Annotated in this window: 54 protein-coding genes and 1 riboswitch (2 of these 55 running past the window's edge); of the genes, 18 read left to right on the top strand and 36 right to left on the bottom strand. The window is 49.7% G+C overall.

Annotated features, from left to right (window positions below; all coding sequences use genetic code 11):
• Together ACOQOZ_RS15020 and ACOQOZ_RS15015 are read right to left on the bottom strand one after the other, a co-directional pair.
• Window positions 1–53: the 5' end (the start) of a hypothetical protein gene (locus ACOQOZ_RS15020; RefSeq protein WP_420588969.1), read on the bottom strand. 292 nt of this gene lie to the left of the window's left edge; the window shows 53 of its 345 coding nt (coding positions 1–53); its start codon is at window positions 51–53; its stop codon lies beyond the left edge, outside the window.
• 63 nt (window positions 54–116) lie between these two features.
• Window positions 117–1,625 carry a serine protease gene (locus tag ACOQOZ_RS15015; RefSeq protein WP_420588968.1) on the bottom strand — a complete coding sequence of 503 codons (1,509 nt, stop codon included), beginning with the start codon at window positions 1,623–1,625 and terminating at the stop codon, window positions 117–119.
• Window positions 1,626–1,846: 221 nt separating this feature from the next.
• On the opposite strand from ACOQOZ_RS15015, the gene ACOQOZ_RS15010 reads away from it, so the two are divergent.
• The 3 genes from ACOQOZ_RS15010 to ACOQOZ_RS15000 all read left to right on the top strand — a co-directional run bounded on the left by ACOQOZ_RS15010 (window position 1,847) and on the right by ACOQOZ_RS15000 (window position 4,961).
• Window positions 1,847–2,719: a DUF6502 family protein gene (locus ACOQOZ_RS15010; RefSeq protein WP_420588967.1), complete on the top strand. Its 873-nt coding sequence runs from the start codon at window positions 1,847–1,849 to the stop codon at window positions 2,717–2,719.
• On the top strand, window positions 2,703–4,025 hold the full coding sequence (locus ACOQOZ_RS15005) for a DUF5666 domain-containing protein (RefSeq protein ID WP_420588966.1): 1,323 nt from the start codon (window positions 2,703–2,705) through the stop codon (window positions 4,023–4,025). Before ACOQOZ_RS15010 ends, ACOQOZ_RS15005 begins: the two co-directional genes overlap by 17 nt.
• A 114-nt stretch (window positions 4,026–4,139) precedes the next feature.
• Window positions 4,140–4,961 carry an intradiol ring-cleavage dioxygenase gene (locus ACOQOZ_RS15000; RefSeq protein ID WP_420588965.1) on the top strand — a complete coding sequence of 274 codons (822 nt, stop codon included), beginning with the start codon at window positions 4,140–4,142 and terminating at the stop codon, window positions 4,959–4,961.
• 21 nt (window positions 4,962–4,982) lie between these two features.
• On the opposite strand, the gene ACOQOZ_RS14995 is transcribed toward ACOQOZ_RS15000, so the two are convergent.
• The 4 genes from ACOQOZ_RS14995 to ACOQOZ_RS14980 form a co-directional block, all read right to left on the bottom strand.
• On the bottom strand, window positions 4,983–5,447 hold the full coding sequence (locus ACOQOZ_RS14995) for a GFA family protein (protein ID WP_420588964.1): 465 nt from the start codon (window positions 5,445–5,447) through the stop codon (window positions 4,983–4,985).
• A gap of 72 nt (window positions 5,448–5,519) precedes the next feature.
• Window positions 5,520–6,035 (bottom strand): hypothetical protein, encoded by a 516-nt coding sequence (locus tag ACOQOZ_RS14990; protein ID WP_420588963.1) that lies wholly within the window; start codon window positions 6,033–6,035, stop codon window positions 5,520–5,522.
• Window positions 6,036–6,204: 169 nt separating this feature from the next.
• On the bottom strand, window positions 6,205–7,971 hold the full coding sequence (locus ACOQOZ_RS14985; protein WP_420588962.1) for a GspE/PulE family protein: 1,767 nt from the start codon (window positions 7,969–7,971) through the stop codon (window positions 6,205–6,207).
• A gap of 36 nt (window positions 7,972–8,007) precedes the next feature.
• On the bottom strand, window positions 8,008–9,447 hold the full coding sequence (locus ACOQOZ_RS14980; protein ID WP_420588961.1) for an inorganic triphosphatase: 1,440 nt from the start codon (window positions 9,445–9,447) through the stop codon (window positions 8,008–8,010).
• A 227-nt stretch (window positions 9,448–9,674) separates the two neighbouring features.
• On the opposite strand from ACOQOZ_RS14980, the gene argE reads away from it, so the two are divergent.
• The 3 genes from argE to ACOQOZ_RS14965 all read left to right on the top strand — a co-directional run bounded on the left by argE (window position 9,675) and on the right by ACOQOZ_RS14965 (window position 13,090).
• Complete coding sequence (argE, locus tag ACOQOZ_RS14975) at window positions 9,675–10,856, top strand: acetylornithine deacetylase (RefSeq protein ID WP_420588960.1); 1,182 nt, start codon at window positions 9,675–9,677, stop codon at window positions 10,854–10,856.
• An 87-nt stretch (window positions 10,857–10,943) separates the two neighbouring features.
• Window positions 10,944–12,305, top strand: coding sequence for an amino-acid N-acetyltransferase (gene argA / locus ACOQOZ_RS14970; RefSeq protein ID WP_420588959.1), 1,362 nt, complete (start codon window positions 10,944–10,946; stop codon window positions 12,303–12,305).
• The gene (locus ACOQOZ_RS14965; RefSeq protein WP_420588958.1) at window positions 12,302–13,090 is read left to right on the top strand and encodes a spermidine synthase; all 789 of its coding nucleotides are present in this window, start codon (window positions 12,302–12,304) and stop codon (window positions 13,088–13,090) included. Before argA ends, ACOQOZ_RS14965 begins: the two co-directional genes overlap by 4 nt.
• A 1-nt stretch (window position 13,091) precedes the next feature.
• Here ACOQOZ_RS14965 and ACOQOZ_RS14960 read toward each other — a convergent pair whose 3' ends face one another.
• Window positions 13,092–13,559: a GNAT family N-acetyltransferase gene (locus tag ACOQOZ_RS14960; protein ID WP_420588957.1), complete on the bottom strand. Its 468-nt coding sequence runs from the start codon at window positions 13,557–13,559 to the stop codon at window positions 13,092–13,094.
• 197 nt (window positions 13,560–13,756) lie between these two features.
• On the opposite strand from ACOQOZ_RS14960, the gene ACOQOZ_RS14955 reads away from it, so the two are divergent.
• The 5 genes from ACOQOZ_RS14955 (at window position 13,757) to ACOQOZ_RS14935 (ending at window position 19,398) form a co-directional block, all read left to right on the top strand.
• Window positions 13,757–14,626, top strand: coding sequence for a bile acid:sodium symporter family protein (locus ACOQOZ_RS14955; RefSeq protein WP_420588956.1), 870 nt, complete (start codon window positions 13,757–13,759; stop codon window positions 14,624–14,626).
• Between the two features lie 79 nt (window positions 14,627–14,705).
• Entirely contained in the window at window positions 14,706–15,818 is a 1,113-nt protein-coding gene (locus tag ACOQOZ_RS14950) for a YHYH protein (protein ID WP_420588955.1), read from the top strand.
• 257 nt (window positions 15,819–16,075) lie between these two features.
• The gene (locus ACOQOZ_RS14945; protein ID WP_420588954.1) at window positions 16,076–17,371 is read left to right on the top strand and encodes a porin; all 1,296 of its coding nucleotides are present in this window, start codon (window positions 16,076–16,078) and stop codon (window positions 17,369–17,371) included.
• Between the two features lie 27 nt (window positions 17,372–17,398).
• On the top strand, window positions 17,399–17,821 hold the full coding sequence (locus tag ACOQOZ_RS14940) for a phosphate ABC transporter substrate-binding protein (RefSeq protein WP_420588953.1): 423 nt from the start codon (window positions 17,399–17,401) through the stop codon (window positions 17,819–17,821).
• Between the two features lie 8 nt (window positions 17,822–17,829).
• Complete coding sequence (locus ACOQOZ_RS14935) at window positions 17,830–19,398, top strand: TonB family protein (protein WP_420588952.1); 1,569 nt, start codon at window positions 17,830–17,832, stop codon at window positions 19,396–19,398.
• 12 nt (window positions 19,399–19,410) lie between these two features.
• Here the strand turns inward: ACOQOZ_RS14935 and ACOQOZ_RS14930 are convergent, their stop codons facing one another.
• The 4 genes from ACOQOZ_RS14930 to ACOQOZ_RS14915 all read right to left on the bottom strand — a co-directional run bounded on the left by ACOQOZ_RS14930 (window position 19,411) and on the right by ACOQOZ_RS14915 (window position 25,062).
• Window positions 19,411–20,331 carry a glycine betaine ABC transporter substrate-binding protein gene (locus tag ACOQOZ_RS14930; RefSeq protein ID WP_420588951.1) on the bottom strand — a complete coding sequence of 307 codons (921 nt, stop codon included), beginning with the start codon at window positions 20,329–20,331 and terminating at the stop codon, window positions 19,411–19,413.
• A gap of 191 nt (window positions 20,332–20,522) precedes the next feature.
• On the bottom strand, window positions 20,523–23,573 hold the full coding sequence (locus tag ACOQOZ_RS14925) for a carboxypeptidase-like regulatory domain-containing protein (protein WP_420588950.1): 3,051 nt from the start codon (window positions 23,571–23,573) through the stop codon (window positions 20,523–20,525).
• Window positions 23,574–23,983: 410 nt separating this feature from the next.
• Entirely contained in the window at window positions 23,984–24,190 is a 207-nt protein-coding gene (locus ACOQOZ_RS14920; protein ID WP_420588949.1) for a hypothetical protein, read from the bottom strand.
• A gap of 98 nt (window positions 24,191–24,288) precedes the next feature.
• A complete protein-coding gene (locus ACOQOZ_RS14915) occupies window positions 24,289–25,062 on the bottom strand; it encodes a type 1 glutamine amidotransferase domain-containing protein (RefSeq protein WP_420588948.1) in 774 nt (257 codons plus the stop codon).
• Between the two features lie 187 nt (window positions 25,063–25,249).
• Between ACOQOZ_RS14915 and ACOQOZ_RS14910 the strand changes: the two genes are divergently transcribed.
• The gene (locus ACOQOZ_RS14910; protein ID WP_420588947.1) at window positions 25,250–26,407 is read left to right on the top strand and encodes a PAS domain-containing methyl-accepting chemotaxis protein; all 1,158 of its coding nucleotides are present in this window, start codon (window positions 25,250–25,252) and stop codon (window positions 26,405–26,407) included.
• 83 nt (window positions 26,408–26,490) lie between these two features.
• Here the strand turns inward: ACOQOZ_RS14910 and ACOQOZ_RS14905 are convergent, their stop codons facing one another.
• From ACOQOZ_RS14905 to ACOQOZ_RS14800, 22 genes are all read right to left on the bottom strand, one after another.
• A complete protein-coding gene (locus ACOQOZ_RS14905; protein WP_420588946.1) occupies window positions 26,491–27,561 on the bottom strand; it encodes a patatin-like phospholipase family protein in 1,071 nt (356 codons plus the stop codon).
• 78 nt (window positions 27,562–27,639) lie between these two features.
• A complete protein-coding gene (locus tag ACOQOZ_RS14900; protein ID WP_420588945.1) occupies window positions 27,640–28,488 on the bottom strand; it encodes a phosphotransferase in 849 nt (282 codons plus the stop codon).
• 93 nt (window positions 28,489–28,581) lie between these two features.
• Window positions 28,582–29,211: a nicotinamide riboside transporter PnuC gene (pnuC, locus tag ACOQOZ_RS14895; RefSeq protein ID WP_420588944.1), complete on the bottom strand. Its 630-nt coding sequence runs from the start codon at window positions 29,209–29,211 to the stop codon at window positions 28,582–28,584.
• 12 nt (window positions 29,212–29,223) lie between these two features.
• Complete coding sequence (locus tag ACOQOZ_RS14890; RefSeq protein ID WP_376864905.1) at window positions 29,224–29,490, bottom strand: YkoF family thiamine/hydroxymethylpyrimidine-binding protein; 267 nt, start codon at window positions 29,488–29,490, stop codon at window positions 29,224–29,226.
• Window positions 29,491–29,640: 150 nt separating this feature from the next.
• Window positions 29,641–31,830 (bottom strand): TonB-dependent receptor, encoded by a 2,190-nt coding sequence (locus ACOQOZ_RS14885; protein ID WP_420588943.1) that lies wholly within the window; start codon window positions 31,828–31,830, stop codon window positions 29,641–29,643.
• A gap of 91 nt (window positions 31,831–31,921) precedes the next feature.
• Window positions 31,922–32,074: riboswitch (TPP riboswitch) on the bottom strand.
• Window positions 32,075–32,116: 42 nt separating this feature from the next.
• A complete protein-coding gene (locus ACOQOZ_RS14880) occupies window positions 32,117–32,425 on the bottom strand; it encodes a S26 family signal peptidase (RefSeq protein ID WP_420588942.1) in 309 nt (102 codons plus the stop codon).
• A gap of 13 nt (window positions 32,426–32,438) precedes the next feature.
• Window positions 32,439–32,939 (bottom strand): superoxide dismutase, Ni, encoded by a 501-nt coding sequence (gene sodN / locus ACOQOZ_RS14875; protein WP_420588941.1) that lies wholly within the window; start codon window positions 32,937–32,939, stop codon window positions 32,439–32,441.
• Window positions 32,939–33,151: a hypothetical protein gene (locus ACOQOZ_RS14870; RefSeq protein ID WP_420588940.1), complete on the bottom strand. Its 213-nt coding sequence runs from the start codon at window positions 33,149–33,151 to the stop codon at window positions 32,939–32,941. Before ACOQOZ_RS14870 ends, sodN begins: the two co-directional genes overlap by 1 nt.
• Window positions 33,135–33,572 carry a hypothetical protein gene (locus ACOQOZ_RS14865; protein ID WP_420588939.1) on the bottom strand — a complete coding sequence of 146 codons (438 nt, stop codon included), beginning with the start codon at window positions 33,570–33,572 and terminating at the stop codon, window positions 33,135–33,137. The genes ACOQOZ_RS14870 and ACOQOZ_RS14865 overlap by 17 nt, the downstream gene beginning before the upstream one ends.
• A gap of 80 nt (window positions 33,573–33,652) precedes the next feature.
• A complete protein-coding gene (locus tag ACOQOZ_RS14860; RefSeq protein WP_420588938.1) occupies window positions 33,653–35,041 on the bottom strand; it encodes an HlyD family type I secretion periplasmic adaptor subunit in 1,389 nt (462 codons plus the stop codon).
• Entirely contained in the window at window positions 35,038–36,876 is a 1,839-nt protein-coding gene (locus ACOQOZ_RS14855; protein WP_420588937.1) for a type I secretion system permease/ATPase, read from the bottom strand. Before ACOQOZ_RS14855 ends, ACOQOZ_RS14860 begins: the two co-directional genes overlap by 4 nt.
• Before the next feature lie 106 nt (window positions 36,877–36,982).
• Window positions 36,983–37,726, bottom strand: coding sequence for a heme acquisition protein HasA (locus ACOQOZ_RS14850; RefSeq protein WP_420588936.1), 744 nt, complete (start codon window positions 37,724–37,726; stop codon window positions 36,983–36,985).
• 181 nt (window positions 37,727–37,907) lie between these two features.
• Window positions 37,908–38,417, bottom strand: a complete 510-nt coding sequence (locus ACOQOZ_RS14845) for a hypothetical protein (protein WP_420588935.1) — start codon at window positions 38,415–38,417, stop codon at window positions 37,908–37,910.
• A 1-nt stretch (window position 38,418) separates the two neighbouring features.
• Window positions 38,419–39,630, bottom strand: a complete 1,212-nt coding sequence (locus tag ACOQOZ_RS14840; protein WP_420588934.1) for a DUF1566 domain-containing protein — start codon at window positions 39,628–39,630, stop codon at window positions 38,419–38,421.
• On the bottom strand, window positions 39,620–40,339 hold the full coding sequence (locus ACOQOZ_RS14835) for a DUF1566 domain-containing protein (protein ID WP_420588933.1): 720 nt from the start codon (window positions 40,337–40,339) through the stop codon (window positions 39,620–39,622). The genes ACOQOZ_RS14840 and ACOQOZ_RS14835 overlap by 11 nt, the downstream gene beginning before the upstream one ends.
• The gene (locus ACOQOZ_RS14830) at window positions 40,332–41,738 is read right to left on the bottom strand and encodes a DUF1566 domain-containing protein (RefSeq protein ID WP_420588932.1); all 1,407 of its coding nucleotides are present in this window, start codon (window positions 41,736–41,738) and stop codon (window positions 40,332–40,334) included. The genes ACOQOZ_RS14835 and ACOQOZ_RS14830 overlap by 8 nt, the downstream gene beginning before the upstream one ends.
• Window positions 41,735–42,118, bottom strand: a complete 384-nt coding sequence (locus ACOQOZ_RS14825; protein ID WP_420588931.1) for a YbaN family protein — start codon at window positions 42,116–42,118, stop codon at window positions 41,735–41,737. Before ACOQOZ_RS14825 ends, ACOQOZ_RS14830 begins: the two co-directional genes overlap by 4 nt.
• Complete coding sequence (locus ACOQOZ_RS14820; RefSeq protein ID WP_420588930.1) at window positions 42,109–42,720, bottom strand: biliverdin-producing heme oxygenase; 612 nt, start codon at window positions 42,718–42,720, stop codon at window positions 42,109–42,111. Before ACOQOZ_RS14820 ends, ACOQOZ_RS14825 begins: the two co-directional genes overlap by 10 nt.
• 9 nt (window positions 42,721–42,729) lie before the next feature.
• Window positions 42,730–45,225 (bottom strand): TonB-dependent receptor domain-containing protein, encoded by a 2,496-nt coding sequence (locus tag ACOQOZ_RS14815; RefSeq protein ID WP_420588929.1) that lies wholly within the window; start codon window positions 45,223–45,225, stop codon window positions 42,730–42,732.
• 65 nt (window positions 45,226–45,290) lie between these two features.
• Window positions 45,291–47,102 carry a DUF1566 domain-containing protein gene (locus ACOQOZ_RS14810; protein ID WP_420588928.1) on the bottom strand — a complete coding sequence of 604 codons (1,812 nt, stop codon included), beginning with the start codon at window positions 47,100–47,102 and terminating at the stop codon, window positions 45,291–45,293.
• Window positions 47,103–47,191: 89 nt separating this feature from the next.
• Window positions 47,192–48,208, bottom strand: a complete 1,017-nt coding sequence (locus tag ACOQOZ_RS14805; protein WP_420588927.1) for a FecR family protein — start codon at window positions 48,206–48,208, stop codon at window positions 47,192–47,194.
• An 81-nt stretch (window positions 48,209–48,289) separates the two neighbouring features.
• A complete protein-coding gene (locus ACOQOZ_RS14800) occupies window positions 48,290–48,811 on the bottom strand; it encodes an RNA polymerase sigma factor (protein ID WP_420588926.1) in 522 nt (173 codons plus the stop codon).
• Window positions 48,812–49,022: 211 nt separating this feature from the next.
• On the opposite strand from ACOQOZ_RS14800, the gene htpX reads away from it, so the two are divergent.
• The 4 genes from htpX (at window position 49,023) to ACOQOZ_RS14780 (ending at window position 51,673) form a co-directional block, all read left to right on the top strand.
• Window positions 49,023–49,919 carry a protease HtpX gene (gene htpX, locus ACOQOZ_RS14795; protein ID WP_420588925.1) on the top strand — a complete coding sequence of 299 codons (897 nt, stop codon included), beginning with the start codon at window positions 49,023–49,025 and terminating at the stop codon, window positions 49,917–49,919.
• A 158-nt stretch (window positions 49,920–50,077) separates the two neighbouring features.
• Window positions 50,078–50,608, top strand: coding sequence for a helix-turn-helix domain-containing protein (locus ACOQOZ_RS14790; RefSeq protein WP_420588924.1), 531 nt, complete (start codon window positions 50,078–50,080; stop codon window positions 50,606–50,608).
• Complete coding sequence (locus ACOQOZ_RS14785) at window positions 50,605–51,336, top strand: AzlC family ABC transporter permease (protein WP_420588923.1); 732 nt, start codon at window positions 50,605–50,607, stop codon at window positions 51,334–51,336. Before ACOQOZ_RS14790 ends, ACOQOZ_RS14785 begins: the two co-directional genes overlap by 4 nt.
• Window positions 51,329–51,673, top strand: coding sequence for an AzlD domain-containing protein (locus ACOQOZ_RS14780; protein ID WP_420588922.1), 345 nt, complete (start codon window positions 51,329–51,331; stop codon window positions 51,671–51,673). The genes ACOQOZ_RS14785 and ACOQOZ_RS14780 overlap by 8 nt, the downstream gene beginning before the upstream one ends.
• A gap of 29 nt (window positions 51,674–51,702) precedes the next feature.
• Here ACOQOZ_RS14780 and ACOQOZ_RS14775 read toward each other — a convergent pair whose 3' ends face one another.
• Complete coding sequence (locus ACOQOZ_RS14775; protein WP_420588921.1) at window positions 51,703–53,796, bottom strand: putative bifunctional diguanylate cyclase/phosphodiesterase; 2,094 nt, start codon at window positions 53,794–53,796, stop codon at window positions 51,703–51,705.
• Window positions 53,797–54,028: 232 nt separating this feature from the next.
• Here ACOQOZ_RS14775 and ACOQOZ_RS14770 point away from each other — a divergent pair, with 232 nt between their 5' ends.
• Together ACOQOZ_RS14770 and ACOQOZ_RS14765 are read left to right on the top strand one after the other, a co-directional pair.
• On the top strand, window positions 54,029–55,297 hold the full coding sequence (locus tag ACOQOZ_RS14770; protein WP_420588920.1) for a hypothetical protein: 1,269 nt from the start codon (window positions 54,029–54,031) through the stop codon (window positions 55,295–55,297).
• Complete coding sequence (locus ACOQOZ_RS14765; RefSeq protein WP_420588919.1) at window positions 55,297–55,728, top strand: hypothetical protein; 432 nt, start codon at window positions 55,297–55,299, stop codon at window positions 55,726–55,728. Before ACOQOZ_RS14770 ends, ACOQOZ_RS14765 begins: the two co-directional genes overlap by 1 nt.
• Before the next feature lie 89 nt (window positions 55,729–55,817).
• Here the strand turns inward: ACOQOZ_RS14765 and glmU are convergent, their stop codons facing one another.
• Together glmU and ACOQOZ_RS14755 are read right to left on the bottom strand one after the other, a co-directional pair.
• Window positions 55,818–57,191, bottom strand: coding sequence for a bifunctional UDP-N-acetylglucosamine diphosphorylase/glucosamine-1-phosphate N-acetyltransferase GlmU (glmU, locus tag ACOQOZ_RS14760; protein ID WP_420588918.1), 1,374 nt, complete (start codon window positions 57,189–57,191; stop codon window positions 55,818–55,820).
• Between the two features lie 79 nt (window positions 57,192–57,270).
• A protein-coding gene (locus ACOQOZ_RS14755) for an HDOD domain-containing protein (RefSeq protein WP_420588917.1) crosses the window boundary here: on the bottom strand, window positions 57,271–57,671 show its 3' portion. 448 nt of this gene lie beyond the right edge of the window; only the last 401 of its 849 coding nucleotides appear in the window; its start codon lies off the right edge, out of view; it ends in the stop codon at window positions 57,271–57,273.

Genomic DNA, 57,671 nt, shown 5'->3' with positions numbered 1-57,671 from the left:
GCAGTACAGGCCACAATCAGTGGCAGCGTAAACAGCAGTGTGATCAATTTCATCCGCAACTCTCCTTAAAAACCAAAGGCCGGGAAACCCGGCCTGTTCGTGAAAGCAAATACGATTTACTGGCGGCGGCGAGCAAATGGCAGCGCCAGCAGACCCAGCAACATCAGAGGATGGAAGGCACCGGCAAAGGTGACCGTAGCCTGATGTTTTTCACTTTCATCATTGCTGTCGTTGTTATCACCATTGTTTCCGCTGTTGTCACCGTTGCTGTTGCCCGGGTTATCGCCTCCCAGATCATCATCGTTGTCGTTAGCATCGAAATCATCGTCGTCATTACCGTCGTTGTTGCAGTTCATTTCAGCATCAAGTTCGGCTTTATCATCGTTCACATTGAGGTCGGCAAAAATCGAGCAGGTCACCTCATCAGCCTCATCGAAAGCATCACCGTTCAGAGCAAATAATTCGACATCCACAGTTTTATGAGTCTGATGGTTGGTTTTCAGCTGCAACTTGCCTTCAGCAAAGGATTTATTGCCCTGATTCTGATAGTTCACGCTGAAACTACAGCTTTTACCTGGCTCAATCGCCTGATTAACACAGCGGTTATCCTTCAGAGTAAAACCATCACCGTTAATGGTCATTTCGCTCACCAACAAGTTGGCTTTGGCATCTTTTGGATTTTCCAGCATCAGCTTATCACTGGCAGACTGTTGTCCTTTTTCAACGAATAAATCGACATACGATGGCAGACCCAGTACCTCTTTTTCCTCCGGCATATCCGTACCGGACTGGTTATCCGGTTTATGCGCTGCAACCTCGCCTTTTTTCGCCTTAGCAATCCAGTCACTGTAGGCCGCTACCCGGGTGTACACACCAGGAAATTTGGCTTTGGCACAGGCTTCACCAAAACTGGTTACACCCAGCTGAACCATGCTGCCGCCAGACTGCACAAACAACGGACCACCACTGTCACCCTGACACGAATCTTTACCACCCGCAGGTAAGCCGGCGCACACCATATTATCGGTGATATTTATATTCAGTTTGGCGTAGTTGGTTTTACAGTCAGCCTGGTTATACAGCGGTACTTTCACCTGCTGTAAAACCGTCGCCGCACTGCTGTTATCACCGTCTTTGGTTAATCCCCAGCCGATGGTTGTAAGCTCAGTTCCAACATTCAGATTGGCCATAAAATTCGTATCAGCCAGCGCAACCGGCGTCTTATCCGATTCTGTTGCCAGCTTCAGCAAGGCAATATCGTGGTCATCGTTATAGTCCTGATGCATATAAATTGCGCTGACCATCAGGGTTTGCTCACCGCTGTCCGCCTTCTTCTGATCGTATTCGGCGATGGTGACCTTAATGCCTTCTGCACGTTCATCTTCAATACAATGTGCCGCAGTTAATACCCATTGCTTGTCGATCAGGCTGGCGCCACAGAAGTGCCCGCCATCGGATTTACTTTTAACCGACACCATCCACGGGTAAGCCGTTTTTGCGGCATCAACGCCACCAATAATGCGTTGTTGAGGCGCATTGACGACACCGGCGTGGCTCAGCAGCGGTGTTGAAATTGCGACTGCCAGGGCACTGAGAGCGAGCGTTTTGCTGTTAACCATCTTCATAACCATCACCTTCCGATTCGTTGTTATTTCTCTGCCAGGCAACCAGAAATTTCGGTCTGATTTCTCGCCTGACTGACCGAGGGAATTTTTCCCTCCTTTCACCCTTAACGTTACGAGGGAATTTTTCCCTTGTCAAAATCACAAGGGTGGTTTTTATGTGACAAATGTCACAGCGCCGCAAAAGAGTGGGAAAAAATCCCTCGCTTAGGTATGCTTGCCTTATGAATAAGCTCAATGACACACAATCACCGAGCCGCGCTGCGAATCAGCAAAGCGCTGCCCCGAAAGCCCTCAATCAAGCGGTTCAGCGTCTGCTGCAACCGCTGGTAAAGCTGTTGTTGTCGTTTCAGATCACCTATCCGGTGGTGCAGGAGTGGCTGAAAAAAGCCATGGTTGATGTCGCCGAGCGTGACTTCCCGCTACCGGGTAAGCCACAGACCGACACCCGTCTAAGCCTGCTCACCGGCATTCATCGTAAAGACATCAAACGCCTGCGTGGCGAGCCGCAACAAACCACACACACGCCGGAGGTGGTCAGCCTTGGCGTTCAGATTGCTGCACACTGGATGGCTCATTATTGCGATGCAAACGGCCAGCCACTGGCGTTGCCGTTTAAACAAACGACGGATGCACAACCCAATTTTGAAACGCTGGTTGAACAGGTTGCGAAGAAAGATATTCGTGCCCGGGTGGTTCTGGATGAATGGTTACGCCTGGGTGCCGCAGAAGAAATTGAGCAGGATGGTGAGCAGCGGATTCAACTAACGCCCAATGCGTTTATTCCGAAACAAGGCGTCGATGAAAAAGCCTTCTTCCTGGGTATGAACCTGGCTGATCATATCGCCACCGCCAGCAATAACCTGCTTGAACAACCGGCAAAATTTGAGCGTTGTCTGTATTACGATGGCTTATCGGAAGCTTCAATCGAAGAACTGAAACAACTGGCTGCCGAAGAAGGCATGGCGTTGCTGACGCGTCTGAACCAGCGTGCACTGGAGCTCAAGCAGCAGGATCAGCAAGGCAACTTTCACCAGCGTATTAACGTCGGAATGTATGTGTTCGATGAGGACGAGCGTCATGAGCCGCACCAGTAAGCTCCTACTCTGGGCGCTGTGTGGCTTACTCATCTCCTGTTCAACCCAGGAGTCACACTGGCGCTCCCTGGAAGCCAGTAAAAGCGGCAAGATCGAATATCAGGGACGTGTCATCGCCCACGCTCCAACCACCGAGAACGGTCTCGGTGGAACCGGCAAAGTGCCTTTCGCGCAACCACAAAATGGCCTGGGCGGTACCGGTCAACAGGCACGTAATGGCCTCGGTGGTACCGGCAGCCCGATTGATCAGCAACAATCCAATACTCCACAAAACGGCCTTGGCGGTAGCGGCAAGCAGCCCGGCAAAACCACCATTGTGGGCAGCGTCACCGCCTTCGGTAGCATCTGGGTGAACGATCGCCATATCCTGTTGCCGCAACATACCCGTTACTTCCGCGATGGCGATCACAGCCAGCGTGACGATATTCGTTTGGGCCAGGTCGTTGCCGTTCTCGCCGAAGAATCCGGCAGTGATTATCAGGCGCTGGAGGTGCATTCGGTACACAATGTGATTGGCCCACTAAAGGCACAGCACGCCCTGGCGCACGGCAAAACCGAGTTACAGATTCTCGGCCAGCGGGTGATTGTTGATAACCGCACACGCCTGCTCGATCAGCATCAACAACCATTGGCAATGAACCAGCTGGTTGCCGGACAATGGCTGGCCGTCAGCGGCTTACGGGCGCCGGATCAAACGATTCGCGCCAGTCTGGTACGCGATTGGCCCGAGCAAATTGCACTACTTGCCGGGCCGGTTTCGGCGCTGCAAGGCAGCTTTATGCTGGGTGAGCAGAAGCTGCAGTTTAACGACGATATACCAGCACTGGATCAACCACTGACGCTCAGCGGTGAACTGGAAAACAACGAGTTTATCGTCGACGACTGGCAACCTATGCCACTGACCCGATTACTGGAGCTGGCGGATGAATTCTGGCTCGAAGGATTCCCGATGGAAGATGCCGAGCTGTATCTGGAAGGCTTCGAGGTGCAACTGCCGGAAGCCTTTGATGGGTTGGAAATCGACGACAGCATCAGCATTGGTTTTGATGAAGACGAAGATGAGTTCTGGTTTGATGACTCACACCGGGACTTCGATCATGACCATGATCATCACGAACATGATACAGACCAAGCTCGAGACGATAAGCCAGATTACGACTCTGACGATAATAACCATAGCGACCCACTCGACGATGACGCTACTGATGACATTGAGCCTCCGGAGCTGGACGATGGCTTTGAGTACGAGGATGACCACCAGCCGGAGTTTGATGAAGAGCCTGAGGACAATTATTCACAAGGGTAACGGCAGATACCCGGCTGCTTACATCTGCTGACATCGAATGACATTAATCGGATTTTCTGCGCGGGCAGAAACCCTGAAGATAGAAGACTCATTCAACAGCAGAGAGAAAAGTTTATGCAGCCAGACAAACGCAGCACCCTGAAATTACTCGGTGTTTCAACGCTCGCTCTGTCGATCCCCTCTCTGGTTGCTTGTGGTTCCTCAAGCAGTGGGTCAACACCAGCGACGACATTACCGCCACCGCCCAAGCGGCCAGTGAACTGGTTATCCGGAGGTACCGATCTGATTCAGGCCAACTTCCCGAATGACGATGTGTTTTCCGCTAACACGCCTTGCCAGGTTGATTTGTTTCCCACCAGCATTGAAGGACCATGCTACTTTCGCGTTGATAATCGCGAAGATATTTCAGACAACACAGATGGCTTACCGATGCAGATATGTCTGCAGATTATTGATCGCCAATGCCGCCCCCTGAGCGGCTATACCGTAGAGATCTGGCACTGTGACAAACGTGGAGTCTATTCAGCCAACACCGCAGCTTCTGCAGATGCTCGTCGCTTTGATACCGGGTTCTGTACTAATGGTGATACGCCTGCACGTTCCAGCCGCTGGGGTCGGGGGGAATTAACAACCGACAGCAACGGCCGGGTCAATTTTAAAAGTTGTTTCCCCGGCTGGTATCCGGGCCGCACGGCACATATTCATTTCCGCGTTAAGCAAGGCAGTCGTGAATCTTTGGTTTCTCAGCTGCGCTTTAGCGACGCACTCTGCCATGAGATTTATACAACCCACGATCGTTATTCCTCACGAGGTAATCAAGACACATCGATTCCCGCTGATGGCGAGTTTACCAATAACGACAGCAAAGGGTTTACCCTGAGCCAGAACAGCGACGGCAGCCTGCTGGCAGTGAAGCAGATTCAGGTAAACCTTTAGCGAGTATTGCCTGGCCAAATACTAACGCGGCAACCTCGCCATCAGCTCTTCAGACAGTTTTGGTGGTCCGGGTTGTTGCATTAAGCCATCGTTAATTTCGAACCAGTCCTGCTTAGCGCTGACCCAGACATGTTGCTGCGGCTGAAACAGATTTTTATCGTCGAGCAAGACTTCCGGAACCGCGAGAATGTTCTTCAGAACATACAGCTTGGTGTAGATCGTCGAGCCGCATTTGCTGCAGCGTTTGTGCTCAATCGGAGCCCCCGAACCGCCGGTTTCGCGATAGCTGTCTGTCTCCCCCACCAGCTCAAAGCTGGGTTCGTCCATCATCATAAAACCGGTACACGGTGCACTGGAGCGCTGGCGACAAGCATTGCAGTGACAATAGCCCGCAAACAACGGACCACGGGATACGGTAAAGCGGCACTGGCCACAACGGCAGCCACCACTGATCTGAGTGTCGGGAGTTGGATTTGAGTCAGTCATCGTTTTTATTATCGGATAAGAAAATGGCGCAGGGTCACTGAGCTGGCAATGACCCTGAAATAACCGGCAGCGTTAGCGGGCCGTCACGCGAATATAGGTTTCCTGCAGAACTTTGACATCGTTGGCAGCGCGATGGCGACCAACGTCCAGCTCGTCCCACAGGTTTTGTTTAGTGTCGTGCCAGGCTTCCATCTGTTCCTGAGTCAGCAGCTTATTCACCGTCTCAATGCGGAAGCGCTGCACCAGCTCGGCCTCGTCGAACATGCGGCCAATCCAGGAGGAGTCAAAGCTCCAGGCATCTGAATACAGGGTTTTACCGCGCAGCAGTTCATTCATTTTCAGCGCAATTTCGCGTGGCGTCAGGCCATGCTCTTCCAGCTGTTGACGAGAGATTCCGTGGATCTTTTCCGCTTCTTCGCTCCAGTGAGTCCAGCCAGGCGCGGGCTTAATCAGGAAACTGTGTACCTGACGATCTTCCAAGGCGAAGCCGACTTCGATCGGGTAACTACCACGGCCAAAGCCTGATGCTTCTAAATCGATAATGGCCGGCGGTTGTACTGCGGCCCCTTCTTCCTGTGTGTTATCCACCTTGAGTACCAAGCGTCTCTTTTTGTTTTATCGTTATCGTTCTTAATTGCTGCTAAGTTTAGTCGCTGTTGCCTTACGAAACTATGAAGAAGGCAACATTTTCTGCCTGCCGGGCGCTTTTCCACTGCGCTGCCGTTACATTTTGGACAGAAGCCGCTATTTGACCTGGTTACATTTTCGACAGCGGTGCCACACGCATCACTTCGTTGATGGTGGTGAACCCCGCCGCCACTTTATGGGCGCCACTCAAACGCAGGCTGTGCATACCTTCTTTCATCGCTGCCTGACGCAGTTTGGCGTGGTCAGTCGAGTCATCAATCAGGTTTTCCAGCGTGTTGCTCATTGGCATCACTTCATAGATACCCATACGTCCAAGGAAACCGGTACCACGGCATTCGAGACAGCCATTAGCACGATAGATTTTCTCCGGTGCCTTCACTAACCATGGCGACGTCAGCTGCTTCCAGTCTTTCTCATCCACTTCATGAGCAACTTTGCAGTGTGGGCATAACGTCCGCACCAGACGTTGTGCCATCACTCCCAGCACGGAAGATTTAATCAGATACGGCGGCAGACCCAGTTCCTGCAATCGGGTGAAAGCGGACGGTGCATCGTTGGTGTGTAACGTGGACAACACCAGGTGGCCGGTTAACGCCGCCTGCACCGCAATTTCGGCGGTCTCCAGGTCACGTACCTCACCCACCATAATGATATCCGGGTCCTGACGTAACAGTGCCCGCACCCCATCGGCAAACGCCAGATCAATCGCCGGGTTCACCTGCATCTGGTTAAACGAGCCTTCCACCATCTCGATGGGATCCTCGATGGTGGATACGTTTACTTCTGAGGTCGCCAGTGTTTTCAGAGTGGTGTACAGCGTAGTGGTTTTACCGGAACCAGTTGGGCCGGTAACAAATACGATGCCGTGATTGTTGCTGGTCATATGATCCCAGCGACGTTTATCTTCTTTACTGAAGCCGAGGTCGGAGAAGCTGCGCACCAGAACCGATGGATCGAACACCCGCATCACCATTTTCTCGCCAAACGCGGTTGGCAGCGTCGACAAACGCAATTCCACTTCTTCGCCAGACGGGGTTTTGGTTTTTAAACGGCTGTCCTGAGGGCGGCGCTTTTCCGCGATGTTCATCCGTCCCAGCGATTTAATCCGTGCCACAACGGCCTGGGAAACCTGAGCCGGAAATTCATAGACGTTGTGCAACACACCATCGATACGGAAGCGTACATGGCCCACTTCCCGGCGCGGCTCAATGTGAATATCACTGGCGCGCTGATCAAACGCGTACTGCAGCAGCCAATCCACAATGTTAACGATGTGCTCATCGTTGGCATCCGGTGCCTGGGCTTTACCCAGCTCCAGCATGGCCTCCAGATTCTGTACCGAGCTAATGCCACCATGAGCCTGACCCGCACGATTAACCGAGTTGGCCAGTTGGTAGAACTCGACCCGGAAGCGATCAATATCCGACGGTGCCACCAATACCCGGGTCACCATTCGCCGGGTGGTGTGTTCCAGGTCGGCCATCCAGCCGGTGACAAAAGGTTCGGCAGTAGCGACCACCACTTCTTCTTTGCTGACTTTAACAGCAAGGATTTTATGGCGATCAGAGAAGGCGTATGACATCTGAGCCGTAACGGCGGTGACGTCAATTTCGAGTGGGTCGATGTTGTAGCTGTCGAGGTTGTTAGCGCTTGCCAGCCACTCCACCAGCGCATCTTCGGTCAGCGCTTTGCCACTGCGGGCATCGGTAAAGTTCTGGCGCGCCAGCATGGTCAATGGATGCAGGCTTTCCTCGCCCTGATTGCGGCGAATGCTCAAGCCGCTCTCGTGTTCCTCTTTGGACAACACCTCGTCGCGACGAAGTTCTTCCAGCAAGGTGGGTAAGGTTAGGTGGCGATCCGCCTGGGCCTGCATCATTATTGTTGTTCCTCGTTGTGTTGCCCGAACTCAGCGTCAACGTAAGGCGCTGTTGAGCTCCAGCCATCTGCCCCAGAATTCGTAAGGCAGTTCATCCGTCAGTTGTTCGGTCTGTTCAGCCGTTAACAACTCTGGTTGTGCAATCAGACTTTGTATCAGAGATTGACCGTTAAGCATATCAGACAGTAACCGTCGCTCGCGTTGATACGGCGCATTTTCCTCACCTTGTTGCAGCTGGTGACGCAGTGCATGCAGGTGTTGTAAACGCGACACCTGAGACTGAAGCTCTGCCCATTGGTTCACATGCCAGTGCTCGTGTGGCCCCTCGAAGGTTTGCTGCGCTTCTTTCCAACTGCGGTGGAAGTAATGACTGAGTGTTTCACCGCTGATATTCACTGCAGCTTCCGCCTGCTGCGCTAGCGGTGGCAGCTGTTCGTAGCTCCAGCGACCAATCTGTAATATCGCCTGAGCAAGAGCTTTATCGTTGCGCAGTTGCTGCGCCTGCGACAGCCAGCGCTGACGTACTTCAGCATCGTTAAAGAAGCGTTGTGCCGTGGTTAATGCTGATAACCCTTCCAGGCTCGCATGCAGTTGGTCGAGCACATTACGTAATTCTTTGGTTTGCTTACGCTTGATGATTTTTCCGCACCACTGCGGCAGATGACGCAACGCCAGCCAGTGCTGCCAACACTCCAGTGCCGCCTGAGAGCTTTCGTCCCAGATGGTTTTTTCCAGCGTGCGTTTAAACAAAATCAGGTGGTACTGCAGCCACTGTGGCACTGCCACAGCAAGAGATTGCTGTTCGTTCAGTTGTGGATAAACCGCCGCCCAACGCACTCCAATGTTTGCTAATTGGTAGCCACGTTCTGCTTTGCTGATATCACTCAGCCACAACGGCACCTGCTCACTCAGTTGCTGCGCCATGGCCCACAAACCGTCAACATCGCCGTCGAGCAATTCCAGCTCTAACTCACACAAAGGCTGAGTCTTGCTTTCGCCTTCAGCATCCGCCTGAACGTTACCCTGGTCGATCACCACTTCGGCGGTGGTCGTTTTACCATTAACGTCCAGCGTCCAGCGCCAGGCGCGACGATTAAATTGCGTGCTGAATACCGGCTTCAGTTGATCAATAGCAACGCCATCCGGCCAGAACGACTGGACTTCCGGGCCGGCCAATACGTCAGCATCCAGTTGATTACCCGCCAGTGGCCAGTTCCATTCACGACGTTGATGCATGCCGCCCTGGGAAGAACCTGCGGTTTTTAACGTCTGCTCAAAACTATCGCCTTTCTGGCGAATCCGCAGTGCTGCTTTTGCCGTGGCTAATGCCGCGTCATCGCTATCGAAATAGTGATTATTCAGCTGCTTTTCGCCATCGGCTTCCGCGTTCTGATTAAGGAAGGTCACCAGAGGGTTATTCTGGTCATTAAGATTCTGCGGACAAAGCCGCAGTTTTAGTTCGATTTCTGTAGTCATGGCGGTATTGTTAAGGGCAGAGCGATGATTCGCAAGAAAACTGTTTAAAAATTACAAAGCCTTAAAGCCATCGGTGAGCAGGTATGTTTTTCAAAGCAGCCACAGGATGTGGCGGAAGGATCCCAGGCACAGGGATGTGCCTTGGATCCGGCGGCTGAAAAATATAGCTGCTTATCGCTGGCGACGCCGGGAATCGGTGTACAACGCAGCATAACAAGGAGCTATACGTGGCAGCACAATTCCGCCTTCCCGGTACGGTAGAAAAATTCAGTACCCTGATCGGCCATAACAGCATCAGTTCGGTGTTACCGGAATACGATCAGAGCAATATGGCGGTGATCAACAGCCTGGCGACCTGGCTCGAAGAACTGGATTTTCGTGTACAGATTCTTCCGGTGGAAAATCATCCCGGTAAAGCCAATCTGGTGGCCACACTCGGTGAAGATCACGGCCAGGGCGGCGGCCTGGTATTAAGTGGTCATACTGACACCGTGCCCTGCAATCCGGAAAAGTGGCAGTCAGACCCTTTTACCTTAACCGAACGCGACAATCGTTTTTACGGCTTGGGCACCTGCGATATGAAAGGCTTTTTCGCTCTGGTGCTGGATGCGGTGGAACAATTTCGCGGCGCCGAGTTTAAGCAGCCATTAATTGTGCTGGCGACTGCGGATGAAGAAAGTTCGATGTCCGGTGCTCGGGCCTTAACGCAACAAAATGCACTGAAAGGCGGCAATAAAAAACGTTATGCCGTGGTGGGTGAGCCCACCAGCCTGCGACCCATTCGTATGCACAAAGGCATTATGATGGAAAACGTGCGGGTTACTGGTCGTGCCGGACATTCATCAAATCCGGCACTGGGCATCAGTGCAATGGATGCAATGCATTCGGTCATGGGCGAGTTAATGACCATCCGTAAAGACCTGGCAGCCAATTTCCAGAACGCACATTTTGCCGTACAGAGCCCAACCATGAACCTCGGTTGCATTCACGGTGGCGATAATCCCAATCGTATTTGTGGCAGCTGCGAACTGGCATTCGATTTACGTGCCCTGCCAGGTATGAGCAATGACGACCTGCGTGAAGAAATCCGCACGCGACTCACTCCGGTGGCACAGGCACATGAAGTGGAATTGGAAGTTGAACCGCTGTTTCCCGGCGTTAATCCGTTTGAAACCGCAGAGTCCAGCGCCATTGTAAAAGCCTGCGAGCGTTTAACCTCGGCCAAAAGTGAAGCGGTGGCGTTTGCCACAGAAGCGCCTTTTCTGCAGGAACTGGGGATCGAGACTCTGGTACTGGGGCCGGGCAATATTGATCAGGCGCATCAGGTGGATGAATACCTGGCCCACGATCAGATTCAGCCTTGCGTGGATTTAATCAGCCAGTTAATTAAAGAGTTCTGCCTGCAATAACGGCTGCGGTGTTAAACTTAGCGCCAGCACATTATCGATTATTCAAAAGCGCAGCGATTAATCAGGAACCATAACCGAATCAGTATCATGAACGACGAAACCAAGCCGCAGCAAAGTGGTAACAACCACACGCCATTAAATACTTCGCCAATGAAGAATAACGACTACGTAAAATGGTTCCGCCATTCGTCGCCGTATATTAATGCGCACCGCGGTAAAACCTTCGTCATTATGTTTGAGGGTGATGCCATCGCCCACGATAACTTTAATAATGTGATTCAGGATATCGCCCTGCTGAACAGCCTCGGCGTGCAACTGGTTCTGGTACACGGTGCCCGCCCGCAAATTGATGCGGTGTTAAAAACCCTGTCGATCAAAAGTGACTTCCACAATGGTTTTCGTATTACCGATGGCGCAGCACTGAATGCGGTCAAAGCCGCCATTGGTATGGTGAAATCGGATATTGAATCATTGCTGTCGGTGGGTGTTCCCGGCTCGCCGATGCACGGTTCCCGCATCCGGGTTATCAGCGGTAATTTTGTCACGGCAAAACCCAAAGGGGTGATCGACGGTATCGATTTTCAGCACACCGGAGAAGTGCGCCGGATTGAACATCAGGCCATCAGTGAATTACTGCAACAGCGCAATATTGTGCTGTTATCCTGCGCCGGTTATTCCCCCAGTGGTGAAATGTTTAACCTGGCGGTGGAAGACGTTGCCCAGCAAGCAGCCATTGCACTACGTGCCGATAAGTTACTTATTCTGGGGAAAGACGCCGGCCTGACCGATGCCAGCAATAATATTATTCGTCAGCTCACCAGCACCCAGTTGCAGGAATTATTATCTGAGCTGGAAAGTGACGCATTGACGCATGCCGAAGCGGCGTTAAACGCGGTGAAGCAAGGTGTGCCACGTGCGCAATTATTAAGTTACGCCGAAGACGGCGCCTTATTGCAGGAATTATTTACCCGCGAAGGTGACGGTACCTTAATCAGTCAGGAAGCCTACGATCAATTACGGGCAGCCAATATCGATGATGTTGCCGGTATTCTGCAGTTATTAAAACCGCTGGAAGATCAGGGCGTGCTGGTGCGTCGTTCGCGTGAATTACTGGAAACTGAAATTCAGCGTTTTTATGTGATCGAACGCGACGGTTTAATCACAGCTTGCGCTGCACTGTATCCGTACTCAGACAAACAAGCGGAACTGGCTTGTGTGGCTGTGCACAGTGATTATCGTGGCGGCAATCGTGGCCAGCGTCTGCTGGAACAAATTGAGCAACAGGCCAGACGACGTCATTACCAGCAGCTGTTTGTGTTAACCACACGCACGGCTCACTGGTTTGTTGAGCAAGGTTTTGTTGCAGGTGATGTCAGCGAATTACCTCAGGAAAAGCAACAGGCTTACAACCTGCAGCGTAATTCCAAAGTATTTTTCAAAACCCTGTGAATCCGCAAACCTTATTAGCCGCCAACGAATTATTGGGCCGTGAAGTTCACCGCCGTTTTGATGACTACGGTCCGATTCAGGTGTTCGACGATGGCACCAAACGTTATCTCAGTTTTGGTACCACCGACGAACAAAGCTGCCAGCTCAAAGCCGCACCTTTCCAGTTACAACACGACTATCTGCGCTCGATGTTTACGGTACTGACTCAGTGTCAAGGCATATCGGCATTAACATCGGCGACAGTTCTGGGACTGGGTGGAGGCTCATTAACCTCAACCTTGTGGCAGCAACTGCCTGAAGCTCAAATACATGCCGTTGAGTTACGCCCCGCCGTTGCCCAGATTGCGTTTCAGTATTTTGCCCTGCCACGGGATAAACGCCTGAAAGTGCATGTCAGCTGCGCCAGCGACTATCTGGCAAAGTTGATTTCGGCGGGCTTAAAAACCGATTTATTATTCTCGGACTTATATCTGGCAGATGGCCTGAACGCGGTACAGCAACAGCAGGACTTTTTACAGCAAAGTGCCGGGGCATTAACGGACAATGGCTGGCTGGTTCTGAACCTGTGGAAAGAGCACCGCGAAGATGAGCAATTGCTGCAGCTGGTTAAGCGTTTATTTCCAACGGTTATGCAGGCAACAACACACGATGGCAACTGGATTGTGTGGGCTTCACGTCAGCCTGCTGTAGAGAAAAAGCAGGCTCAGAAACACTGCAAAGAACTACAGCCTCAATTTGGATTTAATCCCTGGAGTTTTTGTAAGCCGTTTTATCGGCACCGATAGTTCAATCAACGCTATTAGCATGACGAAACTCCATCGGCTGAAACCCCACTCCATCTTTGTACCCAACACTGCCACTTTCAACAAAACCCAGCCTTTTATACACAGGCACTGCAAATAAAGACGATCGAACGGTGTAGTAATCTTTTGGGTGTCTATTAATGGCGTAGCGCCACAGCTTTCGCGCAATTCCATTGCCGTGATGCTCTGCTGATACAAACAGGTGGTACAGGTGTTGTTCTTTGCTCAAGGCAATATAGCCGATAATGCTTTTATCAATTTCATAGACGTAATTTTGGTAAGAAGAGTCTGTGATTCGTTGTTCAAAACTCTCTTTACTCAGAGTGGATTCCAACCACTCGGGTAATACTGCTCCGGCATCAGACAAGTAGAAATGTGAAAGTGAATTCACCAATTTCCGGATGCCATCTGTATGGCCGATATTGGCTGAATTTATCGCTGCATCCGTCATCGCTTCGATCTCCTGAATCCATTTAAGTAATTATCACTTTCTGTGGCAGCGTAGTTTTATAACCGAATTTCACTGAAAGCCAAATATGCTGACCTCCGTCATACTTGCCGCAAAAAGCCTCATCCGGTAGTTTGAGCATCCGGTTTAATAATAACTCCGATAAAAACCACCCCAACAAAAACAACGAGTACTCAAGCATGTTCGAGACACTGGTCAAAATTGGCCTTCCTATCGCATTAATCATGATCATGGCCGGTGTGGGCCTGAGCTTAACGCTGAATGATTTCCGTCGGGTGTTTAAGCAGCCAAAAGGGTTTCTCGTTGGAGCATTTGCTCAGATGGCGTTATTGCCACTGGTCGCTGTCATTATTATCGCGGCTTTTGGTTTAACCGGCGAAGTGGCGATTGGTCTGTTTTTGTTGTCATTATGCCCGGGTGGCAGCACATCAAATCTGTATTCTTTTCTCGCCCGTGGCGATGTTGGTTTATCGGTATCGCTGACAGCGGTGATTGGTTTTATTACCCCATTCACCATTCCGCTATTGGGCGCCTGGGCGATTAACTATTATTCCGACAGCGATAAGGTGTTTGAGCTGCCTCTGGTGAAAACCTGGATTCAGCTGATTGTGATTACGGTTATCCCGGTGATTGTGGGCATGGCAATCCGCTCTAAGTGGCAAAACTTCGCGATTAAAGCCGAACCTTATATCAGCAAGTTTTCGATGGTGGTGCTTGCCGCTGTGATTCTCAGTATCTGTGTCAATCTGGGCGAGAAGTTAATTGATTTTGCCATTGCGTCTGGCCCGGCCGCATTAACACTGAATCTGATGACCATGCTGCTGGGTTACAGCCTGGGTAAGTGGTTACTGCACAGCGAAGCCCAGGCGCGTACCGTTTGTTTAGAAGTCGGCTTACAAAACGGCACGCTGACTTTGCTGATCACCACCGCGATTCTGCAAAGCGCAGAAATGTCGATTGCGCCCAGCATCTACAGCCTGATCATGTTTGTTACGGCAACCGCATTTACCTATTTTGTGCTGAAGAAAGATAAGCAACAAGCGGCCTGATTCAGCAAAAAGGTTCTAAGGCCTCGGTTTTACCGCGACTTCAGCTAGTCTGAAGAGATGGTTTAACGGAGGCCCGACTATGCGCACCACCCCGATCTTCAATATCTTTTATAGCGCCACGACCACCTTGCTGCTGAGTACCGTTTTAGCAGGCTGTGGCGGCAGCTCTTCCGGCGATCCGGCCAGCGATAATAATTCCAACACTGGCAATGGCGACAGCTCTGTCAGCACGGATATCACCAATGTGAACTTCAGCAAAAGCAGTGGTGATTGTCGGGATTATGTTGGCAGCTACCGTTCTCAGGTCCGGGATGAAAACCGCAGCATGGTTTTTAATGGCCAGGTCACTATCAGCGCAACCGACAACAGTTGCAGCATCGCAAGTAACGAAATTCCGAATCATAATTTCCACGATGGTAATGCCCGCTTTGCTACCAATGTGTCGGAGCAAAGTGGCAGCTACAGCGTTACTCGTAATCCTCAGGCGGCAGCACAAACAACAGAGTTATCATTGGGTGCCACTAACGTTATTTTTCTCAATGGTGTCACCGCCGACTTATTAGCAGCAGCCTGTTATGGCGTTGGCAATGAACCACTGGGGCGGGAAAAAATCGGCTGCGGTCAGAATCAGATTAATAACCCCTGGCGTTACGACCCGATGTCGTCACTGAATAATTTTGGTACCGATAGCCATAATGCCCATGCGCAGCCAGACGGCACCTATCATTACCATGGAAATCCAATGGCGATGTTTAATCAGAGTTGTGAAAGTGATGCTCAGGTGTCACCAGTGATTGGTTTTGCCGCCGATGGGTTTCCGGTGTTTGGTCCTTGCATTAATGACAATGGTACGGTGCGCAAAGCCCGCTCCAGTTACCAGTTAAAATCCGGAGCGCGTCAGGCAGTGAGTGGTTATCAGACTCCGGTTTCCAGCCAGGGAGACGTTGCTTCCGGAAATTACGACGGTCAGTTTCGTGGCGATTACCAGTACAGTGCCGCCAGTGGTGATCTGGATGAATGTAATGGTATGACGGTTAATGGTCAGTATGGTTATTACCTTACCGATAGTTATCCATGGATTATTGGTTGTTATCGCGGCAGCGTCAGCAGCTCTTTTTCCAGAGCACCGGCTGCTTTTTCACGCCACTCGCATGACGCTTCAGATCCGGGCTACCACTCCCACGATCACTAACCCGCGTTACGCCTTCCCGCTCAGTCTTAATCTGCTTTGCGCGCTGCTGATTTAAAGCAGCGCACTTTCCTCAACGAATTAAAATCATCAGAACCGGCATTCGGCAACTCATAATATTGTCGTAATATGTACACCAAGCGTACTTTTGACCCGAAATGTCACCAAAAATAGGTCATTTATCTGACGTTTTTCGTGATCTGGCATACGACTAAAGGGCTATATAAGCTACAATCCCGCGCCTGTTTGCGGAGGATGTTATGCGAGCGAGTCCAATAAAACGCCACTTATTAATAGCGGCGATTGCCGGCGCAGTATCTGCTCCGGTTTCAGCAGCTGAAGACGATGACTTCAGTGTCTATGGTTTTGTGAACCTTGGGGTTTATTACAAAGATCAGGAATACACGACCATCGAGTCTTATGAAGACGGTGACCCAACCTTTTTCGAAGAAGACACCATGCTGGGTTTACAAATCAGTAAGCCATTATCCGAGCGAACCAGTGCAACGGTGCAGACAATTGCTCGTGGTGATAACGACTTTAATGTTGAAACTTCGCTGGCATTTATTTCTCACACCATAACAGAAAATACCGATTTACGTGCCGGTCGGTTACGTATTCCGTTTTTCTATTATTCCGAATTCCTTGACGTTGGTTATGCCTACAACTGGGTTCGTCCAACTGCAGATGTGTACGCCATTCCGTTTAAGGATTACGACGGTATCGACTTAACCCACCGTTTCAGTATGGGTAATACCGATGCGCAATTACAAATAAACAGTGGTCGTCGTCATAAAAAAATCGATTTGTTTGGTGATGACTATGAGTCTGAACTGAACCGCATTAACGGTATTTCCCTGACGTTATTCAGCGGTGACTTTACCCACCGAATTGGTTACCAGCAGACCGAAATGAATCTGGAACTGATCAGCGACCCGGCCACAGATCAGGCAGCAGCTGCGGCCGCTCAGGCTGAGGCGGCGAAGGTATTAACAGCCGGTGGCAGTGCAGAACAGGCATCGTTAGCTGCAGCCGGCGGCGCACTGGCGACTTACAGCCGGGCCGAAGGCTATCGCCGGGTAGATGTTGCCCAGGCCATGGCTCGTTTTGTTGGCAACGCCCGCGGTTTTTCTGCCGATGTGATCGAAGACTTTGATCTCGATGAAAAGCTGGCGCGCTATTTTAATATCGCCAGCACCTACGATAACGGCGATTTCAGCATGGTGCTGGAAGCGACCTATCTGAATTATGACTCCGGCTTGTTAGTGGATAACTTCGCCTGGCTCGGCGGTATGGCTTACCGCTTTGGTGATTTAACCCTGCATGCAACCTATTCCACATCGCGTGACCGTGTTGAAAGCGGTGATAAAGGCGATCTGCAGAAACTACTGAAATTACAGGGCGAGGATGACAGTGTCACCATCGGTATGCGTTATGACTTAGACGCCGCCACCGCACTGAAATTTGAAGCCACACATCACGATGAAGAAACCAATCGTGGCGTTGCTGGCCGTTCTGCCAACCTGTACCGCGCTGCGTTACAGCTAGTGTTTTAATTGCGGCTGACTGGAGTAGTAAAACAGATGAAATTTTTAAGCACTCTGTGCCTGTTATTCGCCGTCAGCTTCTGTGCTCGTGCAGAAGTCGTGGTGATTGTCAGCGTTAATAATCCAAATACTTATACCGGTCTGGAGAAAGACGAAATCAAACGTATTTTTCTCGGCAAAGGCAGCAACTTTCCGGATGGCAGTAAAGCCGTTGCTTATGACCTGCCTAAAGGTGATGAAAAACGCGCTGAATTCAGCCGCCGGTATCTGGGTAAAACCGAAAGCCAGCTGAACAGTTATTGGTCACGCCGTGTATTTGCCGGTAAACAGCAACCACCACGTCGGACCGAAAGCAGTGCCGACATGAAAGCCAAAGTTGCTGCCAGCAAAAATGCGATTGGCTACATCGACAGCCATGATGTAGACCCAAGCGTCGTTGTGGTTCATCGCTTCAATTAAGGCTGCTTATGTTACGTCGTCCACTTGCTTCTGTTATCGCCGCCGGAATTTTTATTTCGGCCAGCAGTTCGTGGGCGGCGGAACTGCAATTAAATGGCAGCGCCATCTACAGTCACCTGACGCGTGATTATTATCAGGCGGCGCTTTATCTCGAACGCAAAGATGACTCCGCAGAAACGGTGCGTTTATCAACTGCAGCCAAGCAGATGCGTTTAGTGGTGACAAACCGCTGGAAGCCACGCAAGTGGAAAAAACTGTGGCAGGCGAATATTTCGATTAATAACGAAACCTTGCCCAATAACCCCGCCAGTCGCGAGGCATTAATGGCGTTTATTCGTCTGCCAAAAGACGAGCTGCAACCAGGTGACGAAATTACTATCAGCTCGTCCTCCGCTGGCACTAAAGTGCATCTCAATAAAGAGTTGGCCATCCATACCAGTGATCGGTCGTTATTCCGCTATCTGTTAAACACCTGGATTGGTAAGTTCCCACCATCGCGGGAATTTCGCAGCCAGATTCTTAGCACCAGCGCAGATTCTTCACTCGAACAGCAGTTGCAGCAACATCAGATTCCTAAGCAACGGCTGAAGTTGTTATCAACCTGGCGTGAAAAAGAACGCCAGCAAAATCTGGAAAAACAGCAACGCCGTCAGCAACAACAACAGTTATTGCTGCAAGCAAAAGAATCCGAACGAAAGAAACAACAAGCGTTACTGGCACAACAGAAAGCCATCGCAGAAAAGCAGGCGACCGAGCGAAAACGTCAGCAACAACTGGCGGCTGAAAGAGCGGCACAGGAAAAGCTGAAACAACAGGCCGCGGCTCAGGCAGCACAACGACAGGCAGTCGAAGAACAAGCCGTTGCGGATAAGCGCCAGCAAAAACAGCAATCTGCTGCAGAAAGAAAGCGCATCGCAACCGAGCAACAAAGCTATTATCTGGCCTTGTATCAATGGCAACTGCAACAGGCGCTGGAACAGGAAGTTCGTTACCCGCCCTGGGCCAAACAGTTTGGTCAACAAGGCGATGTGCTGCTGACCATGACCTTTAATAAAAACGGCGAAATCGTTAGCAGCGAGCAACAGGCAACCGAGCAACACGAGTTGTTAAAAGAAGAAGTGGAGCGAGCCAGCCGTATCATCAGCAGCCAGGTTAATCCGCCGGATATGCTGTCTGGCAGCCCATGGACCTATACGCTGGGTTATCGTTTTTCTCTGGATGGTGTGCCACAACCGGCTCAGGCAAAACCTGAATTACCGCAAAGCTTACGCGGAAAAACCGAGGCAGTAGATAAAGCCGCCCAACTCACACTGTATAAACAAAAAGTGCGGGAAAAAATTCTCAGCGAACTGGTATATCCGAAATCCGCCAGGATTCTCAAGAAACAGGGAGAAGTCAGTTTTGATATTGAGCTGAATGCTAGTGGTGAATTAACCGACTTAACCAAAACCGTATCAAACCGCCATCGTGAATTAAATAAAGCCCTGAAAAAAGCGATTCAGGGCGCCGCACCTTTTGGTGCAGTGCCCGGTGGTAAAGCGATTTCAATTCCTGTCAGCTACCAGTTCAAGCAGTGATAACCTGCCAGATTATTCGAACGCAGCAATCACCTGCTCAACTGTTTTCCCTTGTGGCAGAGTTAATCCCGTCAGCCAGGTATTAACCTGTTGCGGGTTAGCAGCGATCCAGCGCCATGCCGCACTTTTCGGGTCGCTGAAATTTTCGCTGATATCCGCCATCAATGAGTTTTCCATATCCAGCGTAAAAGTCAGACGCTTAAGCAATTCCGCTGCCTGCGGGCATTCCTGTTCAAAGCCACTGCGCACCAGTGTTTCGACTCGTGATTCCCCCAGATTCGGACCGAAAAAATCGTCACCACCTTCTAGATAACGGATGTCAAAATTTACGTTCATTGGGTGTGGCTCCCAGGCCAGGAATGCCATCCACTGATTATTACGAATGCGCTTTTTCAGCTGAGCCAACATAATGCGTTCAGAGCTGGCCATCAGTTTGAAGTCTTTCAGGCCAAAGGCATTCTTGCTGATCATGCCCTGAATCAGCAGGTTGCCATCGTTGCCGCTTTCAAGGCCAAAAATCCGACCACCAAATTTATCCCGGTGTGCTGCCAGATCGGCGAAGTTTTTAACCCCAGCGTCATAAACATAAGTCGGTACTGCCAGCGTATATTTTGCGCCGGTAAGATTGGTGGCTAACGGAATAATTTTTCCGCTATCAAAAAAAGGCCGGACGTTTTCTTCGTTGGATGGCATCCAGTTACCAAGAAATATATCAATTTCCTGGTTGGCGAGTTTTTCCAGTGTACCCGGTACGGTATTTTGTGAGGTGCGAACCCGGTAGCCCACCTGCTCCAGCAAGACTTCTGCTAAGGCTGTTGTGGCTTCAACGTCTGACCAGTTTACATAACCAATATGCAAACGTTTGCATTGCACCGCCTGAGCAGACGATACAAAAAAGAAAGAGAAAATCAGTGTGAGAATAAAAGATCGCATGGCGTTCCCTGCGTTATATTTAGTTATGCAGGAATGATATCGGACTTTAAGCAGAGCCTCTATAACGCTTGACGCATTTCCCCGGAAAAGCGCCAATTAACAGACGACTCAATGTAAACAGCTCACGCAGACAATAAAAAAGCCGGACTGAGCCGGCTTTTTTATTTCAATACGATGACGTATTAAATCAATTACTGAACTTCAAACGGTTCAAAGATCAGCGTTTCGGTAAAGTCATAGGTTTTGCGATTACCGGCCTTATCATGCAACACCATATTCGCCAGTCCCCAGGTACCCGGAGCCGAACCTGCCGGTAATACAACCGTTTCGGTATAGCTGGTCCAGGCAGCAGGGTCGCCATGGAAGAACAAGGTATGTGTATTGGCATGAGACGCATAATAGAAATGATCTTTGCCCTGTGGATCACGCAGATTATAAGCCACTGTCCCTAAGCCGGACTTATCATCTCTGGCCCAGTATTTAATGGTTACCCGGGTTTCGCCATTTGGTTTATCAGCGTTTACCGGCACGGCTGAAATCGAAATACAACGACCGTCCTGCGGTGCATTACAGTTAGCAATGCTCATTTCCGGAGCAACAGAATCCGGGTTAGCAGAATCATTCAGATTTACCTTCGGCGACGCTTCACGGGTTGAATGATTGTCGGAGAAGTTTTCACTGTTACGATTTAATGCACGGTCGCGCATCGACACGTGGCCAACACGATACTGACCATGGCGATGGTACTCGGTGGTGTACATCGTGATTTTGCACTGGCCATCAATATCGCCGTTAACATTTTCGCGGAAGTTGCCGTACACGTCTTCTGAATAACTGGAATAAGACTGATGTGCGAAGCGGGCAAAACACGCAGAGCTGTCGGCCATTTTCACATCTTCATCAACGTCCCATTCGGCAGTCATCACACGTACCGCACGGCAGTTGGCAGCGGATACATCACTACAGTTACCGGACACCTGGCCGTTGCTGACACGCACCAGACGCTCATCACTTAAATCCAGCGTTAAACTGTTGGCTACGTATTCCGGAGCCACCGTGTCTTCACCCGGGTTATTGATATACAGCTGCCAGCCATAATCGGTGCTGCGCTGATAACGTTCGTTACCGGTTGGATCACTGACGGTAATTTGCGCCGGAGCCCACCAGCCGTTTTTAACGGTATTGGCCAGCGTGAAGGTTGCACGCAAACGATCGGATACCGAACGTCGGCTTCCGGATGCACTCACCGGATAAAAATAAATATCTTTAAAGGTATCAGCGTCGCTGAATAAACGGGTAAAGGCTCGTGATGCACCTTCCAGACACGAATCCAGTTTGCAGTTTTCACCAGTGGTGTGCAGCTGCAGATCAACTGTAATTTGTTTGTCTTTATCCGCAGCACCTTTCACTGTGATATCAACTTTTTTGATTTTTCCCGGGTAAATATAATCCGGATGCAGATTCAGCACTTCGAAGGTTAAATCATCGCGGATCGCTTGCAGATAAGTTACACCCGCCATTAAACGATCACGAATAAACTCGTATTTCGCCGGAGCACGGGAGCGTAATTTATCCGGATTAATCAGAAAATAAGACACACTTTCAGCCAGGTCTTCGTTCGGGTTTTTCAGCTGCGCATAACCAGAAACAAAGTTCGTGGTTTTACGCGCGGACCAGCCGTCACTGGCATCCACGGTAATATTGTCACGATCAATCTGATATTCAGAGCCATGAGTATGTGCCGTGTTATCAACCACAGTGCTGTATGGATTTTGTTGCAACAGTTCGGTCAGTTTCGCTTCACTGTCGTCACCATCCACACGGTACCATTGAGATAATTGCAACCACTCCAGTTTCATCTCACGAGTGACGACGTAGTGCCACAAGAAGTGCGCTTTTTCATGCAACACTAAGCGCTGCATATGTTCGAAATTACTGCCTTTAAAAGCCTTTTCCATAAATTCGATGTAACCAGCCGTTGGCCAGGCCACCGCAGGTGCGTCTGGGTATAACGGATGATCATGTGCATTGGCACGACGGAACAGATATTTCAAACCACGGTTCGCATCGTTTTTATCGCGAATAACATGCAATCCCTGGGGCATCTCTTCCAGCTGGTTAATCACAATCAGAATTTCTTCCGGCGTAAACGACTGCCAGGCAGACGCTTCGCGATCTTCAGCAATCACCGCATGATTGCGGTAGGCGGAATTCAGGTTGCTGAATTTACCGTTACCACGGGTATCGATGGTCACGCCAAAACGGTTTTCCAGAATAAAGTTCGCTTTAACTAAATCACTGCCACCTTTGGTGATGTAATTCACCACGGCGTGGTGCAGAGATTTTGAATAGAAACGACCACGGCGGCCATCAACATTGGCAATTAACGGATTAGCATAAGTGAATGCGTCGGTATCCAGAGTTACTTGCTGGCCGTCCACCGCAATAAACTGGTCCACTTCACCGTTGCTTAATTTCCAGCTGGTGTCTTTCAGATCTTTAGGATTACAAGGCAGCCCTAACTCTGAACCATTATTGGTGACGTCGGTGTCACAGTGCTTTTGTGGCACCTGACGCAGGGTTTCCAATAAACGATAGGCATGAGCCTGAGTCCAGGCGATATCGCCGGAGTCATCCAACACGACGCGGTAGTCGCGGTATAACATTTGTGCCGCAGCAATGTTCGGAACCTGTTTTTCCAGCCCTTCAATTTCCACGGCCAGTGGCTGATTGATCGCCGATGCGTATTCCAGACCAGAAACGCTTTCGCCATCATCTTCCCAGGTATAACGATAAACATGATCACCATCCGGGTTAGGAACAACAGACACGGCCACATCGGCATTGCTGTTACCCGTCGTGGTGGTCACGCTGGCGGTCTGGCTGTAACCCGGCGCCTGAACTTTAACGCTGTAATTAACACCCGGCGTCAGCCCTTCAAACTGATATCCCCCCTGCTCGTTCATACGGGTGGTGTGTAATTCACCACCGCCACTGAGGGTCACGAATGCCTGGTCGCCACCACTGAAACCCGTGATCTGACCACTTAAATTTTTTGAAACGACAACCGGATCGGTTGGTTCTGTTGGCTGTGTTGGTTTGGTTGGCTGCTGTCCCTGATCGGTCGGGTTAGTCCCGCCGCCAGCCGTTGGGTTGCCATCTCCGGTGCCTTCCCCAGCACCACCACACGCGGTTAATAACGACGCGGAAAATACCGCGGCCGCAAGATAAGTTCTTCTCATGCTAATCCTCCATACCTCTTAACGGATAGGTTGGTGTCTTAATACGCTTTCCGGCGCAGGAATAACAAGGGAATCAATAAGACAAATAGGGCCGATCCTGTGTCGACATGTATCTGAAATGGCGGATAAAAACCCTGAAAGTGGCGCAATCCGACAGCCTCACGCCAAATTCAACTCAGAATATCGCCTGACTAAACATCTGGTAACTGATCGTCAGTAAAAGTGGTAATGGCGCATAATGGCAATAAATCGGCGATTCAGCACTGATCACAAGAAATCGGCGAAAATCGATGAAAAAAAAAGAAGAAGAGCGAAGCCAAAGGCAAAAACGGAGAAAAGCTGCTGCTGCAAAGCAGAACGATAAAGAGGAAAAACAAAAGCCATCCGGGTAACCCCGAATGGCTTTCAGCTTACTTAGCGGTAGCCGCCTTGTAGCCTTCTTTCAGCTTGTTGGTACAAGCTTTACGCGCATCGGAATCAGACATGGTCTGCTTGTATTCTTTTACGCAGTTTTCATACACAGGTTTAGCATTGTCTTTAGCAACGCTGACCAGTTTATCTTTATGAGCACAGGCGCTGGTGAACAGCACTGCAATCGTCAGTACAACAAATTTCATTTTTATTCCTCCACTCCGGTAATCCGGAATGGCGACCAGTTTAATGACCGCCGGAACGAAAGAAAGTGCTCCGCCGGAGAGTTAACCGGATTTTACAATCAGGCGACCTGCTTCTGCTGCGCCTGATGCTGCTGCAGCAAGTCCAGCCACTGCGCAGCAAACGTATTACAGTCGCCCGGCCAGCGAGCTGACAAGTAGTTACCATCGCGCACAGTAAAACCAAAACGATGTGATTGATAACTGTCACGCAGCGGTAAAAAAGGACCTTTGTGGAATTTACCATTTGGGCCAACACTGACTTTGACTTCTGCTTCCACCGTAGTGGGATACGTACGGTAATAATGCCCAAGCCAGGGAACGGTCACCGCCCAGGCAGCCAGTTCCATTGATGCTGGCAACGCAGTGGTTTGTTTGCCATAAATCAGCGAATTACCATCAGCCCCTTTAGCCCGGCATAACACCAGCACGCCATGACAGACTGCGGCCAACGGCAGATTATTCTCCATAAAATAACGACAAATCTGATGTGCGGTTTCCGACTCCATCATGGTTTTCATACCCGGCGCATGGCCTCCGGGAATTAATAACGCATCGTAGTTCTGTGGCTGAACCGCGCTGTAGGGCAGCGGGTTGTTAAATACGACACTGTCGGCCATTTCAAAATAGGTTGAGATATCCGGCTTGCGTGTCATCAGAAATGGCGACAGCAATGAAAATCCCTTATTGGTTAAACGCGTGTCTGCTGGTGACGGTTTTCCCTCCGGCGTCGTGAAGGTGATGTCTATGCCAGCATCGGCCATGGCTTTCCACGGCAGACCACTTTCCGTTGGATCGTAATCGCATTCCGGCAACAGAATTAAAACCTTCATCATCATCTTTCCATTATTGAGAGACTGGTTATTCTGCGTTGCTGTTGCAACCGACACCATGGCAATAAAGGCCGGATAAACAGTGCGGTTGAGTCAATAAACTCTGACCTTTATTCATCATCACCCAACCGATCAGCCAAACAATGACTACACTTTCCGGAACAGATTGTAATTCAGGAAAGAGAGCAACATGTTCGTCAGTAAAAGCCGCCTGGCTTCTTCGTTAGACAAATGGATCCGTACAGTTCAGAGCGGCGAAACGGCGAAAATTCCCAGCGAGCTGGATTGCATCCGTAGCCAGCTGATTACCCTCGGTGGTCTGATCAGCGATGCGCAACAGGAACAGCAGCAATGTGCAGAAGATAAACGCCGGTTAAACCAATACAGCACCGCATCCGGTGCCGGACTGTGGGATATGACCATTGTCCATGGTGATGTTGGCCACTCGGATAACGTCTATTACTACACGCCACGTTTTCGCGAATTGGTGGGTTACGCCGGTGTCAGTGATTTTCCGGATACTGCGGAAGCCTGGTTCGGTATTCTGCACCCGGATGATATTGGCCCAACCATGGAAGCCTTCTCTGCCCATGTAAACGATCGCAGTGGCCGCACTCCTTACGACCACCAGTTCCGCATGAAAAAGAAAAACGGCGACTATCACTGGTTTAATGTTCAGGGCCAGTGCAGCCGTGATAATAATGGTCAGGCGTTATCAGCATCGGGCTCAGTGATTGATATCCACGCCAGTAAAATCGCTGAACTGGAAAAAGCCGCCCAGGGCGAACGTCAGGCGGCTCTGATTAATGATGTGAACGAAACCGTGCAACAAGTCAGTGACGGTATGCACCGCAGTTGCGATACCCTGGCGGACACCAATCAGAAAGTTTCCGAAGCACTCGATTTTATCGGACAGGGTCGTCATGCCGTCGAAAATATGTCGGAACGCATCCATAAGGTTTCAGCGAAAAACAGCGAAATTAACGGCATTGTGGATCGCATTCAGGCCATCGCAGAACAAACCAATTTACTGGCATTAAACGCAGCGATTGAATCGGCCCGTGCCGGTGAGCATGGTCGTGGTTTTGCTGTCGTTGCTGATGAGGTTCGACAGCTGGCACATCACTCAGCCCAATCCACCCAGGAAATTACCGAGCTGGTTAATGGCGCAGTTACCGATACCCAGGAAACGGTATCGATTTCTGAAACGGTGCAACAAACCATGGCGAATATCAGTGAATCGGTTGCTCAATTACAAACCGCAACCGAAGATTCGTCACGTGATATTGCTGCCCAGCAACATGACATTGAAAACATCAGCCGTCTGGTACGCGATCTGAACGGCTGATATAAGCGGGCCGCAGCCATGTCGACTATGGCAGCGGCTCTGTACTTATTCCCAGAAGAGTTAACTCAGAGCAAAGTTAATGCCTACCAGGGAAGTGGCTCCGCCACTTCTGCCCAACGGTTATTCTGATCCAGATCGGCAAACGCTTCGCCGAGGGCTTCACATTGCTGCAACGCCGTGTCCCAACGTTGACGTCGCTCCGGATATTTAAAATCGTAAAAGTCCTGCAGATCAGGAATCTGGCCACCCGGTAACGTCGCGGCAAATTCCCAGCTCGGCGCAACAATGATGGTGCGCTTGTAATGTTCCCGCGATGCAGTGCGCCAGCGCAGTTTTTTATCAAACCAGCCACCTTTCGGTGCCCGGGCAAAATAGTGTGGGTACAGTACAAAGCCACGCTCCGGATACACCGGCAGGTCAAACTGGTAGTCGGTCACGCCGCCATCACGATAAGTACCACGAGCGGCACCGGGAATATTTTTCACTCCGGAAATCACCAGCGGAATTGCGCCGGTAGCCAGTAATGCCGGTTTAATATTCTGTTCGGTTAAGGCCACATGGGCTGCAGGCAAATGGGGGAAATGGTCAATGGGTGGTTTTTCCGGATGATGGAAAAAGGTGCGCTCAATCAGACCACGCATCGCCCCACGGGAAACCAGATTGGCGAGCATCGCCCCCGCCAAACCAATCGACTGAATATGTTTCTGATCGCTGGCAGCCAGGCCACGGCAGCGTGCTACAACCGTGTGATAGCGCACTTTGGGATTATTAATAATCTGCGCCGCACCATTATTCGCCAGTACCTGTTCGAGAATATGAACACACCCTGCAGCAACTTCTTCAGCGGTGGGTTTATCGGAATAATTCTGCTCAACATAAGCTTTTTGAAAGCGTGCGTGAGCAGCCAGTGGATCATTCTGAGCGTAACAGGCCGTGCGCCAGGCACCGGCGGATGTGCCCATAACATGCAGCGGTTTTTCTCGATCGGCAAACCATTCACTCAGCAAGTAACGATCGATCGCTGCCAGCGATAACCATTTAGGGCCACCGGAGGCACCTAACACCATTTCAATGTCGTTTGCTGTTAAACCCTGTTGGCGGATATGTGCCAGCGCTTCGCTACCGGCAAAAATTTTCAGAGGGAAATTGGCCACATTTACGTCCTGATTGTTGATCGCGTCAGTGTAAAAAAACTGCGGAAAAAAAACAGGGTGGTAAGTGTCGTCAGGCCATCATAAATCGACGGCAGCCAATGTCAGCAAGTAGGTTTCCAGTTCACGCAAACTCCAGATGCCCTGAGCGGCGTACCACAGCGCAGCGATGTATTTCATTTGCGTCTGTGCATGACGCCAGGCGTGACGATCAAAACCCTCGCCAGAAAAATACTGATTTAATAACCGTTGTTGTTGTTGCTCATTCAGCTTGGCGTCCTGTACCAGTGCCGCCAGATCCCACAACGGATGACCTAACGCGGCGTATTCCCAGTCGACCAGCTGTAATCCATTGGTTGTTTTTATCCAGTTCCCCAGTGTTGGGTCCATATGGCAAATGCATAATGTATCGTCCGGAGCGCGCGACAGAACACGCTGCAGACGCTGGTAAAGGGCATCCAGTTCAGGGGGGAGCTGACCGTTTGCATGCTGCTGAATCGCCAGCCAATAACGCTGTGCTTTAGCACTGATGGATAACACCGGAATACGTTCGTCGGCATGCACCTGATGCAGTTTGTGCAGCAGTCGCGCCATTTCATCCAGCACATTGTCATTGAGGGTGCCACTACGCACCACCTCACCATCGAGGTACTGACGAATCCAGTATTTATCATCGTCGCGGCTGCGGTAGAGAATTTTCGGAACCAGACCAAGAACAGCGGCCTGTTGATGCACCAGATACTCAACATCACGGTGAATATCCAACTCGTCGCTGTTACCGGCTTCCAGCCGTAACACGTAATCACCATTATCCAGATGCAGGATAAAACTCTGATTGGTTAAGCCGCCCGGCAAGGGTTCAATTTGCCCGATATCAGGGCGGCGGTCACAAGCTTTCCATTTAGCCCAGTCGTCCAACAGGTGTAACACAAGGCGCTCCGTGGGTAGCGTTTTATTAACCATACAGAGTGCCAGCTGCGTGCCATGGGAACAACATTCCGATATACGACCTTGGGTTTAGTCTCAGGCAGCTGCCACCAGCGGTGTTTGCTGTGCTTTGTAATCCCGTCGCCAGTTAATCCAGCCAACCACGGCCAGAACCAGATAAACAGCCATTAATACCGCCGTGAGATACAGCTCACGGTCGATGTATAAAATAATCGCGCAGCTGTTAAACACCTGCCAGTACAACCAGTTTTCCAGCACTTTCCGGGTCACCATCCAGGTGGTGATAACCGAACCCCAGGTGGTGAAGGAATCCAGATAAGGTAAGGCTGCGGTGGTATTTGCAGTTAACAGCGAGCCGCTGATCAGGGTTAAACCGATAATCGCGGCAACCGCCAACCCGTGTTGTTTTAAACCCCAGCTCTGAATTTCCAGCTCCTGGCTGGCATCGGCATTACCGTGACGCCAGGCCCACCAGCCGTAAACCGCAATCAGCAAATAATAAATATTCAGCGCCGATTCCATCACCAGACTGACATTCCAGAATAACCAGCTGAAAATTGCGGTACTGGCAAAACCGGCATACCAGCACCAGTTACTTTGTCTGATGGCTAATACCAGATAAGCAATGCCAAAAAATACCGCGACCACTTCCCAGAGGCTCATGGCCTGAGCTGCGGTAACAATGGCGGAGAGAATATCGTTCATAAAAATTCCGGTTTAGCCATGTGGCTTAAGAGCAGGGTCTAAATTGGTGCCGATAAATTTGCAGACAAAAATCGCTTTGCCGAACTGTTCGAATGAGCGTTTTATTTCAGCATTTAAGGTATTCATCACCAGATCATAATCACCAAACACCTGGGTGCTCATGGTGTTACACACAACGGATAATCCGTCGGTGGCCTGCAGGCGCTCGATAAAATCTTTAATCGCCGGAATATAATCGTCAGCGAGTGGGTATTTACTGATTTCTACGGAAAGTTCCATATATGCCTCATTTGGCTTTAAAAATGAACAAGCAGAATATTTCGTCGCAACACGCCGTGAATATATCCCTATAGGCTCGACTGCCGCTTCCCTGCGGCAGACGGTTGCGAGCTGAAACACTCAGCTTATTCATTCTGGCATTGAAAATTATCAGAACGAATATTTGCCTTCGATACCAACCAAGCGAGGTTCGCCCAATTGAGTCCAATGAGTATTGGCATAGTTATCTCTTGGGTCATTGCCAAAACCAAAGCCACGGGTTTCTACCCGTTGAGCCGTCAGGTTGCGGCCATATAAAGCCACTGCGTATTGCTCAACTTCATAAGCCAGACGTGCATGCCACAGGACGTAGGGTTTCGACTCATTATCGTGAGAATCCGAGAAGAAGAACTTATCTTTTGCCTCACTTTCTACAGTGAAAGTCATGGCAGGCATAAACTGATAAGCCAGAGCCGTTGCAGCCGTATACTCAGGAGCATGTGCTTGCTTACGGCCATCTTTTACAATAATTTTTGCAGGATCTTTTTTATCTTTAGCGTTGAACTGATATTCATCAAACTCTGCATCCAGATAGCCCGCGCTGAAATCCCATTGCAGTTGCGGACTTAACGCCCAGCTACCTTCAATTTCAATACCCTGATTACGGCTTTTACCCGCATTAGCGATAAAGTCGGTAAAGTCTGGTTTGTTGTTCTCATCAATTTCAACAAATGATTGCTTCACCTGCTGATCTTTTCGCTGAATGTAAAACGCAGCAACGCGTGTTTTCAGTTTGTCATCCAGCAGGGAGGATTTCATACCAAGCTCAATCGTATTGTTGTACTCGGTGTCATAGGTGCGATCCGCAGCCTTTAAAGAAGGCTCCGTATTAATGCCGCCAGCCTTATAACCGCGGGCAACAGAAACATACGACATGTGGTTCTGGTTCAGCATATATTCGAGCGTTACTTTACCGCCTTTCAGTGTTTCGTCATTATCAGTATCTGAAATACGATTATCGTCATAGTCGGGTTTCCACTTCTCTAATCGGGCACCGTAGATAAGCTGCAAATCATCCGAAATGATCGTAGAAAGCTCACCGTAGACAGAGTAGGAAGTCGTTTTTAACGTGCTTTTTACGCGTTTATCGGCGCGATTCTCTCCGGTATTGGTGCGGAATACGCTGCGGGATAAATCTTCATCACGATTAAATGCGTAAAGGCCAACAACCCAATCCGTTGTGCCGGCGAAGATTTTTCCGTTCTCTCCTGACATTAAGCGAAGATCCAGGCTATTACGCTGAAACTTTCTTAAATACTGATCCAGTGAGCTGTAACCATAAGCTCCATCTTGTGTCGCCAGACAAGGCCCCTGAGCAACGATACAATTACCGGAGCTGCTGTCATAGCTGCCAAATGCCCAGTCTTCATCGTAGCTGTAATTCACATCTGCTTTTGAAGTCGCTAATACGGCTTCAAAAGTAACAGCGTCAGACAGTTTTGAGTTTAAATCCAGAGCAAAAGAATGGCTTTCTTGTGCATCCACACCAGGATTATCGGAATACGTTGTACGATTCTGATCAAGGCTGAATGCATCGTAACCGTTATCAATGTCGGTATAAAAATAGGTCAGGTTTAGATCGGTATCCGCATTAATTTGAGCGGCGAGTTTGCCACGCACAACAACTTCATCAATATTGTTTGTGTTGTCACGGTCCAGGTGATCGTTCTCCATGTAACCATCAGTTTTAAAACTTGAAACCGCTAAACGTCCCTGAACATTGTCAGTTAAAGCGCCTGACACTGCACCACTCTGGCCATGCGTTCCATAATTTCCCAGCTGACCTTTAACGTAGCCCTCGGTCTCTTCTGTAGGTGCTTTGGAGCGAATATTAATCATTCCTGCCAGCGCATTAGCACCAAAACGGGTACCTTGTGGCCCACGTAAAATTTCAACCTGATCGACATCCAATAAGGTCGCCGCACCGCCCAGCCCGGTCATATCGATGCCATCAATCATCAAACCAACTGAAGGGTTTACCGGATCAATAAACTGACTACGCTCACCAATACCGCGAATGTGATAGAAGCGGGCACGGGAACTGCCAGCAGCAAAGTTTACGTTCGGAGCATAGCTGAGTACCTGTTCGAGATGCTCAGCATTACGTTGTTCAATCTGGGCTTCACCCACAACGGTAACCGCTTCAGGCAGAGCCTGGATTTCAGACTGACGGAAATCAGCGGTCACAGTGACGGCATCTAATTCAACCGATTCAGCTCGAGCAGTCAGAGAAACGGCCAATGCCAACGGCGACAATAAAAATGCACGTTTAGCAAAGAAGTGAGTTGGGAACTTGTTCATCAGGTCTTCCTGTTTATAAAAACGAGAGACCCGGTAATGTCGAGCGTGAAGAAAACTGATCAGCTTCCCTGGCTATACAACAAACTGCAATTAGCCTTAGCTTCCCCATTCCTACGCCGGTATTAACCGGATCAGGTTCAAGGGGTTTGCTGTTTAACCAAACACATCACTCACATGATGACGTTGTTGGATAAACCTCAGCATCTCAGGCCAAACTAACGGCTGGCCACCCCCTGGGATAGTTACATCATACTGCCAAAGCAGACATTGTCGAAAGCCCTGTGTATCAGACTTTCGCAGACGGTTGCACCTCTGACGGTACATGCCAGAAGACTTTGCCAAGAATACAGCTGGCTGGCAGCCAGCCCATGGCAGCACTGTTGGTGCTGGCGGGATTATCACCCTGCAACCAAAACTCATAGTCGGTACTGATTGCGGCAATACGTTTAATAATCACACCCAGCGTTGGGTGACGCACAACCACAACATCATCGAGTTGGTAGCGACGTAAGAAATTACGACGGCTGATAACAAAATCGCCGTCGTTATAAGACGGGGACATACTCTGTCCCCTGACTTTATGAATCCGGATCATAGGCACTTAACCATTAGCCCAGCTTCGGATACACCACCTGCTCTTCCGGCGGATACGGGCAGGTTGCAGTAAAGGTATCAACACCTTTGGTTGCCCAGAAGCTGGCCGCAAATTCATTCACCAGCGTCAGCAGCTTTTCTGCGGGCTCACGGGTAATGTGCTGTTTACACGCTGAACCAGCCAGCATGATGCTGTGTACCAGCTCGTTGGTGTTCGGGTATTTTTCAAACTGCGGCTGCTTGAAGTAATCGCCCCACATGGTGCGTACTTCGTCTTTGACTTTGGCCGCGTGAATTTCTTTTTCACGCACCAGACGAGACAGCTGTGCCTGATCAGCCACGGTCAGTTCGTCTTTCGCTGCAATTTCCTGAATCAGGTCAACGAAACGAATAACACTCAGCGCCGCTACCTGAGCGATCTGAGGGTCGTAAATTTTGCATGGGATATCACAATGAGCGTCGGCACGCTCAAACGTCATCAGCTTATCCAGTTGAGAAAGAACGTTATGTAACATTATTCCTGATCTCCTTGTTGTTCTTGTTTTGCTGTTTTTTTCTTCAGCGCAAAATACACCGCTGCGGCACCAGCGAACGCAATGGAACCGTAGAACAGTGCATGCATCAGCGGGCTTTCCCAGCTGCTGTGGTCATGACCAACGTGTGCCATGCTGGCAGCAGAAGTAACGGAAAGGCCAAGAGCCAGTCCGGCTTTAACGAGTCGGGACATTTTGAGTAACCTCTATTTCAGGGTGGGACGTCGAAGACATGCGGAAATCAAAGGGTTGTGGCACGTAGTTATTACGGCTGCCGTGCGATTTGATGTGTTTGAGCAGCTGGGTATAACTGCAACGCAAACCACTCATCAGAGCATCGTCGACCGGCTGTTTCGCGGCAGCATGCTGCAGAAACTCATAACCCTCGCGCAACATATCTTCACTTTTGCTGAATAACTTCTGGGCATTAAAAACGTCTGCCTGGTTGTGATAACTGACAACCAGCGCCGCAACGGCTTGCTGACGATTAAACCAGGCAGGAAAAATTTTCCGGGCACGCAGAATGGCCTTGTTATAGTCCTGTTCTGCTTCAAGGTAGCGCTTTTCAAGAAAGTGACGGTTGCCACTCTGAATATGCAACTTCCATTGATCCATCAATCTTCCCGCCGTATTAGAATTCCGCAAAACGATACTATTGCGAATCATTTTCATTTGCAACAATACAAAAGCAGGGGTTATTCCTCAGTCAGTGCGGTTTGAGTGCGGTCGAGTAACGGTTTAAACAGGTAATTCAGCAGCGAACGCTCACCGGTTTTGATCATCACCTGCACCGGCATCCCGGGACGAAATTCCAGATGTTCAACCTTCTCCAGACTGCTGTGATGGATGGCAATGGTGAGAGGATAAAACGATACGCCGCTGCGTTGATCGATAATGCTGTCGGCGGCTACCAGCTGTACCTCGCCAAATAATCGTGGTGTGGAATTCTGGTCAAAGGCGCTGAACATCAGCTCTACTTCCAACCCAGGACGAACTTTATCAACCCAGTCCGGCCGCAACTGAGCTTCGACAATCAGCTCACTGTTACTGGGTACAATCTGCATCAGTTCACTGCCCGCATGCACCACACCCCCTTCGGTAAATACCTGCATTTCCACCACAGTACCGGCCACCGGTGCCAGCACACGGGTATTTTCCAGCTCAAACTGCGCCGCCTGTAACCGGCTGGAGACATCATCCAGCGTCAGCTTTTGCTGCGCCAGTTCGGCGCTGACTTCGCGCTGATATTCCTGCTGACGCTGAGCACGGCGTAATTGCAGCTCAAGAATCTGACTTTGCAGCCGCCCGGTTTTACCAATGTCTTCGGAAATAGCGCCATCAATCTGAGCATAAAAGCGTTCAGACTCGAGCAACTGATAACGTGCGACATTACCGTCGGCAGCCAGCTGCCTTAAACCCTGCAATTGTTCATTTAATTTGTCGCGCTGTGACTCCTTACTCTGACGCGATTTAATCAGCCCGGTTAACGACGCTTTTAATCCCACCATGCTTTCGTCCATCGCCGATAGCTCAGTCTGCAATGCTGACTGGCGGTTGTTTAACAGCTGCTGCTGCAACGGCAACACCTCAGCTAATGCCGCGGGTTCGAGCAAGGGATCTGCTACCAGATGAATCATGGCCTCCCCGGCCGCTTCCGCCAGCAGTCGCGCAACCTGTACTTTGAGATTCAGATATTGAGTGCGTAATGAAACAAACCGGGCTTTGGCCTGCACCGGGTTCAGCTCCAGCAATAACTGCCCGGCAGCCACCTGATCACCGTTTTTTACCAGTATCTGATCAACCAATCCGCCACTCAGGTGTTGTACCATTTTGCGGTTGCCCGACACTGCTAACTGGCCATTGGCACTGACACCTTTATCCAGAGGCGCAAGCGCGGCCCACAGCAACATGGCGCTAAAACCACCCCAGATCAGCCAGAGACCTAAGCTGCGGACACGCCGGTCGCTGCTTTTTAGCGGCGGCGTTTGCTGCCGTTCTTCGTCGCTCCATAAACGGCTGATGTCTGGCTGCGACTGTCGGGGTTGCAAGACCTGCGGCAATAACTGCACGAACGGAAGCATCATTGACCACCTCCACCACTGGAAAGACTCAGACTCAATGACGGCATAGGGCTGACAACGGGTTTTGCTGGCGACGGCTGGCTGTCACTGGTGTGTGGCTGGCTTTTCTGAGAAGGGCCTGCGGCTGGTTGATTAGCAGCAATGGTCTGCAGGACTTTTTCCGGTGTGCCAAAAGCACGAATATTGCCCTGCTCCAGTACCAGTAATTTATCCACACCGTTCAGCAGCTCAGCCTTGTGAGTAATCATCACCAGGGTTGAGCCGGCTTGCTGAATTCGCTGAATGGTTTGCTGCAATGCCATCTCACCTGCCTGATCAAGATTGGCATTCGGCTCATCCAGCACAATTAATTTGGGTTGAGAAAATAATGCTCTAGCCAAACCAATTCGCTGGCGCTGCCCGCCGGAAAGTCCACTGCCATTGTCACCCAATAACGTGTCGTAGCCATTTGCCAGCTGCAGAATCAACTGATGCACACCGGCCATTTGCGCAGCCTGAATAATATCGTCATCACGCTGCTCATAAGACGGACTAAAACGAGCGATATTATCGGCCACCGACCCGGCAAACAGCTGTACGTCCTGGGGTAAATATCCGATGGCCTGACCAAGTTGCTGTTTATCCCAGTGGCGCAGATCGGCACCGTCCAGACGAACCACACCCGCATCGGCATTCACAGCGCCACACATTAACCGTGCCAGTGTCGATTTGCCCGAGCCTGAGCTGCCAAGTACGCCCAGACTTTCTCCTGCCGCTAAGGCAAAATTCAATTGACTGACAATGGCACGCTGGCCGCCAGGTACTGCAACCGCGGCCTGTTGCAGTAACAACTCACCACGTGGCTGCGGTAAATTCAGTTTCTGACTTTGTGGCTGATATTGATGCAGCAACCGCTCCAGTCGCTGAAATGCCTGCTGGGCGCCACTGAATTGTTTCCACACCGCGATTAATAAATCGATCGGCGCCAATACACGCCCCATTAAAATAGAACCGGCGATCATCATTCCCGCGGAGATTTCCTGCTGCAGTACTAACCAGGCTCCTAAACCAAGAATTAATGACTGCAGTGCCAGTCTTACACCTTTCGAGCCTGCACTGATCGCCGCGCTACGATCGCTGGCCTGATTTTGCCAGGCGAGAAGCTGAGTGTGTTTTGCCAGCCAGCGATTCTGTAATTGCGGCAACATACCCATGGCACTGATAACTTCAGAATTCTGTAACTGGCTGCTGGCTTGTTGATTGGCTACAAGTGATAACGCCGCCGCACGATCTAACCCCGGTTGCGATAATTTATGATTTCCCCAGGCTAATAAAACCAGCAACACAGCACCACCAAGTGCCAGCCACCCCAATGCCGGATGGAACAAAAATAACACCGCCAGATAAACCGGAAACCAGGGTGCATCAAAAAAAGCGAATAATGCGTTGCCGGTGGCGAACTGGCGTAGCTGGGTGAGATCGGATAACGCCTGCCCGGTGTTCTGATGGCGGCGGTTTAACTGTGCCTGATGTACTGCACTGAATATTTTTTTATTTAATTTCAGATCCATCTGGGTACCCAGACGAATAACCAACACACTGCGCAGCCACTCCAGAGTAGCCATAAAAACGAACAGTCCCATAACCAGGCCTGTCAGCATCAGCAGGGTCATTTCATTAGCCGAAGCCAATACCCGGTCGTACACCTGCAACATATAAATTGATGGCGCCAGCATCAGAATATTAATCACCGCACTGAACAGCGCAATCACACCCAGGCGACGACGAAATACCTGCCATAAAATCCGGCGTAATGATGAGTTAGTCAGGTTGTTTGCAGAAAACACGGCAGAATTCATACAGGAATATCCGTTGTAAAAGCATATAATAAGACCCGCACACAGCTCAGCTGCCAGGCGAAACCTGTGTGCGGGCGGATAAAGGGCTTACCGATATCCGCTTTTTTTATGCGAACACAACGTCGTTATAATCGCTGACACCGTTAAGAATAATGGTGCCTTCGGTAGTCGTGATGGTCAGGTTACCGCCACTGACAGAGTTACCGGTTTGCGCAGCACCGTTCAGATCGATTTTGTCGCCGGTCTGGTAATCGGTGATGGTGTCGGTACCGAATGACTGACCAAAAGCAAAGGTGTCGTTACCATTACCACCGGTTAATGTGTCGTTCTGACCGTAACCGTGAACAACATCATTACCATTGCCACCAACAACATTTAATTGTTGTGCATTTAATACATCGATTAAATGCTGCACGCCCTGGTTACCATCAACTGCATTATTTGGTTTCATTAATCCGTACAGAACTTTATGAACAACGCCGTCGCGTCCTTCACTTTTAGCCGCAGATAAATCCAGACCTGTGATAGAGAAGTCTTCATCAGCCAGATTGCGGTTGGAAACACCCTGTAAACCGTAACCCAGGCTTAAGCTGTCCAGGTCACCGTACAATGTGTGGCTCGGAGCACTGAATAAGGTGTAGTCCAGGTTACCACCGGCAACGAATCCCAATTTGCTGGTGTCGCCAGCATTAAATAATGAGCCTTCACCCTGTGCGTATTGCGTGCCGCTGGTCGCGAATGGATTCCAGCTGTTGAAGCCACCCCAACCAGACGCGCTGAAGTTGCTTTGGTAGTTTTGCAGATAAGAGTCCAGACCCTGATCAGAATTTACATTAATAGTAATGGTCATTTTCGATTCCTGATAAATGATATTTATTGGCAGCTCCTGCTGCCAGATAAAGCGGCGTCATGCCACACAACGTCTTCCTGACTGATGAGCGTATTCAACTTTGACAATCAAAGATAAGAATTACTCTCATTTATATATCTGACGACTGACCGCCGGAATCGAGTAAAATTTTTTTACTTTTTCAGTGATCTTTTACCAGACGATACACTCCTTTATTGCCGATAAAATCACTTAAAGAAAATATCTGATTATTGTCACTGAAGCTTTTACGGTACCCCGGAAAAATTTCCGTATTTAAACGTGGGAATACACAGCGATATTCAACAATGCTCAGCTGTTCCTTTTCATTAGCAATGCGCCAACCCGGGGTTTTTAACAGCTCTTGCTCCAGAGACAATGCTGGATTATCGACCGCCAGAATTTTTCCTGCTGTATTACGCTGAGAGAATACAATTGGTTCACCGCTACACTGACCTTGTTCAAACTGTTGCCCCAGCAAACAGCGATGCCAGACTAAGTTTGTGGTTTTATGCAGCACAGTTGCAGAGTCTGACTGAACGATAAAGTGTTCACTTGGCGTTGATTCTGGCAGGTTTTCCGCGCACAGCTGTTCTTTTATTTCAGCTGCCAGCAATAAGTCCGGACTGCAGAGTTCAGAACTGATGGCGATGATAAATAATAGCTTTCGCATATTATTGCCCCCCACGAACTAATCGTACGCTACCATGCTTCTTCGCGAAGCTATAACCATAACTATTACTTCCGTTGACGTGGCCATTAAAATGCACGGTCATCACTCCCTGCGCACCGGCGACCACCTCCGGCAAGCCACTTCCCGGAGTGTAAACAGCGTTGAACCAGTCACTCAGCATATAGTCCGCACTCAAGTAATTTTTTTGGGTGTGTGGAAAGTAATCGGTGTCAATTTCTGCAGAGCTTCCCTGCAAAATTTTCAGGGAATACAGCTCGTTAAAACGTGGAATGCGCCAATCTGAAAATCCACATAACTGCGTGACATTGACATCCCTTACATACTGTTCTGTGGTACAGATCTTTTGGCTATTCCCACAATAATCCTCACCACTGTTAATGCCGTTATCCGGTTTTCCGCCATAAATACCGTCATCACCATTAAAACTTTGCCCTTGTAGCGGGCCATCGGTTCCATTTGCGTCAACAAATAAAGAGTTAAAGTAGGTATATAGCCAACGCTTATCACGCAAGTCCCGATTACGCGGATCGGCATGGTCAGTTTTCACTTCCCACACTAACCCGGTTACATTATCCTTGGCACAATGCCATTGCTCAGCAGTGGCCGCTAAATCACGACCCTGCTGATCCAGCTTGGTAAAACTAAACCCCGCAAAACCATCGCTGTTATCGTTATGACTCATGTCGCGACCGGAACCACAATCCTGGTGCTGCGCCTGGCACGATGACACTCCGATATCAGGTTGCAAACGGCCACTGTCATTAATGGGTGTCTGAAAAGCTATGCTCTGATCGCGTACCAACAGCTGAATCTCCCGGGACCGGAACTCAACCTCGGTTATTCCCGAACCAACCAACAAAAAGAAATAATAATGGCCATTTTCAAGACCCGTTAAATGGTGCTGGTTGCCTGCAACATTTATTTCAAGACCATGCTCAAGAGTATGAATATTGTTAAGGTCATCCAGCTCGCTAATAGACTCACGTGCGCTGTAAAGCTTCAGGTTTCCAACGCCATCAGGGGCTTTCCAGCTAAGGACTGCACCATTGCTTTGTGCAGATGCGGTTAAATTAATTGCCCGCACCTGAGCGACCACCTGAGATGGATCAAAATTATCGGCCGATGTCTTAGATTCAAGCTGACAGCCAGATATAAAAACAACAGAAATCATTAAGGCAATTTTAATTTTCATATTGTTTTACCCAGCGAATAGCATAATCGTGATGAGTATCGGTGTATTCCGGATACCAACTTCTTATTTCTGCCAAAGTGCTTTTTGAAAAAACACCTAAAGGAGAATCATCTGGATAGCTGGAGAAAGCCGGGGTCAGATATGATCTGCTTTCCGTTGATTTTCTAACAAAGACTCTTCTCTCGGGAATGATCGAGTTACTAAGCTCAATATACCGCTGCACGATGTTGCTGTTTTCAGCTCGTGTTCTGGTAACGGCTTTTGATATAAAAATTACACTGTTTCTATTACCTAACTGAACGATTCGATCAGGTTTCTGGTTAAACGATAAACAACGATTATCTGCTGTTGAGTTAAGTTCGTTAATATTGGGTAATCGCCAGCGTTTATCCTGCTGATATTGCTGCTCCGCCAGCTGCATCAAGTGTTGCCAGGAGCGAATTTCAATAACGTCACCATCACAGCGGTCGTCTTGATAGGATGCCGTGCCCTGGTTGTTAAATGTCTGGCCATGCAAACAACGTTGCCACTGCAATCCGGTATGGCGATCCAACACACTGCCGTCGTTAAAGAATTGATAGCGTTTCGCCACTTGCTCCTCTGTGCCTGGCGCACAGTGTGATAACAATGGCTCTATGACGACTTCTGCATAGCTTCGTTGTGGCAGTAAAAGAATGATTAAAAATAACCACAGTGTTTTATTATTCATCGTCTTTCCTTACCAGCATCAGCTCGTATTTTTCGGTATGCACAGGTATCCCGTCGCCACCAAATCCACCGTGGAGCGGCTTACTGACAACTCTCGACGATTTCGTACTGCCAGCTTCCCCCATTACGTTAAGCACCAGCACGGAATCACTGATCCAGGTTATCTGATTAATATGATTAAGCGGCACAGGCAGGTCATAAGCCGCGGTATGGCTGATAAAGTTTCCGGGGAACGGAAAATAATCATCATCCGGTGTTTTATCATTACTAGATACAAGGCTGGATAACTGTTCTATTTCTGGTACATGCCAGTCATTAAAGCCACAGAGTCCACGCTGATTAATTTCCAGCGCATATTGCTCTGAAGTGCAAACAAATTGGGGATTAGCACAGTCCTGCGAGCCAATATAAACCACTGTTTTTTCAGCTCCCTCTGCCGGTCGCCAGGAATAACTATCAACCGGTGTATCGGGTATACCGGAAAGAATGTTATCCGAGCCTGCTAACGCCAGTGGGTGGTAACTTTCATCCCAATCGAAGTAACGTGAATTCAGTACCGTAAACTTTGAGTTGATGCTGTGATATTGATCGCGGCCCAGGTCCTGTTTTGCCTCCCAAACCAAACCGGTTTGATTATCTCGCACACAGGCCCAGTTAACCGCACTCCCAGGCAAAACGCTGCCATCATTATCTAACTTATTAAAACGTGTGGTATCTATGCTGGAATTCTCTGAACCGGAAGCATTTTTTCTGCTTAAGTCCTTGCCGAAACTGCAATCCAACAAATGCGCATAAGGCCCTTCACAGGTGTCACTGTACTCGCCATCAGTGTTAATTGAGCCAAGACTGCTGGTATCAGCCAAAGGAATAATAACCTCATCGTCATTCGCGATAATGCCGCTGGCTTCACTGGTGATAATATTGGCGATATCCGGTTCTACCCGGGTAACACTAATGCTCAGATCTTTGCTGATTTCCCAGTCGTTATCGGCGATTAAATCGATCGCTATCCAACTCTGACTCTGACCTTTGTTGATCACTATGGTTTGATTCTGCGGCAAACGATAATCAACACCGGCGATTGCCAGCCCGTTTTCCAGCTGGTAATGAACGGTCATATTTTCTTCTGCCAGCCGATTCAGGGATACAGCAAACAACAATTGGTTTTCTTTTTTGTTCTGCGGGCTTTCGTCTCCTGACACGGAGGTATTGCCTTCAGCAAAACGCGCCGAAGCAAGATAAAGCTGGATTTTCTCTTTGTTGCCCGGAGCATCGGTTTGATCAGGCTGCGGTTTATTCAGGCGATCATTCAACTGCTGTTCTTCATCGGTTAAACCCACATCGCCAAAACATGCCGTCAGCATAAATACAGAAAACGCGCTGAAAATAATACTTTTCATTCAGATAGCTCCTCCATGGTATGCGCGACCGTATGCGGCCTGCTCCAGATGTACCAGGCTCCAATAGCCATCCCCGTTGCAGCAAACGCAACTGATAACATGTGGTCAATAAACAGCACCATCATGCTCAGGCAAAACAACATCGACAGGCTTGACCAGATCTTAAATTTAAGACGGATAACTCTGCCGTTATGCCAGTCGTGGTAAATCGTGGCGATCAACGACTGACGTAACATCCAGGCCTGAAGTCGGGGTGAGCCTTTACCGGCAAGCCAGACACTCAGCAATACAAATTCGGTTGCCGGCAAACCGGGTAATAAAATTCCGATAAAAGCAATTACCAGGCTGAGGCATGCCAGAACGATATAAATCAGTCGCATGCCGGCAAAAACTCTTCCACTTTATGACGTACAAATGAAAAAGCGTCACGGGCACCGGCAATCATTTGTTGCTGTTCAGCCGAATTCAGATCAAGCTGATTGATACACTGTTTTACCTCGCGCCAGTGTTTTGCCCGACCGTCAATATGTCCGGCTAAATGCAACGCCCCCCGATCTTCATTCAGGCCTATTTGCTTCGCCATTTTGAATAAAAATGCGCCGCCAATATTTGATCCTTCAATGGTATAAATCCAGCCCACGGCCTCAGCGGCGGTAACTTTTAGCGGTAAAACCGATGCTAATAATTGCTGCTGTTGTTCGACGTTAAGATTCAGATCCAGGCAATCCTGCACCACCTGATCAAAACGACATCCATGACTGATATTGCCCATTAATGCCGCTACGTTCGGGTCATTAAACAAAGGCCTGACCAGCCAGTGGAAGCACAATTGCATTTTCAGAAAACCAAGGTAGTTCTGCTCCGAATCAAATGGTCGGGCACGAATAATTCGCTTATCCAGCGATTCATGCACCGTTGTTGTCTGACGCTTCAGCTGTTCTGCTAACGTTTCTGTTTTTTCAGTGGTTAAAGATGCTTCCATAATTCCTCCTCAGAAATCCGCGGTAACGGTCAGTAAAAAAGTCCGTCCCGGTCCGGAATGACTGGAACTGAGAGTAACGGGGGTGGCGTAGAGTTGGTCTGTCGCATTTTCCAGCGTCAGGCGGACTATCAGGTCTTTGGTGATTTGATAGCTGCTGTAAAGATCGTATATTTTTGAAGAGCGGAACCTGAGTTCATTCTGTGGTCCACCGGCCAGTTTATTGGCTGAGTAGTAACGGCTACGAATTCCCATTACCCAACGCTGTTGTAACAAACGGGTACCAATATCCAGCGTGGTTTTATGGGCCGGAGGCTGCACCAGAATCATAGCTTCTGCGATATTCAGTTTATTAATCAGGAATTGGCGAAATGTATCGCTGCCACCGTTAGGTAGCGGGTCGTAGGACGGCTGAAAGTCCAGATCGGTGTAGGTGTAATTCAGTTTGCTATAGAACCAGGCGTTATCGTATTCCGACTTTAATTCGAAACCACTGAAGGTCAGTGGCTTGTCTAAATTAACGAAACCTGTCGTAGCATAATATTTAACACTTTCCCCCGGAACGCCTATACCGCCAAAGCTGGGTAAATAAATGGCAGCATTGATCATGTAGTCATCGACTTTATTTTTATAAAAAGCCGCTTTGGTTTTTATGATATCACCGGAACGAAAAACATCAGGCCAATACAGATTAAGCCCTACTTCGAAGTTGTTGCTTTGTTCCGGTTCAAGATTCGGATTGGGGGTTACCGGAGGGCCGGAGTTGCCCACATGCTGGCCATACAAAAGCGTTTCGGTAATCGCCGGTGGTCGCCAGCCTTTGGCATATCCGGCAAATAACTGCAGGCCTTCGATAAGGTCATAGCCAAACGACAGGGTTGGCAGCCATGCACCTTTATCACGATCAACCACATAAGCACGCCAGATACGGCTGACACCATCATCCGGATCAAGCCCCATATCAAAATGGGTTTTTCCCTGCAAGCGGTAGTGGTCGTAACGCAACCCCAGGTGAACTTTCAGCCAATCACGATATTCATATTGCAGTTCGTTAAATACGCTGCCTAATGCTCGCTTACCTTCCGGCGTTGGGCCGCTGAAACTGTTGGTAAAATCACCCGCCGCCCGGAAGTTAAATTGCTGTGCTTTCGGGTCAGTTTCATCGATAAAGTATTCGCCACCGCTGTACCAGGTTAACAGGCCACTGGCGAAGTTAAATTCGTTCTTTAATTCCAGCGTCGCTCCGGTTGTCTCGATCTGATATCTCAGATCAAACCTTGAATAAAGACTGGTGGGAAAAATTTCCTGGTCACTGCGCGTTAACGTTCGCGAAATGCGCGCATTAATATCCGGCGAGCTGTATTCCGCGATCAGATTACGACTGACAATATCCGTCGTATTCTCATCATTATTCGGATTGCGGGAATCCGATGAGGTAAATGCATTAAATTCGTTGTAATTAATCGCCAGGTAACGGATGTCATCAAAGTGATAGCGCGCTTTAAACAGCTTTGAATCCTGATCTTGCTGAGTAAATTTGGCGGTAGCGCCCTGCGCTTTTTTGTCACTGACCGGATCGCCGGTGAAACCTCCGTTGCGGCCCACATCGTAATCATCCAGATCCTTCTGGCTGTAAGCAGCCATCAGATCAAATGAATCAGACTGGTAGCCCAGAGCAGCACTGCCAGACAAACGATAGCCATTCGGGTCCGGGGCGATACCTTTGGTAAGGTTAATGCGTCCACCCCAGTATTCGTCGTTGTCCATAAGGTCATCGGCATTAATGGTGGTGAAGTTAACCACGCCACCCAGTGCACCAGCACCATTGGCGCGGGAGCTGGGCCCTTTTTTTATATCAACCTGGCGAATTAACGCCGGGTCGATATAAGCCTGGCCATTCGCACCATGACCACTCTGTTGATAGTTCTGCCGCGCACCATCCAGTGTCATATTCACCCGACCAAAGTCCTGCATGCCGCGAATATTTACTGACAACCCCGGGCTGCTGCGATCTTCTGCAACAAAAACGCCGGTGACTTCGGAAAATAAATCAGCAGCATGCAGAGGTGGAATTTTATCCAGCTGCTCTTTGGTGACAACGGCATCGCTATTGGGAGTTTTGTATACCCAATCACCTGGCACATAACCACGAACGACCACTTTGGATAATTCCATTGCAACAGCATCAGGGTCCTGCTCCGATACGTTTGCTGCCACCACATAAATTGTCAGACTGCTTTTCTGGTTGTCGATACGAAATGTTAACGAATGTCGGCTAAGCAATACTTCCAGCGCTTGCTCTATGCCATACAAACCAACCACTTCGGTACTGACAAGCTGATCAAATTTAGTGCTGTCAAAAACAATATTGCTATCGGTAATCAGAGCAAAATCCACCAACGCGTGGGACAGTGTTTTTTGCTTGATATTAAATTGGTACAGCAGATTATTTTCTGCGTTCGACGCCAGACTAATAATCAGCAATACACCACAGACAATATGCCTCATGTCGTTTTTACTTCCTTAATTAAACAGGTAAGTCAGTCGGAGACTCACTTACCTGTCTGGGCATATCAATCCGCGTCACGTACCAGACGAACCAGACCCTGAACAGGTGCCGGAGCACCACCAGCCGGGCCGGTTTTTACTTTACGGGTTGCCAGACCACGCTGTGCCTGGATTTCGGTGAAGTACCATTGCGTCAGATTGCCGCTGCTATCCAGCGCTGGAGTAGAACTCCAGGTGTGGGTTGCGTAAGCAATATATGGAGGGAACACCAATGCATTCTGGGCCGGTGTACAGGCGTGCTCCACAATGCTTTGTAATTCGCGGATATTTGGCAGACGCCAGCCGTTACCTTTGTCTTCTCCGGCTTTTAATGCGCTGTCCCAGGTGGCAAAACCGTTAACAATCATCTGGCCAAAGTTTACCGTGCCATCACACAGGTCATCACTGTAATCATCAGCGGTACCAGCGTCATTGAAGTTTGATCCTTCCGGACAACGCTGCCAGGTCAAACCACTGCTTTTATGACGGACCAGAGCGGGATTACCATCGATATTAAATTCGAAATCTGCAACCGGAGCCGTGGCAGCCAGGTTAGGCTCACAGTTAATCGCCGGCGATGTTGCACTGGCGGTTACGCTGCGGGTTAATTCGGCGCCAGTTGCCAGTGTTGCTTTACCGCCACGTACCAATCGCGTACCAATTTTTGGAGCATTGTCAGCAGTCAGGTCGTACTCTTTTGCCTGAAGGGAAAATAAACCGGTTTCGGCATTCAGATACAGGGTTGCACCAGAACTTGCACCACCACGGCTTGGTGTGTCGGTCCAGGTAGAAATATGATTCGGGAAATAGTCCGCATTAACTGCCGGGATAGCGCTGGCATAATTCAGAATCGATTCCAGTTCGTTAACGCGAGGCAAGCGCCAGTCATTAAAGCCACACAAGGCTTCGGCATTTACATCAGCAGCAAATTGCTCGGTGGTGCAGATTTTATTGGCATTGCCACAGTCATCGGAACCTTTACCAGCACCACTGTCTTCTACGCCAGCCACAATGTCATCCGGAGTTTCGGTACCGGCAAAGCGTTGCTGATAGGAAAGGTACGCATGTTCTTTGGCACGCAAACCGGTACCATTTTTTACTTCCCAGATCAGGCCAGTGACATTGTCTCGAACACAGTTCCAGCTGGTTGCATCCGCTGCCAGGTCCTTACCTTCCGCATCTAATTTAGTGAAATTAAATCCTGCCGGGCCATTGGCGTTGTTATTAAAAGCATCGTTGCTGTCCAGACCATGCTTACAGTCCTGTTGTGCAATAACGTTGTCGCTGGTATCGGCACAATTATCGTCTTTGTTTTCTGTAGTATTGGCCGCGAAAGTAACGCCAGTATCGTTTAACGTGAAGTCATCGTTTTTAATGGTCGCCTGCGCTGAACGATCAGCACCCAGCTCGGCGTTTCCGGTCACACTGGCCAACGTCAGTGTAAATGTTTCGTCGGCTTCGTATTGGGTATCTGCAGTAACATTAACGGCAATGGTTTTCTCACTGTCTCCGACGGCAAACTTAAGTTCTGTTGCCGCAGGTTTCTGATAGTCATCGCCTTCTGTTGCCGTACCCGCCGCAATATCAAAAGTCACTGCGACTTCATCTGATGCTGCGTTATCCAGCTTAACCGTAAAGATTGCTTGGCTTTGACCTTCACTACCTTCCGGTATAGAAATATCCGTTACCGATACAACCGATTTATTAACCGGTGCTGGTTTTGGGTCGTCTTTCTTATCGTTGTCACTGCCACAACCTGCCAGGGTTGCAGCTGCGATAAATAATGCCAGAGTCTTTTTGTGAAATGCCGGTGAGATAACCGAATCAAGTGAAGCCATGTCCCCTCCAATATTTAAAATACGCAATTCCAATGCGCTGTCAGGAGATATGACGAGTGATTGTATTAATCGAGTAAAAATAATTCGAATTAATAAAGAATTTTAAAGTCGGCCAGATCTTTTTGTTGCAGGCCAAGCTCTTTTGCCAGAGTTGTAACCGCCTGATCAAGGCTATTTAATTGAAAAACAGCCGTCAGCTGTTTTTTCTGATCAGTATTACCCAGCAGAATAATCCGTCCGGCATAAAACTGATTCAGCCGTTTAATAATTTGATCGGCACTTTTTTGCTTAAATACCAATCGGCCCTGGTGCCAGCTGATTGCCTGCTGTAAATCGAAATGTTCCGGAGCGAAATCAAACCCAGACTCAGCAACAACACCGGCTTCACCCTGTGTCACCACGGCGTCATTAAACTGGTCTGAGTCCGGCTCAGAAACCCGAACACTGTGCTCCAGCACTGCCACTTCCGTTTGCTCCGCATGGCGGACATAAAAAATTGTTCCCAGCGCTTCAACCTGATGCTGACCACTCATCACCTGAAATGGCCGCTGCTCTGCAGAAGAAATCGCCGCAGGATAAAAAATGGCTTCCCCGGTCAGCAGCTGTAATCGTCGTACCCGGGAGTCGTATTCGATATTGATCGCACTTTTACCCGATAAATGAACGCGACTGCCATCACTTAACGTAATGTTTCGCGGCTGACCATCGGCACTGTAGTGATCAGCCTGCCAGACCAGAAACATGTCAGGCAGCGGCAACACATTCCACAAGCCCAATAACAACAGCGCGGTCATCATCAGTCGGGTGGCTAGCAATGAAGAAAAGAGGTTCGATTGTGAAGCGATATTTGCCTGAGTCGAATGAACCGGAACACTGTTGGTTTGCGCTGCAACGGGCTGAGATAATTCCGGATCGTCGGCCAGCAACGCACTGAGCTGCCAGATATGCTCAGCCTGTTGGAACGCCTGCTGATGGGCAGAATCTTCATCCAGCCAGGCTTCCAGCTGACGCTGTTCTGCCGCGGAAAAGCCACCCTGCTGACGCACCAGCCACTCGTTCGCCTGCTGCTGAATCTGCATCGCTTTGTCAGTGTTGTTATGACTCATCAAGAAAGCCCGGAATTTAGTTTTAGTGGCTTATTTTATAGTGACGTTTGATCATCACCAATCGAGTAAAAAAAAGCACAATTACTTTTCATCCCGTGCCAGCGCCTCACTCAGGTAGTTCATTGCCTGGGTCAGGTGTTTCTGTACTGAGCTGACAGATATGTCCAGATGCTGCGCCGCTTCAGCGTAGCTTTTATCCTGCAACCGGCAGAGTTGGAATACCTGGCGGGTACGCAAAGGCAGCTGCATCACAGCCTCGCGCATTTTCTGCAGCTGCTGTTGCTGCGCCACCTGATCATCGGTATGAATTCCGGACTCTGCCATATCGCTCAATTCATCATTGGCAACAACATCGGTTTGTTGCGCCGCTTTACTACGGAAGTGGTCCACCAGCAGGTTATTGGCGACACGATTCAGGTAGGCCGCCTGATTTTGCATGGGTTCGCGTTCATCACCCTGTGACTGTTCACGCTCCAGCAACCGTACAAACGCATCCTGAACCAGGTCCATCGATAAGTCCGCATCGCGGCTTTTGATATGCAGGCGTTCCAGCAAAGACTTTGCCTGGTCGCGGAATAGTTGTTTGATATCCAGCTCGGCCACGTGTGCTTACCTGCAATTTGATCGCCCGGAAGTTATCACGCATGAGAATCATTTGCAATTGAGTGATCAGCAAGAAGCCGCTGCTAATGACTATTCCTGACAGATTTACTCAGCTGTTCACCTTGAAAATTGCACAAAAAACGCCATCTTTGCTGTCAGAACAATCGTGAATCTAACCCTTTATAACAATTGAGATGAGAGGACTGAGCAGATGATGCGTGTCTTATTATTTTTTGGTACTAACCTGGCGATTATGCTGGTGTTGGGTATCGTCCTGAGCGTTACCGGTTTGGGTAACTATATGCAGGCTGGCGGCGGTATTAACCTGGTGTCGTTGCTGATTTTCTGTGGTGTGTTTGGTATGGGTGGTTCGTTAATCTCCCTGATGATGTCGAAGTGGATGGCGAAGAAATCCATGGGTGTACAAATCATCGACCAGCCACAAAACTCCGGTGAGCAGTGGATTGTGTCCACCGTAAAAGAACTGGCCGATAAAGCCGGTATTGGTATGCCGGAAGTGGGTATCTTCCACTCGGATGCGCCAAACGCCTTTGCTACCGGCGCCAACAAAAACGATGCTCTGGTGGCGGTGTCTACCGGCTTGTTACAGCGCATGGACAAAGAACAGGTAAAAGCCGTGTTGGGCCATGAAATTGGCCACGTAGCCAACGGCGATATGGTGACCCTGGCGCTGATGCAGGGTGTGTTAAACACCTTTGTGATGTTCTTCGCCCGTATCATTGTGTCGATTATTGATTCCTTCACCCGTGATGAAAACGGCGAAGGTGGCTTAGGTTTTATCGCCCGCATCGCGATCACCATGGTGATGGATATGATTCTGGGTATTGTGGCTTCGATGATGGTGGCGTGGTTCAGCCGCCGTCGTGAATACCGTGCCGACCAGGCCGGTGCTGAGCTGGTAAGCCCGGCTGCCATGGCCAGCGCACTGGCAGCACTGAAGCAAACTTACGACCAGCCAAGCGATCTGAGTGGTGAGTTAACGGCCTTTGGTATTCGTGGTGAAGCCGGTGGTTTGTCCGCTCTGATGGCCAGCCACCCACCGCTGGATGACCGTATCAACGCACTGAAACAGCGTTACGGCGGTTAATCTCAATATTTTAGAAAGCCCCTGACAGCCCGGCTGTCAGGGGCTTTTTTATGCCTGTCATTCCTAACCTGTGCCATCCTTTGCTTGACTCTGAGTCGTTTCATATATAGAACGTTCGATATAAAGAACGTTTCATTTATCGAACACCCGGGTTAACTATGTCTGATTCTCCGCTCCACACCCTCGGCCAGCACCTGCAGCAATTGCGTTTGTCGCAGGGCATTTCGTTATCCCAGTTGGCGGCAGATGCCGGGATTGCGAAGTCTAATTTATCCAAGATCGAACAGGGTAAAAGCAATCCGACACTGGATACTATGTGGCGTATTGCGGTGCAACTGAAGGTACCGTTCGGCAATCTGGTGGCGCCGATTGATATGACGGTGGGAGATGAGGACTTTCAGATCCGCCTGCTGGACCAGGGGGGCGAGTCACCTAAGGTAGATGCGTACTGGATGAACTGTGCCGCTAACAGCCAGCACAATTCAGAACCTCATCTGCCGGGTACGTCAGAAACCATCACCATGATCCGCGGCCAGCTGGAGGTTGGTACGGACGATGGTTGTGTTTGTTTAACCGCAGGCCAGAGCTATACCTTCAGTGCACAGCAACCACACTTTTACCGCTCCGGTGATGAAGGTGCTACCTGCCTGATGGCTGTGGTCTACAACGATCCGGAGCAGCACGAATGAGCACAGTACTTCAGTCACAATTACAACGGCCATTCTGGGCAGGTATACGAGACGCAATTCCGTTGCTGGGTGGCTATATTCCGGTAGCCATTTCGTTCGGCATTATTGCCACTCAGGCGGGTTTTTCGTTGTGGGAAACGGTATTTATTTCCACCGTGATTTACGCCGGAGCATCACAGTTTCTGTTTGTAGCCATGATCGCCTCAGGTGCTCCGCTGTGGCTGGTCGTTACCATGACCTTGCTGATTAATGCCCGCCATGTGGTGTACGGCCCCAACATAGCCCCCTGGCTACCGAAGAACCGCAGCTGGTTCTGGCTAATGCATGGCCTGACCGATCAGATCTTTGCCCTGGCACTCAGTCGTTTGCCACAAATCCCCGAACAGCAGCGTCAGGGCTGGTTTACCGGCGCCATGTTGCTGGCCTGGTTCAGCTGGGTCGCTGGCAGTGCCGTTGGCGTTTTAAGTGGCGACCAGTTAATTGCCCAATGGCCACTTCTGGCGGATGTAATGCCATTTGCCTTACCCGCCCTGTTCCTGGTGCTGCTGTTACCTAAACTGAATTCCTGGGCATGGTCCATCACACTTGTTTCAACTCTTTGTGTGGCTCTGGCTCTGAAATTTTTCGGCTGGACCAACAGCGCAATTCCGTTAGCGGCGTTGCTGGGCGTGCTGCTGTTTTATGCGGTGAATGCTCATCAATCAACACGGAGGCAAAACGATGACTGACTCTTTGTGGATTGCACTGGCGATTACCGCAGTAGGCACCTTTGCGATGCGCGCTGTGCCGTTATTGTGGATGCAGCATCATCTATCGCAGCGTCAGCAACACAGCGGCGATGCTATTGATGGTATGCCAACCTGGCTCGGGGTGTTGGGTCCTTGTGTGGTCGCAGCGCTGGCGGGCAGTTCTCTGGTGCCTGCAACACAAACGACGGCCGCCTGGCTGGCGACTCTGGTTGGAGTCATCATCACCTTGCTGGTGTGGTATTACAAACGATCGATGGGATTGCCGATTCTGGCCGGCGTAAGTGCTTTTGGTCTGACGATGGTTTTGGGTATCTAAGCCGGGTTACGACAGCCTGGATCTGAATCTCAGGCTTCTGCTGCAGCCTGGGGACAATCCGATGCGTTATGAGCCTGGATAAATTCAATATATTCCTGGCAAATCATTGGCTTGGCAAAGTAATAACCCTGAATAATCTGACAACCATGATGGCCAAGGAAGGTCAGTTGTTGTTCACTTTCAACCCCTTCGGCACACAGTACCATCCCCAGGCGTTTAGCCATTTCAATGATGGTTAATACCAGCGCATCATCACGTTCGGAGGTGCCGATATTGTCGACAAACTGTTTATCGATTTTCAACACATCAATGGGAATTTTGGTGAGGTAACTCAGCGATGAATAGCCCGTGCCAAAATCGTCCAGCGCTACCGGGCAACCCAGTGCGGTAATTTCGGCAAAAAACTTATTCGCGATTTCCAGATTGTCGAGATACGAATGTTCGGTCACTTCAAACTCGATCATCCCGGCCGGAATCTGATACTTACGGAACGCACCTTTAATCACACCCACCAGATGATATTTCTTCAAATCGGCAGCGGACAGGTTAATGGAAATCGGGGTGTCGATGCCCATTGGAAGGAACACATCACGAATGTCTTCGCAGACGTGTTGAATCACCCACTGAGTAATATTGGTTACTTTACCGGACTGCTCCGCAATCGGAATAAATTCCGCTGGCGAAACAAAACCGAGCGTTGAGCTGTGCCAGCGAATCAGCGCTTCAGCCCCCAGCGGGGTGCCGTCCGGCGCAACTTTCGGCTGATAATGAATACTGAATTCGTTGTCGTTTAAGGCATGACTAATGGCGTTAGCAATATCAATACGGCGCTGATGATGTGCCATCATCTGTGGCTCGAAGAAGCTGAATCGTGATTTACCATCACGCTTGGCGTCAAACATGGCGATATCGGCGTCGCGGATCAGTTCCCGCACATCACCATAGTTTTCGCAGTGACGGGCAATACCAATACTGGCGGTAATTCGCACTTCCCAGGAACTGATGGTGAATTTCTGCGCCAGCCCGCTGACCATAGAACCCGCAAGCGCATCCAACCGGGCTTTGTCTTCAATACCCTCTAATAAAATCAGAAATTCGTCACCACCGTGACGCGATACCAGCGCATTGGCTGGCGCCTGGGTGATTAACCGCCCGGCAACACCGGCCAGCAACATATCGCCGATTTCATGGCCAAAAGAATCATTAACGCCTTTAAAGCCGTCCAGCCCTACAAACATCAGATCGTATTGTTTGCCTTCATCTTTGGCGGAGCGCAGCAGATCATCCATCATGCCGATAAAGAATTTACGATTCATCAAGCCGGTCAGGCTGTCGTAATTCGCGAGGTACTCCATTTCCTCGCGACGCTTTTCCAGCAAATTCACATAGTCGAGATTAATCTCAGATTCGCGACGGATGACATCCATCATATTGTTGATGTCCTGCGTCAGTTCCGACACTTCGTAATGGCCACTCACCGGAATCGTCAGGCTGTAATCACGACTGCGCTGTACCCGCCGGGCAAATGCAGAAAGATGGGTCAGCGGTGTCAGCCAGCGATTGCCAAAAAAAGCGAACACCATCATCAGAATTAAAATGGCAATTAATGCCGTTGGCAGGGTGCTGCTTAACAGACTGTTGGTACTGGCATCCAATGGTCCCTGAAAATCATTAACCACAACCAGAAAACCTAATGGAAACGCTGGATCACCAATCAGCTTTACCGCGATCAGATTACCGTCTTTGTGGTGCAGCCCAGGTTCCAGTAGTTGCCAGTTACGGAACTGAATCCGTTGTTCATCGCTGACCTGTTGTTGTGAACTGCCAATATAAAAATCGATTAACTGACCGTTGGTGTTAAAAACAGCAGCACCTTTCACGTGCTCATAAGGATCGAGTTTCAGCATCAGGGTTTTCAGCTGAAAGAATTCATCCGGTTGATTCACAACAGCAACCAGACCCGCAGCAAGATTATCGGTTAATGCATCAAGATCACCTTCGGCATAACCGGCATACAACTGGCGGTGCTCCATTAATGCCAGCGATAAAACCGACCAGGCGATACCACTCATAAACAGCAGGCTGAGCAGCATGATGGCTGTACGCAAACTGTTAATCAGCATTCAGGCGACCCTCCCTGCAGATACGTTGTGTTTGCCGCTCCAAGATGGATGCGTATTCATTATTGTTATTGTCAGACTAGTTCAGATAAGCATACAGAACGTGAGTTCTTTTTCAGAATTCATACTTCATCCATAACTATCGGGCTATGGTACCCCAATCGCGACATTTTCGGCTAACCCTGTTCTATACTGTCCAAACTAAAATAATAATTCGGGATTCAGGATAATCACCATGGTTCAGGGTTTACGGAAAACCGCCCACACGCTTTTGGTTTTGGCTGCGACCGCCTGCAGCACGTCATCGGTTGCGCTGGAGATTAATGATCAGCTCGATATTTCCGGTTTTGCCCGGATTATTGGTGGTTATCTCGATGACAATGAAGCGCAACTTAACGGCTACCAGGACGAAGTCACGCTGAAGCAACAATCGTTACTGGCACTACAACCAACCTTTCGCTTTAACGAGCAGTTTGCGTTGACCGGGCAATTTATCGCCCACAGCAATTCCGAAAGAAAATCCGGCACCGAATGGTTGTATTTATCCTACAGCCCGAACAACAGCTGGCAGTTCCGCGCCGGTAAATTACGTATGCCAACTTATGCTTACAGCGACAGCATTGATGTTGGTTATTCCTATCCCTGGATTACACCGCCGCTGCAGGTTTATAACAATTATCTAGCGCCTACGTTTACCGGAATCAGCGGCAGCTACAACTATGCCGGACGGGAGTACGCGTTATACCTGGAAGGCTATTACGGTTATTTTGATGGCGAGATTCTTCAGGCGGGCAGCCGGGTGGATATCTCGGCCAACGTGAAAGATATTATTGGTGTCACCGCTCGTCTGAGTCATCAGAATTTATCGCTGCGGTTGTCCTATAACACCGGTTACAACAAATCCGATGTTCCGCAATTAGAGCCGATTCAAAATGCGCTTGAGCAGGCCGGGTTCCGCAACAGTGCCAGTTCACTCGACGATGATGGTCGCACCAGCTTTTACGAAGCGGCAATCAGCTACGACGATTTCGACAGCTTTTTTAAAGCGGAATGGACCCGTGCAGAAACCGAACTGGATCTGGCGCCATCTCTCGATGGTTATTATTTTACCGCTGGTTATTTATGGCAGGACTGGACGCTGCATTTTACCTACGGCGCCAGCGCCTACACCAATGTGAAGGCACAGCAGGAATTACAGGGCGTTCGTAATGCCGCGCTGCAGAAGCTCGGTCAGCAGCAGCCGTTAACTGCCATTGAAACCATCTCTCTGCAGTATTTTGGCTTATTCGATTCCGCACCGGATGGCAGCCTCGACAGTTACACTCTGGGCACCCGCTGGGATTTTCGTCTCAACATGGCATTTAAAGCCGAAGTCACTTATCTCAACGAAACATCGCCGCGCAGCGGATTTTTCGGCACCCGATTTACCAGCGGCCTGCCCAGCGACCTGAACAAAAAGAACGACGCCACACTGCTGCAGTTAGGCTGGGAGTGGGTGTTCTGATGAATAATTTCCGACACATTCGCTGCGCTATCTTGATAACGCTGATGCTGGCACTGACGACCTTTAACAGCCATGCCGGTGGTGTGATGCTGGTCAGTGCCAGTCAGGAACTGAACCAGTCGCTGAGTCGCGAGCAGGTTCGTAATCTTTATATGGGAGCGTCGCTTGGCTATGGTTTAAAACCACTGGCGCTGCCACCGCGAAACCGCTTACGTTCGCGCTTTAATACACAGGTCATTGGTTTGCCGGAATCTCGCATTCAGTCCTATTGGGCACAGATGAAATTTACCGGACGCATGAAACCACCCAAAGAAATCCGTGATGAACAAACCCTGATACAGCAGCTGCTTGAGAACCCTGACTGCATCGGCTATTTGCCCGCAGATACGCCACTTCCAGATGCTCTTAAAGTCGTGTTTCGCAGCGAGTAACAAAAAAGCCGCAGAACAATATCTGCGGCTTTTTTGGTTTGGCATTTTTTAGTCAGACAATCATAGCGATTGTTTTTTAACGGGCGCTGCTATTTTTTTACCGGGCGCTGCCAGCCAGATACATTGCGTTGCTTGCCGCGGGCAACCGCTAACTCTTCGTCGGCGACTTCTTTTGTGATCACCGAACCTGCGGCAACCGTGGCACCGGCGCCAACTTTGGCCGGAGCAACCAGCGACGAGTTAGAACCAATAAAGGCATTGTCGCCGATTTCAGTTTTGAATTTATTCACGCCATCGTAATTACAGGTAATGGTGCCAGCGCCAATGTTGGCGTTTTCACCAATTTCAGCATCACCGATATAAGTGAGGTGATTGACCTTGGAACCTTTACCAATGACCGATTTTTTCACTTCACAGAAGTTGCCCACCTTGGCGCCATCGGCCAGATCGGAACCAGGACGTAAACGCGCAAACGGACCAACGGTGCAATCGGCAGCGACCTGAGCCTGGTCAATCAGCGAGTGTGATTCAACCTGAGTACCGGCGCCCAGTACTGAATTTTTGATCACACAGTAAGGGCCAATTTCAACGCCATCAGCCAGTTCAACGTCGCCTTCAAAAACACAGCCAACATCGATACGTACATCGGAGCCAACTTTAACGCTGCCACGCACATCAATACGCGCTGGGTCTGCCAAAGATACGCCCTGACGCATCAATTCATCCGCCTGTTGGCGCTGAAAAACACGTTCCAGTTCAGCCAGTTGCAGCCGGTCATTAACACCCTGCACTTCGTATTCATCCTGTGGATGAATAGCACGTACAGCCACACCGTTATCAACCGCCATGGCAATGATGTCGGTGAGGTAATATTCGCCCTGCGCATTTTCTGCCGATAATTTTGGCAACCATTCATTCAGAAGCTCGGCGGAAACCGCCAGGATGCCGGTGTTCACTTCGTGGATTTTATGTTGCTCGGCACTAGCGTCTTTGTGCTCAACAATTTCCTGAATATTGCCTGCGCCATCGCGCACAATACGGCCATAACCCGTTGGGTCGTCTAGCTCAACCGTCAGCAGCGCCAGACCACCAATGCCTTTATCACAATGGGTTTCATCCAACAGCTTCTGCAGCGTTTCGGTGCGGATTAGCGGCACATCACCGTACAACACTAATACCGTTGCCTGTGGGTCCACATCCGGCATCGCTTGTGCAACAGCATGACCAGTGCCCTTTTGCTCAGTTTGCATCGCCCAGCTGACATCAAATGTGGTGATCTGCTGCTGTACTTTTTCAGCACCGTGACCAATCACAACGTGCTGCTGTGCCTGGCCCAGCTGTGAAGCACTGGCAAGAACGTGTGCCAGCATTGGCTGACCAGCCAGCGGATGAAGTACTTTAGGAAGATCTGATTTCATGCGCGAGCCTTTGCCCGCCGCTAAGGTGACGACTGCCAATGTCATGGTGAAGTCCTGAACAAATGAAAAGTGGCGGTCATTTTAGCCCGCCACTGCGCTCTGTCCAGTAACCACAAGGTTTTAATCAGAAGGCAGCGTTCCACTGCTCATCGATATCTTCGACCAGATCGAGATAGTCGTGCTCCATGATGCCCAGCTGTTCGAAACACTTATCCTTAATAAAAGGCCAGTCGGTTGTATCGTGACGACGCTTCAGGTTGTTAACAATGTTGTCGGCGACTTTAAGCGTGGCGTACACCAGTTTGGCATAAGAGTCCTGCTTCTGATCAAGGAAGTCACGGGAATGGCTTTGCAGCACCACCTGGCAGATATCGCGCGGGATTGCCCAGGCCGAAGTAATAAAATAGCCAACAATCGCATGGTTAGAGGCATATCTCTGGTCTTCCAGTTCAACCAGACAAACATCTTCGCGGGAGTTCGCTTCAACCAGCGTATCGCGATAATCCGGATACTTCATGCTCATGG

The sequence above is a fragment of the Bacterioplanoides sp. genome, assembly GCF_965219715.1.
Lineage (GTDB): Bacteria > Pseudomonadota > Gammaproteobacteria > Pseudomonadales > Oceanobacteraceae > Bacterioplanoides.
Note: the sequence above shows the minus strand (reverse complement) of the source record. Positions and strands in the feature narration are given on the sequence as shown.

Coding starts and splice junctions, on each gene's coding strand:
- ACOQOZ_RS14920 (WP_420588949.1), bottom strand. CDS start 24,190: ATGAAATTTGTTGTACTGACGATTGCAGTGCTGTTCACCAGCGCCTGT.
- ACOQOZ_RS14960 (WP_420588957.1), bottom strand. CDS start 13,559: ATGACGGATGCAGCGATAAATTCAGCCAATATCGGCCATACAGATGGC.
- ACOQOZ_RS14995 (WP_420588964.1), bottom strand. CDS start 5,447: ATGACTGACTCAAATCCAACTCCCGACACTCAGATCAGTGGTGGCTGC.
- ACOQOZ_RS14915 (WP_420588948.1), bottom strand. CDS start 25,062: ATGATGAAGGTTTTAATTCTGTTGCCGGAATGCGATTACGATCCAACG.
- ACOQOZ_RS14840 (WP_420588934.1), bottom strand. CDS start 39,630: ATGAAAATTAAAATTGCCTTAATGATTTCTGTTGTTTTTATATCTGGC.
- ACOQOZ_RS14950 (WP_420588955.1), top strand. CDS start 14,706: ATGCGCACCACCCCGATCTTCAATATCTTTTATAGCGCCACGACCACC.
- ACOQOZ_RS14845 (WP_420588935.1), bottom strand. CDS start 38,417: ATGCGAAAGCTATTATTTATCATCGCCATCAGTTCTGAACTCTGCAGT.
- ACOQOZ_RS14940 (WP_420588953.1), top strand. CDS start 17,399: ATGAAATTTTTAAGCACTCTGTGCCTGTTATTCGCCGTCAGCTTCTGT.
- sodN (WP_420588941.1), bottom strand. CDS start 32,939: ATGTTACATAACGTTCTTTCTCAACTGGATAAGCTGATGACGTTTGAG.
- ACOQOZ_RS14770 (WP_420588920.1), top strand. CDS start 54,029: ATGGTTCAGGGTTTACGGAAAACCGCCCACACGCTTTTGGTTTTGGCT.
- argA (WP_420588959.1), top strand. CDS start 10,944: ATGAACGACGAAACCAAGCCGCAGCAAAGTGGTAACAACCACACGCCA.
- ACOQOZ_RS14880 (WP_420588942.1), bottom strand. CDS start 32,425: ATGATCCGGATTCATAAAGTCAGGGGACAGAGTATGTCCCCGTCTTAT.
- ACOQOZ_RS14780 (WP_420588922.1), top strand. CDS start 51,329: ATGACTGACTCTTTGTGGATTGCACTGGCGATTACCGCAGTAGGCACC.
- ACOQOZ_RS15005 (WP_420588966.1), top strand. CDS start 2,703: ATGAGCCGCACCAGTAAGCTCCTACTCTGGGCGCTGTGTGGCTTACTC.
- ACOQOZ_RS14835 (WP_420588933.1), bottom strand. CDS start 40,339: ATGAATAATAAAACACTGTGGTTATTTTTAATCATTCTTTTACTGCCA.
- ACOQOZ_RS14850 (WP_420588936.1), bottom strand. CDS start 37,726: ATGACCATTACTATTAATGTAAATTCTGATCAGGGTCTGGACTCTTAT.
- ACOQOZ_RS14870 (WP_420588940.1), bottom strand. CDS start 33,151: ATGTCCCGACTCGTTAAAGCCGGACTGGCTCTTGGCCTTTCCGTTACT.
- ACOQOZ_RS14955 (WP_420588956.1), top strand. CDS start 13,757: ATGTTCGAGACACTGGTCAAAATTGGCCTTCCTATCGCATTAATCATG.
- ACOQOZ_RS15015 (WP_420588968.1), bottom strand. CDS start 1,625: ATGAAGATGGTTAACAGCAAAACGCTCGCTCTCAGTGCCCTGGCAGTC.
- ACOQOZ_RS14885 (WP_420588943.1), bottom strand. CDS start 31,830: ATGAACAAGTTCCCAACTCACTTCTTTGCTAAACGTGCATTTTTATTG.
- ACOQOZ_RS14825 (WP_420588931.1), bottom strand. CDS start 42,118: ATGCGACTGATTTATATCGTTCTGGCATGCCTCAGCCTGGTAATTGCT.
- ACOQOZ_RS14790 (WP_420588924.1), top strand. CDS start 50,078: ATGTCTGATTCTCCGCTCCACACCCTCGGCCAGCACCTGCAGCAATTG.
- glmU (WP_420588918.1), bottom strand. CDS start 57,191: ATGACATTGGCAGTCGTCACCTTAGCGGCGGGCAAAGGCTCGCGCATG.
- ACOQOZ_RS15000 (WP_420588965.1), top strand. CDS start 4,140: ATGCAGCCAGACAAACGCAGCACCCTGAAATTACTCGGTGTTTCAACG.
- ACOQOZ_RS14830 (WP_420588932.1), bottom strand. CDS start 41,738: ATGAAAAGTATTATTTTCAGCGCGTTTTCTGTATTTATGCTGACGGCA.
- ACOQOZ_RS14860 (WP_420588938.1), bottom strand. CDS start 35,041: ATGATGCTTCCGTTCGTGCAGTTATTGCCGCAGGTCTTGCAACCCCGA.
- ACOQOZ_RS14930 (WP_420588951.1), bottom strand. CDS start 20,331: ATGCGATCTTTTATTCTCACACTGATTTTCTCTTTCTTTTTTGTATCG.
- ACOQOZ_RS14980 (WP_420588961.1), bottom strand. CDS start 9,447: ATGACTACAGAAATCGAACTAAAACTGCGGCTTTGTCCGCAGAATCTT.
- ACOQOZ_RS15010 (WP_420588967.1), top strand. CDS start 1,847: ATGAATAAGCTCAATGACACACAATCACCGAGCCGCGCTGCGAATCAG.
- ACOQOZ_RS14765 (WP_420588919.1), top strand. CDS start 55,297: ATGAATAATTTCCGACACATTCGCTGCGCTATCTTGATAACGCTGATG.
- ACOQOZ_RS14935 (WP_420588952.1), top strand. CDS start 17,830: ATGTTACGTCGTCCACTTGCTTCTGTTATCGCCGCCGGAATTTTTATT.
- ACOQOZ_RS14805 (WP_420588927.1), bottom strand. CDS start 48,208: ATGAGTCATAACAACACTGACAAAGCGATGCAGATTCAGCAGCAGGCG.
- ACOQOZ_RS14820 (WP_420588930.1), bottom strand. CDS start 42,720: ATGGAAGCATCTTTAACCACTGAAAAAACAGAAACGTTAGCAGAACAG.
- ACOQOZ_RS14890 (WP_376864905.1), bottom strand. CDS start 29,490: ATGGAACTTTCCGTAGAAATCAGTAAATACCCACTCGCTGACGATTAT.
- ACOQOZ_RS14810 (WP_420588928.1), bottom strand. CDS start 47,102: ATGGCTTCACTTGATTCGGTTATCTCACCGGCATTTCACAAAAAGACT.
- ACOQOZ_RS14775 (WP_420588921.1), bottom strand. CDS start 53,796: ATGCTGATTAACAGTTTGCGTACAGCCATCATGCTGCTCAGCCTGCTG.
- pnuC (WP_420588944.1), bottom strand. CDS start 29,211: ATGAACGATATTCTCTCCGCCATTGTTACCGCAGCTCAGGCCATGAGC.
- ACOQOZ_RS14865 (WP_420588939.1), bottom strand. CDS start 33,572: ATGGATCAATGGAAGTTGCATATTCAGAGTGGCAACCGTCACTTTCTT.
- ACOQOZ_RS14945 (WP_420588954.1), top strand. CDS start 16,076: ATGCGAGCGAGTCCAATAAAACGCCACTTATTAATAGCGGCGATTGCC.
- ACOQOZ_RS14815 (WP_420588929.1), bottom strand. CDS start 45,225: ATGAGGCATATTGTCTGTGGTGTATTGCTGATTATTAGTCTGGCGTCG.
- ACOQOZ_RS14855 (WP_420588937.1), bottom strand. CDS start 36,876: ATGAATTCTGCCGTGTTTTCTGCAAACAACCTGACTAACTCATCATTA.
- ACOQOZ_RS14985 (WP_420588962.1), bottom strand. CDS start 7,971: ATGATGCAGGCCCAGGCGGATCGCCACCTAACCTTACCCACCTTGCTG.
- ACOQOZ_RS14925 (WP_420588950.1), bottom strand. CDS start 23,573: ATGAGAAGAACTTATCTTGCGGCCGCGGTATTTTCCGCGTCGTTATTA.
- ACOQOZ_RS14910 (WP_420588947.1), top strand. CDS start 25,250: ATGTTCGTCAGTAAAAGCCGCCTGGCTTCTTCGTTAGACAAATGGATC.
- htpX (WP_420588925.1), top strand. CDS start 49,023: ATGATGCGTGTCTTATTATTTTTTGGTACTAACCTGGCGATTATGCTG.
- ACOQOZ_RS14785 (WP_420588923.1), top strand. CDS start 50,605: ATGAGCACAGTACTTCAGTCACAATTACAACGGCCATTCTGGGCAGGT.